Source organism: Bacteriovorax sp. Seq25_V (genome assembly GCF_000447795.1).
Taxonomy (GTDB): Bacteria; Bdellovibrionota; Bacteriovoracia; order Bacteriovoracales; family Bacteriovoracaceae; genus Halobacteriovorax_A.
In genome coordinates this window covers 56,044-113,714 of the sequence record NZ_AUNI01000021.1, presented here as the reverse complement: position 1 = coordinate 113,714, position 57,671 = coordinate 56,044, and the positions used below count along the sequence as shown (strand labels likewise).

The following is a 57,671-nucleotide window of genomic DNA, read 5'->3' as shown; positions in this document are numbered from 1 at the left end:
TAGGCAAATAACAGGCTCAAATAAGACATCTTTTGTTGGCCTAAAGAACAAAATTCATAAGAATTTAATCCGTCAAAAAGAAGCACATAGTCATCTTTATGAACTTGATACGTCGTATGACCGACTACATCGTCCTTTGGAAGTCTTGATTGCATATAGTCATATATTTTATCTTCGCTAAATCCAATGAAGCGAGAATCTAAATTTATTTTTAATTCATGTTCTTCTGAAAAAATCGTGCGATAAATTTCTTCGCACAGTGGAACGAGATCGTTTATAAACGAAATTCTCTTAGTTGTGAGCTCGCAAGAATAAGAGGCCATTTGTCTATCGATGACTCTAATTTGTTCAACATAATTTGATGGCTTCTTAGAGAGAAGAGTGTTTCTAAATCTCAATGCAGAATTGTACTTATTCAATACTGTTTTATACGCACTATCAATTATCGATAAATGGTCATCAAAAAATTTTCTTCTAAATGCTGGTATATTATTAAATGAATATGAATCAAATGGATTGATAAATACTATCTCTGCGCCAATTTTCTTTTTAGTTGGTTCGTTATTCATAAACCAAGCTGAACCATTGATGTCCATCTTACCCGAATATGTTAATAACTTGCCTTGAGTGTTTTCTTCAAAAACAGAGTTAAAATATATTTCAGGCTTATCACCGTCTATACCGAGGAATTGTGGAAAACTTGTGTTTTTACGAAATGACTTTCGATATGTAAGAACAAATAAAGCTTCTAAGATATTTGTTTTACCATTTCCATTCTCCCCAAGGATGCAATTAATTTTTGGAGAGAAGGAAATTATCTGTGATTCAAGGTTTCTAAAGTTAGTAACCTGTAGTTTTTTAATTTTTAAATTAGTCATCAAATTCTAAGTGGCATAATAATACCAAGATAATTCTGTAAATTATTTGATCTTACTAATACAGGACTTAGTTCGTTATTTAATTCAAGGATAATGTCTTCAGAATCTAAAATTGAAAATGAATCCATTAAGTATTTTGCATTAAATCCAATTTCCATTTCTTTACCTTCGTAATCTACTGGAATTGTCTCTCTTGCATCACCAAGTGATGGGTGGTTTGCCATAACTGTTAGTGAGTTATCTTTGATTAAAACTTTAATACCGTTAGACTTTTCATTCGACATAATTTTAATTCTCTTAACAGCATTAAAGATAGCTTCTTTGTCAGCTGTTAATGTGAATGTCGTCTTACCTGGAATTACTGATTGGTATTTTGGATATTCTCTAGCAATTAATCTAATACCAATATGGTACTCTTCTTTTGCTTCGATATACATGTAAGATTCATCAAGTGAAATTCTTAATGTTTGATCTGGATATGATTCAGCAACTTTCTTTAATTCAAATACACCTTTCTTAGGAATAATAATTCCATTAACAAGTGCTTCGTTATTTTGTTCAGCTAGATCTAATTCAATTAGTGAAAGTCTATGTCCATCAGTTGCTACTGCTCTCAGTTTTGATTCAACTTCTTGTAGGTAGATTCCATTGAAGTGAAGTCTTGTTTCATCGTTCGAGATTGCATATGAAGTTTTATTAATTAGATCTAATAGTTTGTCTGAATTAATTTCAAAAGTATTCTCAGTTCCAAAATGTAGTTTTGGATACTCTTCACTTTCATAAATTAGAAGTGAGTAATGAATATCATTGCAATTTATTTTTAGGAGATTTTCACCATCTTCCAACGTGATGTGGATATCTGTGTTAGGAAGTTCTTTTAATATATCAAATAAGTTTTTTGAATTAATACAGAAGCTAGCATTCCCATCTGTTTTTGCGTTTAGAGAATATTTTGCTGATACTTCAAGATCTGTTGCTGATAAATATATTTTATCATTACTAACAGTGAATAGTGTGTATGTTAATATTGGACGTGAATTTCTTTTATCTACTACAGTAAGTATCTTACCAAGTGCATCTCTTAAATTTTCAGATTGTACCGTTATCTGCATTTCAATTCCTATACGTTCAAATAATCTTAGTAGTTTTTATATTTCTTTTTTCAAGTAAGCAAGGCTCTTACTCTCTTTCTCTTTATATATATATTTATATTATTATATATATTACTTTGTGGATAAGTTTAAAAGCCTTAAACACCCTTGTGGTATTGCTTTATCAAATTTTGGCCTATGTTGACGGCCGTTGTAAACTATTTTCTAACTTTTTGCATCATGCGTATATTAAAAGTTTTTGAACAATTATTGACGTTTTTAAGATAGTTATTCACGGCCAATAGTTAATATTTATTCGATTCTTTTCAATGTCGTCTTTTTGTCTATTTTGACTAGTCATGGCCCAACATTTTATCCACTTGTTGATAACTTTTCTATTCACATGTTGAGGCCGTTAATTATATTTTATCCACGGCCGGTGATAATTTCTTGATATATACACTAAGTCTCTGTAATTATAAGAAAATATTATTCACATTGACTAGTCATTTTTGTTGATAACTTTCTATTGGCCGTGGAAAATAAAAAGGCCCTGCGTTAACAGGGCCGTGACTAGTCAGGTTTATTAAATTGTTATGTGAATTTATCAGGTATTTTACAGTGAATTTTCAATTGTCATCACGTCTCTTGAGAGTTGTGAGTCACTGCTTAATTGTTTTGTAATTTTTTGTTCCGCGTGAACAACAGAGCTATGATCACGTCCACCATAGAATTTTCCAATTTCTTCATGGGTAGCACCAACAATCTTACGAGAAAGGTACATCGCAATGAATCTTGCGTTGGCAATATCTTTGGTACGCGATTTAGACTTGAGATCAGCAATTGGTATTCTGAAATGATGTGATGTAGTTTTTGCAACGATTTCTAGTGTTACCTTTCTTTCGTCTTCATGTTCTTTCAATGCAAGTACATCTTTAACCATTTCAATGTCGATATCGACCTTCATGATGTCTGTATATGCTGATAGCTTAATTAATGATCCTTCAAGCTCTCTGATACTATTTTTAACGTTACAAGCGATAAGATTAATAATGTCATCAGACAAAAATAGGTCGAGTTCGTCAGCTTTCGTTTTAATGATGGCCGTACGAGTCTCAAAATCTGGTTTTTGGATGTCTACAACAAGACCCCATTGCAACCTTGTTCTAATGCGTTCTTCAAGTCCATTAATCTCCTGTGGAGTCTTATCAGACGTAAAGATAAGCTGCTTACCTTTATTGTATAGCTCATTAAAGATATGAAAGAATTCTCTTTGAGTTCCTTCACGTCCTTTTAACTCATGAACGTCATCGATCATTAAGATATCAACTTTCTCAGAATACTTCTTTCTGAATTCGTGTAATTGTTCTGCTTTAATTGCATCGATCATCTCTCTCATAAAATCTCTAGCTGTAATAAGACAAATGATGAAATGCGGATAATTCTCCTTCGCTCCATTAGCAATTGCATGGAGTAGGTGAGTTTTACCAAGCCCTGAATTACTGTGGATATATAAGGATGGATATTTCCCTGCTTTACCTGGATGTTTTGCGATCGCTAGGGCTGCCGCGTAGGCCATATTATTTGATGGTCCAACAACAAAATTTGTGAACTTCTTCACGGGGTCGATTAGAATTCCCGTGTGTTCAGGGTTGATGTGGTCAATATATTTACTTTCTACTTTAGAGAGTAGGTCTTCTTTCTTTGGCTCAAGATCTAGCTTGAATGAGACTTCAGCTGCAGATCTTGCCTTTGGCGGTTCTATAGGGGCAGTTTGTTGATCTGCTGTTCCCTCAACGCTTATATCTATTTGATATTGCTTGCCTAGAATTGAAAAAATTGACTCTGAGATCTGTGGAAGATTCTTTTCAACCATTGACTTAATAAATTGAGTAGGAACAGTGAAAATGGCTGTTCCTTGATTGATAGTCTTTAAATTGAATGAACCTTCAAAAAAAGCTGTGTATTTTTGAGTAGTTACAGAGTTTTGTAGAACCTTGTGAATCTCTTGGTTCATCATTTCGATTTCTTCCACGTCAAAGTCGCCAATAAGCTCTTGATTATTGGTAGGAGTGGAAACTGGAATATTGCTTAAGTGGTCGAAATTATTGATACTGTTGCCTGATTTCAAGAATTGGCTAAAAGGAAAGTTTCCTTGCATCTTTATGTTCTCCAAATTGTGTGTTCTTCGTGTGTGTGGAGCATTTATGTAACATGGCCCAAAAAAGGTGGCCATACAAAAAAATATGTTTCTTGTGCATGGCCAAAAAAATTAGTCGTTTATATGAAATATATATTTTCCTGATTGACCTAATGGGCCAGAGAGTATAAAAGTATGCTTCTAATAAAACATTTTATTCAAACTGTAATTTAAATAGGTAGGTTGAAAATGGCGAAGAAGAGAACTTGGCAACCAAAAAAGAAAAAGAGACTTAGAGTACACGGATTCCTTAAGAGAATGTCTACAGCTAACGGACGTAAAGTTGTTAATGCTAGAAGAGCTAAAGGACGTAAGTCACTAACTGTTTCTACAGGTAAAAAATAAGTCATGAATAAAGCTGACAATGGCTTTGAAAAATTTCATCGCTTATTGTCAGCCTCCGACTTTGGTCACCTCAAAAAAAATGCGAAATACTTTAACACTAAATGGTTAAGGGTCTATTTCAAAAAATCAAAATTAAATTCTGTGAATAGTAGGATAGGCATTACTGTAACTAAAAAAGTTGGTAAGGCTCATGATCGTAATAAATGCAAGCGTCTGATACGTGAGTTTTATCGTTGTTCCGAATATAAAGAAACTGGGATTGATTATCTCATTCTTGTTTCACCACGTTTATTTAAACAGTCTGAGGATCCGTTGAAAGATCTGCAGTCATCTCTCGAGTTTTCATTTTCTAAAATAAGACTTTAAAAGATTAACAACTCAAATACAGCATGGTATTGATTAGAGATATTTTTCTATATGGAGTAATTAATGAATAATGACCAAAAAAGAACGGTTCTAGCATTTACTATTTCAGGTTTAATCCTGTTTGCTTGGAATGCTTTTTTTATGCCAAAGACGGACAAGGCGATAGAAGAAAAAGTTATTAGTGATAACAATATTTCACGTCCAGTATCTGAACAAAAAACAACTTCTGTTATTAACAACGAAAGTAAAGCACAAGAAGTTCCAACTCAGCTGACTGAAGTTACAAGTGTAAATCTTATCAATGGTGATTATGCATTCACCGTTAATTCAGATTTCTCTTTCGCTTCAGCAAAAGGGAACCAGACTGGGATTGCACTGAACGAATTATCTGACGAAGAAAACTTTTTCAGGCTTTTAGTGGTCAATTCTAAAAACCAACTTGAAAATATTAGTTTAAAGTTTGAAGAGATTGCGATGTCTTCAACTATTGCAGGTTACGATGAACATTTAGGGCTTAAAGTTACTTTTGATTTAAAAGATGATGGTCGTTTATTTTATAAAATTGAAGGTAATACAGCTTCTAATTATGCCTTTTCAATGCAGTCTTCTGAAAAAAGTCAAGCTAGTGGAGTTGGAAGACAATTTCTAATTAACACTACTGATACTCAACGTATAAACGTAGGATCTGATGATGATGGAGAAGGGAAAACTAAATGGGTTGGGTTAGATTTCAATCATCATTTATTTGCACAGGTATTTTCTGAGAAGTTAGTTTCTAAATTTGCAGTAAAAGAGAGTGGTTATTTTGTTTTAAGAACGATTGAACCTACTAATACATTAGAAGGTTACTTCATTTACTCTTTAAAAAATTATGACTATCTTTCTTCATTTAAAGATCAGTTAGATCTATCTATTGACTTTGGACTGTTCTCTGTCCTTGCTGTGCCGATTTTGAAAGGTATGCAATATATCTATAACTATGTTGGTAACTTTGGTTTAGCGATTATCATCCTTACTTTTATTATTCGTTTTTTAACTTTCCCTCTTCAGTTTAAATCTTTTAAATCAATGAAGAAAATGCAAACTGTTCAACCAGAAATTGCTAAGCTTAAAGAAAAGTTTAAGGATGATCCACAGAGAATGCAAAAAGAAACAATGGAGCTTTTCAAAAGAGCCGGTGCTAACCCTCTTGGTGGTTGTCTTCCAATGCTTCTTCAGGTTCCAATCTTTATTGCTTTTTACCAAGCGATTAATAACTCTGTAGATCTTGTTAATGCTCCATTTATCTTATGGATTACTGACCTTAGTATGAAGGATCCATATTATGTGCTTCCAGTTTTAATGGGGATTACAATGCTTATGCAAACTAAGCTAAACCCATCAACAACTGCTGATCCTAATCAACAAAAGATTATGTATATCATGCCACTTGTATTTTGTTTCATTATGAAAGATCTACCAGCTGGTCTTAACTTATACTTCTGTGTTTCAAACCTACTAGGTATTGGACAGCAGTTACTTGTTTATAAAACTATAGACTAATATGATCTTTAATTTCGATGATAAACCTATTGTTGCTTGTTCCTCTGGAGTTTCCGAAAACACAGCGATAGGTTTGATTCGATTATCTGGATTCCCAGAACTCACATATCTCAAAGATTTCTTCAATTTCGATATTTCAAAACTACAACCGAACACCGCAAAATTCTGTAAATTGTATTATGAAAATACCGTACTTGATGAAGTTGTCGTTACTTATTTTAAGGGGCCCAACTCTTATAACGGCGAGAATATTCTTGAAATCTCAGCACACGGTAATGTTTTAAATATTAAACGTATTATTTCATGCTTTGTTAGCTCCGGTTTATTTCGAATGGCTAAAAATGGAGAATTTACGTATAGGGCCTTGCTAAATAAGAAGCTGACCCTTGCTCAGGTTGAAGGTCTTGATACACTTTTAAATGCCTCATCTGGCCTTATGCTAGAACAAGGATTTCAGCTTTTAAATGGGGATCTATATCGTCGCTATCAAAATCTTTACCAATCTTTTTTAAAATTGAAGTCGGCTATTGAGATTAATATCGATTTCGCTGAGGATGTAGGGGAGGAGCAGAGTATTGCCCTACTACAAGACTCAACTAAAAAATTGGGTAAAGAAATTGCACATCTCAAAAAATCTGCCAATGTTTCAAAAAAAGCATTTATGTCTCCTGATATCATTCTTGTTGGAGAGCCGAATTCTGGAAAGAGTTCTCTATTTAATCTTTTACTTGATGATAATAGAGCTATTGTTTCTGATATCGCAGGAACCACTCGCGATTTTATTACTGAGTATATTGAAATCGAAAATAATACTTATAAATTAATTGATACTGCTGGTCTTAGAATTACTTCTGACACAATTGAGGAGGAGGGGATTCGTAGGGCCGTCTCAATTTTAGATAATGCTTTTTACAAAATTCTGCTTCTTGATATTACTAAAATTTCGGAATTCAATTTCTCTTTTTCTGAAGAAACTATTTTCGATGCTATTATTTTTAATCATTGTGATAAGCTCGAGAAGCCGATAAATACTGATAGCTTGAGAGTTCTTCCACAATCAAGAAATGTTTTTTTTCTGAGTGTAAAAGAAGATTTCTTATATGATTTTGGTCCTATGGGGGCACTTTTAGAAAGTGGTTCTATAGAACCACTAATTAAAAAAATCATTTCTGGTTCTATAGGACCAGCTAGTGAAAATGGTTCTACTGGTTCTATAGGACCAAAGATTAGTGATGAGATTCGTGCCAAATTTTCTTTATTAAAGTCGCAGGACCCAATAGTAGTTGATCGTCACCGTCAAGTAATAAACGAAATATCAGATAGTTATGATGTTTTTACAAGTAATATCAATAACTTAGGAGATATTGCCATTATTTCTGCTGAAAGTAGAATATTAGGTAATAAAATCAGTGAGTTAATTGGCATTATCTCTCCAGATGATATCCTTTCGAATATTTTCAGCAATTTCTGTATTGGTAAGTAATTTTTTAGCAATTTCAATATTTTAGTGGACTATTTTGGCCATTTCTATTATTTGTGTTCCACGTAGAACATTGTTCCATGTGGAACTTTTTGGGAAAGATATGAAATATGATGTAACCATTATTGGTGGTGGTCATGCAGGTCTTGAGGCAGCTTTTGCTTCTGCTGAGCTTGGCCTTGATGTATTAATTTTAACAATGCCCGGGATTGGTATTGCTTCAGCACCATGTAACCCTGCAGTAGGTGGGGTAGGTAAAGGACAAGTAGTTCGCGAGATTGATGCCCTTGGTGGAGTTATGGGTAAACTTGCAGACCGAAGTGCAATTCAATACAGAATACTTAATGAGTCTAAAGGCTATGCCGTGCAGTCGACTCGTGTTCAAATTGATAAGGAAATTTACTCAAGAGAGGCTGAGCAATTAGTCGCGGATAAATCAAATATAACTGTAGTGCGTGAACCAGTTAGCACTGTCGCGAAAGTAGATGAGTTATTTAAGATAACGACATCTGCAGGAAGTGTGTTCGAGTCTAAGAAGGTTGTTGTTACGACAGGTACTTTTCTAAATGGAAGAATGCACACTGGTGAAGAACAATCCGAAGGTGGAAGAGTAGGTTGTTTGAAAAGTGGTGCTTTGTCAGATGTTTTTGCAGGAGTAACAGCCCTCTCAAAAAGATTCAAAACAGGAACTCCTGCTAGAATTAAAAGACAAACTATAGACTTTTCTAAAATGGAGGAGCAAGAGAGTGATTCAAGAACACCAAACTTCCATTTTGATCATGATATCTTCAAACGCCACGTGGAACAAGTCTCATGTCATTTAACAAAGACTAATGAAAAGACACTATCAATAATTCGAGCAAATAAAGAGAGATCTCCAATATTTAACGGTCAAATTCAAGGTGTTGGTCCTAGATACTGTCCTAGTATAGAAGATAAAGCTTATAGATATCTCGACAAAGATGTTCACCATGTATTTGTTGAACCAGAAAGTTTAGAGTTAGATACTTTTTATCCAAATGGTGTATCAACTTCGCTACCAAAAGAAGTTCAGTTAGAATTTTTACGTACAATTGAGGGGCTAGAGAACTGTGAAATTGCTATTTATGGCTACGCAGTCGAATATGATGTAGTTGATACAACTAAATTAGATATTACCCTTCAATCGCAAGAAGTTCCAGGATTGTACTTTGCAGGACAAGTTAATGGAACTTCTGGCTATGAAGAAGCGGCAGGACAGGGATTAATTGCTGGTGTAAATGCTGGCTTATCTGTTTTAGGTAAAATGCCATTAGTTTTAGATAGAGAAGTATCATATATTGGAGTTATGGTAGAAGATCTTGTGTCAAACAAAAGGGATGAGCCGTATCGTCTCTTTACTGCACGTTCTGAGAATAGATTATTTGTACGTGAAGATAATGTTTATCTAAGAATGTATCAGTTTCGTAAGCAATTAGGTTTAAATACGGCACTCGATACATATCTCGATCAATTTATTGATATGTATGAAGTACTTTTTGAATTAGCAAAGACCTTTACATATAAAGCTAATCCAAAAAACATAGAATATTTCAAAGAAAATAATTATGGACCACTAAATACCAATATCAATCTTGCTGAATTAGCAAAAAGAGCTCATTTAGATCCTGTCGAAGTACTTAATAAAGAATTTACTGCAAATGGACTATTAATCGATTCGAGAATTATTAATTGTGTGGCTATATCAATAAAGTATGAAGGTTATATACAAAGATCTGATCTTGAGAATAGTAAACTGAATAAGCTTGAAAAGAAGAGAGTGGATTGGGAGAAGATCGCCAATTCTACAAATGTCTCGTATGAATGCAAACAGAGAGTAAAAGAAATAAGACCGGAGACATTTGGTCAGCTTCAAAGAATAGTAGGAATAAGACCAGCAACATTGGCCTACGTGGCAGGAAACTTAATATAATGGAAAATGAATTTTGCACAAAGTATCTCGACCTTGTTAATGGCGAGTATGCTGGAATTAATCTTACTAGAATTAATTCTTACGAAGACTTCTATAATAAACAATATAGGGATTCGATTATACCTTTTGAAGAATCTAAAATCTTAGAAAAAATATATAAGAATACTAAGATTCATATCGATGTCGGTTTTGGTGGTGGTTTTCCATTGCTACCAATGGCATATCACAATCCAGATAAAAAATATCTCGGATTTGAGGCAAGAGGAAAGAAGGCAAAAGTAGTAGGAGAGATTGCACAAAAGATGGGGATTAATAATGTTAAAACCTATCACCAGAGATATGAGAATGTATATTTAGATCAAGATTGCCTGGTGTCTTTCAAGGCCGTTTCGACAGTGGAAAATCTCTTACCGGGAATCATTACAGATAAAACAGTTCATGTTCTTTTCTACAAGGGGCCAAATTTCTACGAACTTGAAGACCTTGATTGGCTTGGGAATCAGTGGGAGATTGTTGAAGAGAAGCTAATCGATATTCCTGGCACTGAAGGTCGTATGGTTATTGTTCTAAAAAATAAGACTGTTCTACGTGGAACAATGATCAGAGATTTCACAAGAAATAAAAATAAAAATATTGTCAGTCTATCAAAATTACTCTAAAAATATAGTACACACGAAAACTCTAGGGAGACATAAATGGCTAAAATCATAGCAATGATGAACCAGAAAGGTGGTGTAGGTAAGACTACAACTACTATCAACCTTGCAGCTTGCTTAGCAGTAGCTGATAAGAAAACTCTGGTAATTGATCTCGATCCACAAGGAAACGGTTCTATTAGTTTAGGGTTAGACGCATCGCAATATAATCACTGTAATATCTATCATGCAATGATTGGTAATGTAGATATTAAAGAAGCGATCTACGAAACTGAACTACCACATCTACATATCTGTCCATCTGATAATAACTTATCTGGGGCAGAGATTGAGCTAGTTTCTGAATTTGCTAGAGAAGCAAAATTAAAAAATGCATTCAGAGCAATTAGAGATTACTACGACTATATTCTAATTGATTGTCCACCGTCACTAGGTCTACTTACAGTTAATGCTTTAAATGCAGCTGATAGTTTCCTAGTTCCAATGCAGACGGAATATCTTGCAATGGAAGGGCTTGCTCAGTTAATCAATACAGTTAAGCTAATTAAGGCAAATCTTAATCCAGATTTAGAGATGGAAGGAATTCTTCTAACTATGTTTGATAGTAGGGCAAGTCTTCACAAGCAAGTTTGTAGTGAGATTAGAAAACACTTTGGTGATAAAGTATTCGAAGCTGTTATCCCAAGAAATGTAAAACTAGCTGAGTGTCCAAGTTTTGGTAAGCCAATTATTCTTTATGATATTGAGTCTAAAGGTAGTGAAGCATACCTGGCATTAGCGAAGGAAGTTATTCTCAAGGAAAGAGAGTCGAAAATTGTAGACGAATTACCAACGATACCAAGAGTGGCAGAAGTTGATAATTCTATGATGTCGAATCAAATTCAATAAGGGGATAGTAAATGGCAAAGAAAATGGCACTAGGTAAGGGAATAGCATCACTTATTGATTCACAAGCAAGCAATCCTTTTTTACAAGCAAAGAGTAAAATGGAAATGGATTCACAAGCTTCGACGAATACAACTGTTCAGGCTGAAAAGAAAGAAGATGCATCACCATATATGGTTAGTATTGATCAAATTAAAACTAATCCAAATCAACCAAGAAAAATATTTAAGGAAGAGCTATTATTAGAACTTTCTAATTCAATAAAAGAGAACGGAGTTATACAACCACTAATCGTTGTAAAAACTGATGTTGGATTTGAACTTGTTGCAGGAGAAAGAAGATTAAGAGCTTCTAAAATGGCAGGACTAAAAGAAGTTCCTGTTGTTATTAAAAGAGCAACAGATAGAGAGAAGATGGTTATGGCCATCATCGAAAACGTTCAGAGAAGTGATTTAAACTGTGTTGAAGAAGCATTAGCTTACTTTCAATTAATGGAAGAATATCAACTAACTCAAGAAGAAGTTTCAAAGAAAGTTGGTAAAGATAGATCTACAGTTGCAAACTTTCTTAGAATCTTAAAACTACCGAGAGATGTTGTAGATATGCTTCAAAAAGAATTACTTTCTTTTGGGCATGCAAAAGTTCTTGCTGCAGTTAAGGAGAGAGAGGATTGTTTAAGAATTGCGAATGAAGCAATTGTAAAAAAACTTTCTGTTCGTGAAACTGAAAAACTAATTAAGAGTAAAAAATCACCAGCAAAAAACAAGGACACTGCACAGGCATCTTATTTTTCTGAAAAGTTAGATGTGTACAGACAAAAACTTGAACAAAGTACAGGTTATCATTTTGGCATTAAAACAGATAAAAAAGGTGGAGGACAAATTGTTCTTAACTTTTCAAATGAAGCAGAGTTTAATGACCTATACGAATATCTATTAAAATAATTTAGAAGGTGGTCCTATCGGACCACTTTTTTGATTCTGGTCCTATAGAACCAAAAAGGAAAAAATCGTGTCTACAAGTAATATGGCTGCAATCATTGAAGAAGGCTGCAAACTAGAGGGGAATCTATCGTTTAATGGTGTTGCGAGGATCGCAGGGCTTGTTAATGGTAGTATCTTCTCAAACGACACGGTAATCATCTCAGACGCTGCAGTTGTGAACGCTGACATTATTGCTGATGTTATTTTGATTAGTGGCGTCGTAAAAGGAAATATCAAGGCTTCATCTCGGGTTGAGATTATCAAACCGGCAAGATTTGAAGGCACTATTACAACACCATCACTTGTTGTTGAGGACGGGGTTATCTTCCACGGAACAACTAAGATGCATGAAAATAACTAATGCAATGCACATAGTCCGTTTCATCTTGACTTAATCGCCTTTAAAGATTAGAAAATAGGAAAAAATATTTCAACAATTAACTATTCAGCTTCGGAGTAAGTAATCAATGGATGCGATTCTTAATATCTTCAAATCACTAGACATCGACCAATCATTTTTCTATCAATTTGCACTTGTTGTGGTTCTCTACGCAGTACTAAGAAGCTTGTTCTTTTCAAAGCTCCAAGAAGTATTAGACCTTAGAGAAGCTAAGACAACAAAGATGGAAGATGGTGCTTTAGGGAAACTTAAAAGTGCGGACGAATTAGCAAAAAAATACAAAGCAAAAATTGACGAAGCTAAGTCAGAAGCTTTTGCAATTATTCACAAGAAAAAAGAAGAAGTAGTTGCGAGAGAAAGCAAGACTATTAAAGAGCATGAGAAATCTTTAGAAGTTAAAGCAACTCAAGAAAGAAAAGAATTTGAATCTGAAATTGAAAGCAAGAAAACTTCGATTTTAAGTCAGGCAGATTCTTTATCACAAGAACTAGTAACTAAAATTATTCAATAAGGTAGAAGAGATGAAACTATTTTCATTACTATTATTACAACTTGGTGCATTCGCTGCAAGCGAAGGTGGACACTCAGCTGGTCACTTATCAGATCTAATTGTTCCGGCTGTTAACTTTGCAATCGTTTTTGGTTTCATTGGATGGAAGTTAAAAGCTCCACTAAAGAAAATGTTCGATGACAATTCTGTAAAAGTTAAAGAGCTTGTGGAACTTGCAAGTGAGAGAGACAGAGAAGCACAAATTAAACTTGATACTTACGAGAAAAAGATTAGTCATCTTGATTCTGAAGTTAAAGCAATTATTGAAAATGCACACAAAGATAGTGAAGCTTTTGAAGCCAACTATGTAAAAGAAGTGAAAGAAACGATTGCAAAACTTACGAATGATTCTGCTCACAAAATTGAAAGTGAAAAGAATGCAATGATTAAAATGCTAAATGAAACTTTACTTGATGAAGTTATCGCAAAAGCTAAATCAAAAATCGTAGCAGATACAAATATCAATAAGAAAACAACTGAAAATATACTTTCTAAATTATAGGGTTGATAAAAATGAAAGAAAAATTAGTATCTAAAGCATACGCTAAAGCGATCTTTGAACTAGGTGAAGCTTCGAAAGTTAATGTTGCTGATGAATTGACGACTCTTACAGAGATCATCAATAAGAACAACAATCTTGAGAATGTTTTATTCTTAGACTTATTTACAGTTGAAGAAAAAACTTCTGTACTTGAAGCAATTATTTCAAAGTTAAACTTTAGTCCAATCACTGTTTCTTTTCTTAAGTACTTAATGGCTGAGAAAAGATTTTCAGTACTACCATTAATCTTCAAAGATCTTATCGTTCTTGACGATCACAAGAAAGGATTTATGAGAGGAACAATTGAAGGTGCAGCTGATTCATTAGATGAAGCAACTGTTGCTAAAATTAAGACTCACCTAAAGAAAGAGCTTGGGCTTGAGCCAGATCTAACTTATGTGAAGAATTCTGCAATTACTGCAGGAGTTAGAATTACTGTTGAAGATTATCAATTAGATGCTTCAGTAGATAAACAATTACAAGATTTTAAAGAAACAATTATTAATAACTAATAAAAAACAAAAAAGTTTTTGCAACTAATACTGTAGAGGTAAGAGATGTCAATGAATCCAGAAGAGATTACAAGCATTATCAAAGAAAGAATTGCTAACTTCGAAACTCGTCTTAAAGTAGACGAAGTTGGTAACGTTCTAACTGTTGGTGATGGTGTTGCTCGTGTTTTCGGTCTTAAGAATGTTATGGCCGGAGAGCTAGTAGAATTTGAAACAGGTACAAAAGGAATGGTTCTAAACCTTGAAGCGAATAACGTTGGTATCGCAATTCTTGGGGAAGACACAGGGATTAAAGAAGGTTCTGTTGTAAAAAGAACTGAAAAAATCGTTGAAGTTCCAGTAGGTGACGCTCTTCTAGGAAGAGTTGTAAACGCAATTGGACAGCCAATTGATGGTCAAGGTGAAATTAAATCTGAACATACAAGAATGGTTGAAGTTAAAGCTCCTGGGATTATCGCAAGAAAATCTGTTCATGAGCCACTTCAAACAGGTATTAAAGCTATCGATGCTATGATACCAATCGGAAGAGGACAAAGAGAGCTTATCATTGGTGATAGAAAGACAGGTAAAACTGCTGTTGCAATCGACACTATCATCAACCAAAAAGGTAAAGATGTAGTTTGTATTTACGTAGCTGTTGGACAAAAGCAATCAACAGTAAGACAAGTACAACAAAAACTAAAAGAAGCTGGAGCTCTTGATTATACAATCATCGTTTCTGCTACTGCATCTGCTTCTGCACCACTACAATTCTTAGCTCCATATACTGGTTGTACAATGGGTGAGTACTATAGAGATAACGGAAAGCACGCGGTTATCGTTTATGACGATTTAACTAAGCAAGCACAAGCTTATAGACAGCTTTCACTTCTTCTTAGACGTCCACCAGGACGTGAAGCATTCCCTGGGGATGTTTTCTATCTACACTCAAGACTTCTTGAAAGAGCGGCGAAACTTTCTGATGAACTAGGAGCAGGTTCTTTAACTGCGCTTCCAGTAATTGAAACTCAAGAAGGTGACGTTTCTGCATATATTCCAACAAACGTAATTTCGATTACAGATGGACAGATCTTCCTAGAGTCTGATTTATTCAACTCAGGTGTTAGACCAGCTGTAAACGTTGGTATCTCGGTATCACGTGTTGGTGGTTCTGCTCAAATTAAGGCAATGAAGAAAGTTGCTGGTACTCTAAGACTTGACCTTGCTCAGTATAGAGAACTTGCAGGATTTGCTCAGTTTGGTTCTGACCTAGACGAAGCTACTCAAAAGCAGCTTTCAAAAGGTGAGAGACTTGTAGAACTTCTAAAGCAAGCTCAATATTCACCAGTAGACGTTATCGATCAAACAATCGCTATCTTTGCTGGTACTAACGGTCTTCTTGATCCAGTTCCTGTTTCTAAAATCAGAGAGTGTGAAAAAGATCTATTAGAGCACCTTAATACAACTCATTCAGCAATGATGACTGAAATTAGAAATGCAAAAGAAGTTTCTGGTGACAATGCTACTAAAGTAACTGCAATCATCAAAGAATTTGTTGCTAATAAAAAATACTAATTTTTAAGTAGGGGTGAAGTAAAATTCACCCATTATGTTGAGGGGCCGTATGGCAAATGTTAAGGAACTAAAAAAGAGAATTAAAAGTACGAAAGGTACTTTGAAAATCACTGCTGCTATGAAGCTTGTTTCAGCTGCAAAGCTAAACAGAGCACAGCAGGCAATTCAAAGTTCTCGTCCTTTTGCTACTGAATTAGAAGATTCAATTAAAACAATCTCTGCTTTAGTACAAAATTACTCTCACAAATATTTAGAGAATAACGAAAGCAAGTATGAAGTACTTTTAGTTATTTCATCTGATAAAGGTTTATGTGGTGGTTACAATAGTAACTTAGCAAAACCAGTTAGAGAATTTTGTAAGGAAAGAGGAGAGAATTTAAAAGTTTTCTTCATCGGTAAAAAAGTAAGAGAATTAATTCAAAAAGAAGTTAACGTTGGTAAGACATTTACATTCAAAAAGTCTGAGCCTGCTTTTGATGAAATTCAAAAAGTAGGTAAAGAGTTAGCTGAACTATTTACTTCTGGTGAAGTAGGTAAAGTTCATATTGCATATAACGTTTTTGAATCTGCAATTTCTACAATTCCAACTATCAAGCAAGTTCTTCCAATGACTATGGATAATAGTGTAAAAGAAGAACTGAAAGAAAAATTTCCATTTGATTTTAAATACGATCCATCGCCAGAAGTTATTCTTGATGAGTTAATCCCAGAAGCATACACAAGTGCTTTATGGACAGCTCAACTTGACGCTATCGCGGCAGAGTATGGTTCACGTATGACTGCAATGGATAATGCGGTAAGAAACTGTAAAGATGCAATTAGAACATTAACTTTAAAAATGAACAAATTGAGACAAGCTGCTATTACAACTGAACTTATTGAAGTTGTTTCTGGTGCTGAGTCACTCAATGGTTAAGGAGCAAAATAAAATGTCTGAATCTAGAGGTGTAATTCGTCAGGTTATGGGGCCAGTTGTTGACGTTGAGTTTGCTGATGGTAAACTTCCAGCGATCTTTAACGCTCTAACGGTTACTAATAAAACAATCAATGATCAAGAAAACAACCTTGTTCTTGAAGTAGCTACTCACTTAGGTGACAACGTAGTAAGAACAATTGCAATGGACTCTTCTGAAGGTCTATCAAGAGGACTACCTGTTACTGATACTGGTGCTACTATTCAAGCTCCAGTTGGTAGAGAGTGTCTTGGACGTATCATCAACGTAATTGGGCAACCAGTTGATGAAGCAGGACCACTTGAAAGTAAAAAAACATATTCAATCCATAGAGAGCCACCAAGTTTTGAAAATCAATCAACTAAACTTGAGCCATTCTATACAGGGATTAAAGTTATTGACCTTCTTGCTCCATACCTAAAAGGTGGAAAGATTGGTCTATTTGGTGGTGCTGGTGTTGGTAAGACAGTTCTAATTATGGAGCTTATTAACAACATTGCAACTCACCACGGTGGTTTCTCGGTTTTCGCTGGTGTAGGTGAAAGAACGAGAGAAGGTAACGATCTTTATCACGAGATGAGAGATTCAGGTGTTATCGAAAAAACAGCACTGGTATATGGACAGATGAATGAGCCACCAGGAGCAAGAGCGAGAGTTGCACTTACTGGTCTTTCAATTGCTGAATATTTTAGAGATGAAGAAAAACAAGACGTACTTTTCTTTGTTGATAATATCTTCCGTTTTACACAAGCTGGTTCAGAGGTATCTGCACTTCTTGGACGTATTCCTTCTGCCGTAGGTTACCAACCAACTCTTGGTACAGAAATGGGTGCGATGCAAGAGCGTATTACTTCAACAAAAGATGGATCGATTACTTCAATCCAAGCTGTATACGTACCTGCGGATGACTATACGGATCCAGCTCCTGCAACAACATTTGCTCACTTAGATGCAACGACAGAACTTTCTAGATCGATTGCTGAAAAAGGTATTTACCCAGCGGTAGATCCACTTTCATCTTCATCTACAATTCTTTCGCCAGCAATTTTAGGTGACGAGCATTACAATACTGCTAGAGCGGTACAAGCTATTCTTCAGAAGTATAAAGAACTTCAAGATATTATCGCGATTCTTGGTATGGACGAACTTTCTGAAGATGATAAGAAACTAGTTGGTAGAGCAAGAAAGATTGAGAAGTTCCTTTCTCAACCATTCTTCGTTGCTGAGCAGTTTACTGGTATTAAAGGACAATTCGTTAAAATCGAAGATACAATTAAAGCATTTAATTCTATCTTAAACGGTGAATGTGATGATGTTCCTGAGCAAGCTTTCTACTTAGTAGGAGACCTAAACATGGTTTACGAAAAGTGGGAAAAAATGAAAGCAGACTCTAAAAACTAATTGAGGCGAATATGAATAACTTCACTGTTGATATTTTAACTCCAAGTAAAGTAATCGTTAAGGACGCTCCTGCAGAGGACGTTCTTATCCCAACTTTACGTGGACAGATCGAAGTTAAGAAGGATCACACTCATATCGTTGAAAAGTTAAATACAGGTATTATTTCTGTATTTGGTGGAGCTGACGATCCAGATAGACACTTTTTTGTATCTACTGGGGTTTGTAAGGTTCTTAATAACAAGATCACAATTCTGGCAAATACTTCTGAAGAAGACTTAGAAGTAGATTCAGAAAGAGCTGAACTGGCACTTAATCATGCAAATGAAAAACTGTCGGGTACTCTAACAGATGATGAAATTGAAAAATTTCGTCGTAAAGCTGAAAGAGCTGCTCTTAGAATTCAGTTATCAAAAACTGCAAAAAAATAATGAAAAAGGGGGACTTAATTAGTCCCCTTTTTTTTAGGCAAAATTTGCCGCTCTCTTTCTTCAAAGACCACTCCATAAGACAATAGAAGCATGTTATTAAAGCTGCTTTTTACATTAATTTTCAGTACCTTAGTTTGTTTTGGGAATGAATTTTCAGACACTAATGTCCATGACTTTAAACCTTATAAAATCAGTATTAAAACAAAGAACATTAACTGGGATGAGCTACTTAAAAAATCTGAAAAACAAGAAGATGAAATAAAGCAAATTAGTTCATCAGTCATGAAAGATAAGAAAACAAAGACAAAAAAAATAAGTAAAGATGAAGAAATGGTGTTCTTTACTTACGACACCCCTGAAAATAAAGAAGTTATAAAAACCCCAAAAGAAGTACCTGTAGTAAAGCTTGAGACTAAAAATAAGGTCTCTAAACAACCACAAAAAAAACAAGTCCCACAATTTGATAATATAGATTTTAGTCAGTTTATTTCTTCAGCTGCTAGAAGAAATATAGAAAGTTATTTTGAAATAAAAACTTCGATCGTTGGTAGTAAAGGCCTTGAGAAAAAGGGAGTAACTGATTTTGACTTGGTCCCAAATTACGACACAAATCAGTTGTTTACAGATAGCGGAACCGGAGTAATTAAAATTCCAATTGCGAACGATGATCGATTCTACAATTTTAAAGGTTCTATTGCCGCTAGAAATGTGATGAGAACTAACTTTGAATTAGCTGTTCGAGAAAATGACATATTTAATATACCACTATTTGATGAAAGTACCTTTGATACAATGGTAAGAAAGTATATCCAAACTGAAGAGTATGGTGCCTATCTTCTGATCAATCTTGGTGAAGAAATAGATTCAACATCGTTAGATGGAAAATTTAAAAAGAAGATTTATCTTGATCATAACTTGAAAGAAGCAAGGGTCGATAATGAATACCAGTATGAGTTATACATTGATATAGAACCAGGGAATACCTTAATTAGGTATATGGATATGAAAGGTGATATGTCAGAAAAAATTATTCATTTAACCCGTGGGGAAGTGACCTATGACGAGTCGAATTTTCATTCGAAAGAATACTTAGAATTTGAATTGGTAGAGGAAAATTTACTTTCTAAAAAAACGTTACCGATTGAAATGAACGATAAAAGGATCAGGTTTTTTAATACGAATATAGCATCAACGAAGATTGGACTTAATCGATATAAATTGAAAATTCCACGAAGAGACTATGCGTTCAGAAAATATCTCGAAATCGATTATGGGCAAAAAATATTTGTCGGAGTTGGAGAGGATAGTAAAATAAAACTTCCTGGAGAAGATTTTATTCCATATTTAAAAAGTATACTTGGAATAGATGATAATACTAAAGCATGCTTTATTCAGTTAAATCTTAAGAACGCACTAAAAGATTTCCATGCACAAGTGACATCGACGCAGGAAACAGGATCTTATGACATTTATTATATGGATAAAGATGGAACACTTTCAAAAGAGTTAACTGGACTGACAGAGAAGATATTTGTCTATAGTAATGATTACGGAGTAATTAACATGAAGTTAAAAGATATAAATAACAACACAAAATATTATCAAAGCTTTTGTACAGATTCTTTGTACTTGATAGAGCAAATTTAGGAGAGAAAAAATGAAAAAATTATTATTAGCGGTATTTATGACAGTTAGTGCGAGTGCAGGATTTTTAGTTGAGCCATATCTTGGATATCAACTTGGATCTGGTGATGCGGGAGCTACTGACTATACATTCAATACAACAGTAATTGGTGGGCGTGTTGGTTATACAATGCTTGGATTTATGGGTGGTCTTGACTATTCAATGGGTGCAGAAAGTGATCTTGAGGGTGAAACTGCTGGTGTTAAAACTAAAACTAAATTTTCTCAGAACAATTTAGGTTTATTTGCAGGATACGAATTACCAATTCTACTTAGAGCTTGGGCAACTTACTACTTAAGTACAAATCTTGAGCAACAAGAAGGTACAAACAAAGGTAAAGAGTATAGCGGAGACGGTATTGGATTTGGTGTAGGTTTTACAGGTTTACCATTCGTATCGCTAAACCTAGAGTATAGAATGATGTCATATGACGAGTTTGACGGAAAATCATTAACTAACAAACTAGAAGAAAACTTTGTTCTTCTTGGTGTAAGTTTACCATTAGATCTATAATCTAAAATATAAATAGACTGGGGAAACCCAGTCTATGCTTCAAATTCATGGTTTCTAAAAATTTCAAGAGTCCTCTTATACCCAGCTTTAACCATCAATGAAGTTCGCTTCGGGTCAAGTGAAAAAGAATTCGTAAAGAAAATATCAAAGTGCTCATGCTTAGGATAAATATCAATTAAATGCACATTCGGATTATAGTTTAGCTTACGCTCGAGAATTGCACCAATTTGACGACGGTGCTTTTCATCAAATTTGTGAGTTTTCATGTAACTATTGACAGTGTTAACAATATCTTCAGCCGCGAGACGACGAGCACGAGAGCCTACAATCTTCTTTTGAATCATTAAATATATAGCCTGCACACAAATAGCTGGTAAACCATAGTTTATTAATGACCCGATTTCATCTTGATAATGATATGGGGTATGTGTCCAGCTTGAAATAATGAATTCACAATTATTGTCGCTGGCCACATGAGTAGAAAGTGTTTCCCTAATCTCACCATCAATATAGTAGTCAGTCTTGCCAGTATATGTATTAACAACTGGGTATGGTGAATAAAATGGAGGAACACTCATACTTGCTGTAACGGCTTCAGATATAGGAATACCAGTATAGTAATGAGCAGTTGAGTCATGACCAGGGTTTGGATAATTATACTTTGAGAAAATAACTTTACGTGAATGATCGAGCTGTGTGGCAACCACGAAAAGATCGGCGTCAAGATCAGCAAAGTCGTTAGACTTGATGATATTTTCGCTTATGTAGTCATGTAAACCCTGGGTGGAGAAAATACCAGAGATACCAAGAACAGGACTAAGTAACTTTCTAACTACTAATGGGAAGCCTTCAAAGGGGTCGTAGCTACTGCGTTGAACCTTATTATGAGGCTTCTTGAGTGAGAGCATATCTTTGTAGCCAATAGGCTTGAGTGTAGAATTTTTTCTCTGAATAAATGACTCTATAATATCAGTAGGACTATAACCACTTGCTAGATAAAGTGAAATAAGTGAACCAGCGCTTGAACCTACATAGGTTGAGATTTCGTAATCTGGCTCTGGGGCACTGTGGTTATTTTTTAAAGTGAAACCAAGCTCTTCAAGTGCCCAGGCAACACCTAAATGCCAAGCGGCGGCCTTAACAACACCACCAGAGAGAACAAGAGCAGACTTCTTATTTTTAAAATTTGATATATCAATTCTATTCATAAAAAAAATTATATCATAACGTTAAAAAAAGGGATAAGTTTTGATTAACAAAGAACAAAAGGGTAAAATTTTAGAATGAATTGGATGACAATAACTGAGTATTCTACTCTAAAAAATATATCAGTATCTACAATTAGAAGATACATCAGACATAAAAAAGTTGAATCGAAATTTGTTGATGGAAAATACTTTATACAATGTGATGAAGTGACAGAGCAAAAAACGACTTTAAATGAACATTTCTATAAGAATGAAATAGCAATGCTCAAGCTCAGATTAAAATTACTGGAAGAAGAAAATAACGAATATAAAATGCTAGTTAAACTTTATGAAAGAGAGAAGATCAGTGAAGAACTACCTCAATTACCTATGTAAACTAATAATAGCTTTTACTTTACTCGCAGCGGTGGCAAACGCAGAACCGAGTATGAGAAAGTGTATGATTTTACCAGTGAGAGATTCAGTTGGTGGAGCAATAGGTTTTAAAGTTTATGACCTCGTTGAAAGATATTTGAAAGCATCGAAGTGGTGTTACTACCAATCTAATTCAGAAATTATCAACATTCTTACAAACTATAAAAATACTTTAGATCAGGCATTAAATAATCCAGAAGTTTTGAAAATTGTATCGGAAAAAACTCAAGCTGGAAGTTTGATAAAGATTAAACTTGATAGCATGGCGAAGGGTATGAATATTGAAGTAACAGTACTTGGGCCAAATGGTAAAGATGTTTACTTCAATCAGGTGACAGCTATTGAAAGTGATGAAATTGAAGTAATCGCACAGACGGTTAATAACTGGCTTGATGTCTATGAAAAAAATATACCTTACGACGCAAGAGTTGTGGGAGTACTTGGTACACAATTTACAATTGACCTTGGACAACAAGCGGGCATTTATAATGGCTATGAAATCAATGTTGTTAGACCAGTAAAAAAACAAAGGCATCCTCTTTTAAAAGAAATCGTAGAGTGGAGAACAATGCCAATAGCAACCGCTAAGCTCTTTCATGTAGGGCAGTCACAGGCGCAAGCTAAGATTTTAAAATATGAAAGAGAAACATTAGTTCAAGTAGATGATTGGATTTTGATTTCAAAGAATACGGCTGATGTAAAAAATAATGAATCTCTAGAGTATGGTGTTCAAATAAGACCAGATGATGAATCGAGTAGCTTTGGAAAGCTTGGCTTTATAGCAGGATATCTAAATTTGGGATCAGGATCAGCAAGGATTGATAATAGCTCTAGCGGAAAAGAAATTGGTGGTCTAAATATCGGTGTAGGTCTAGCGGCAGAAATATGGGCTACGAGAAACTATTGGGCCGGTCTCGATATTGATAAGCATTTTGGAAGTCACTCGAAGAAAGAGGGTACTTTTAATAGTGACTCAAACTCACTTAGCTTCTCAAAATTTAAACTGAAAGTTGGATATCGCTATTTACCACTAGGCTTCTTCTATGGACCGCAACTTGATGGGTATATTGGATATGGTTCTTATACATATGGTTATGACAATAAAGTGGCGGACGGTATTACAGAAACCGTTTATAAAGGAATTTTTCTGGGTGGAAAAGGTTCGATGCCAATTATTAAAGATGTTAGAGCACATTTGTTAATTGAGTTTATGTTAAGCCCAGGTTATGAAGAAACATTAAAAATATACGGAGAAGCTGACACTGTTAAAAGTTTCAATCTTGAAGTTGGTGGAAGTTATCAATATAGCCCAAATACTGCATTTGTAGGGGCTATGGAATATATTTCAAATTCAGCAGAATTTGAGAATAGTGACACAGTTGTAAAACATAAAAATTTAAATTTTAAAATTGGTGCGAGTTTTAATTATTAACAATGAAAAGAGTAAAAGAACTAGAAAAACAAATACGTTATCATAAGGCGTTGTACTATGCAGGAAGTCCAGAAATATCGGACTTTGATTATGATAAACTAGAAGATGAACTAAGAGAGCTTTCTCCAGATAACCCAGTGCTTAATTTGATCGGATCAGAAATAAAATCTGAAGATAAGGTAAAGCATGATTCAAAAATGTTATCATTGGGAAAAACATATAGTCTTGATGAGCTTATGAAATGGGCGGAAGGCCAAGACGTTGTTTGTATTTATAAAGTAGATGGCGTTAGTTGTTCGCTAATTTACGAGAATGGAAGATTAGTACAAGCAAAGACACGTGGTGATGGCCAGTTTGGTGAAAATATTACATCGAAAGTTAACTGGATGAAGGATGTCCCTTTAACGATCTCTAGCACGGAAAGAATTGAAATTCGTGGTGAGATGTACTGTGATGAAAAATCTTTTATATCACTCTGTGAGGAAATGACCAATATGGGGCTAGATCGCCCTACATCTCAAAGAAATATTGTCGCTGGGTTAGTCGGAAGAAAAGAAAATATTAGTCTTTGTAAGCATCTCTCTTTCGCAGCATTTGATGTGATTGGTATTGATTATAAACTAGAATTAGAAAAATATAAGTTCTTAAATGATAATGGCTTTAATGCCTTATCTGTCTCACACCCAAAAACAAAAAACGATTACAGTAACCTAATAGAGGATGCAAAACAGTTTATGAGTGAGGGAGATTTTCTCATTGATGGCCTTGTGTTTGTTTACAATTCAATCGGTTTACAAAATGAACTTGGGGAAACAGCTCATCACCCTCGTTATAAAATGGCATTTAAATTTCAAGGGGAAACAAAGCAAACAACACTACTAGATATAACATGGCAAGTTTCACGCAATGGTTATTTAACACCAGTAGGTGAAGTAGAACCTGTAGAAATAAGTAATGCCATAGTGTCGAGGGTAACACTCCATAATTATGGGATCGTAGCTAATCACAAACTTAAAAAAGGTGATGTGATCGAGATCGTAAGGTCTGGTGAAGTAATTCCAAAGTTTCTTGAAGTTAAGAAAGCTAGTAACAATGATTTTGTTGTTCCAAGTTGCTGCCCATCATGCAATCAAGCTGTAACGGTCGAAGACATAAGATTAGTATGTAAAAACAAATCATGCCCTGCTCAGATAAAAGAAGTAATTCTAAACTTTGTTCAAAAAATCGGAATCGAAGCTCTTAGTTCAAAAAGACTTGATGAAATTTTACGACAAGAAATGATCTCTGGGATAGAAGATCTCTACAAATTAACGATAGAAGATTTTTTAAAATTAGATAAAGTTAAAGATAAATTAGCACAAAAGTTTTTTGATGAAATTCAAAAGTCAAAGAGAACAAATTTAATAACATTTTTAGCAAGTCTTGGTATCTCTGGTGGCGCTGTTAACAAATGTGAAAAAGTTGTTACATCAGGATATGAAACGATTGATAAAATATTAACGATGAGAGTAGAAGATCTTATCGCAATTGAAGGCTTTGCTGAAAAGTCAGCATCAGAATTTATCAAATCTTTAAATGAGAAGAAGCTGTTAATTAAAAAATTAATTGAACTTGGTTTTGAATTTGAGGAAATTGAAAAAAATGATGCTGAAGGCCCATTGAAAGACATGAAAGTATGTATTACTGGAGCGCTTTCGCAAAAGAGATCAGTTGTAGAAGAGAAGATTAAAAAACTTGGTGGAAGTTGTGTTGGATCTGTATCGAAGAATACAAGTATCTTATTAACTAACGAAACAGAACCATCAAGTTCAAAGTATAAAAAGGCCATCGAACTAGGTATTAGAATTATTAGTGAGGAGGAACTTTTTAAATTCTAAAGGAGATAAATGGCTAAATCAAAAATTAAGTTCGAGTGCAGCTCGTGTGGTTATCAAACTGCAAGTTGGCTCGGACGATGTCCAGAGTGTCAGAAGTGGAATAGTTTCGAAGAGAAGATTCCAAAAAAGCAGAACTTAGAAATCAAACTCACAAAACTCATACATATAAATCAAAACAATCTAGATAAAATATCTACAGGAATCCATGAGTATGATAAAGCAAATGATGGAGGTCTTGTTCAAGGATCGTTGAATTTATTGTGCGGGGAACCGGGTGTTGGGAAATCGACATTGATACTAGAGCTTGCAAATAAGTTAGGAAAAGCAGACGAAGAAATATTATATGTTAGTGGTGAAGAGAGCTGTGAGCAAATAGCACTAAGGGCCAATCGGTTAAATGTAAATAATGAATATATAAATATTGCAACGGAAGTAGAGATATCAAAAATACTAACAATAGCTAATTCGATAAGACCAAAATTTCTTATTATTGATTCAATTCAAACGATACGAATGGAAGAAATTAGAACAAATGCAGGTGGAGTAGCTCAAATAAGAGAAGTAACCTTAGAAATATTGAATTATATAAAGGCCAAAAATATAACCTGCTTCTTGATCGGTCACATTACAAAAGATGGGCAGATTGCAGGGCCCAAATTACTAGAACACATGGTCGATGTTGTAATGCACTTTGAAAAAGTTTTAGGTGAAGAACTAAGAATGTTAAAAGTCGTTAAAAATAGATATGGATCAACTAATGATATTGGTTTGTTTGAGTTAAAAGAAAATCGTTTGATAGAGATACAAGAAAAGTACATTAAAAAGGTTTCTCATGAGTTCAACAGACAGATGAGTGGCACAGCTTATACAGTTTTAAGAGAAAGCAATAGAGAAATACTTATTGAGGTTGAGGCCTTGGTGGTTGAAGGGAAGGGAATAACAGGAAAGCGAATAATTAGATCTGGTGATCAGGCAAGACTTTCAATGATTTTAGCAGTGATGGAGAAGCATTTAAAAATAGATATGAATACTTATGATATCTATATCAATATAAATGGAACCATTAAAGATTATGATGAACAGATAGATAGTTGTATATTAGTTGCGATCTTAAGTTCACTTAAAAAAATAGATCTTAATTCAACCAATCTTTATACTGGATCAATCTCATTAAATGGTGCGATAAGAGTTAAAGATGAAATAAAAATTAAAGGATTTGAAACCATTAAAGCCTCAAATGTAAATGAACTGGCCGCAAGATGCGGCCAATAGCTTAAAATAATCTTTTTATATAATTAGTCCACTCAGATTTCTTAGGAAGATAATAGTCTCTAGAGTCTGTAGAATTAGATGAAGGACTGAAGGTTTGATCTTCACTCCAGATACCTTGTAGCTTATCTATTGTTGTAAGTTCAACTCCTATGGCTGCAGCTAAACCTGCTCCATAAGCTGTCGTTTCGATAACCTTTGGGCGAACGATATCCATTAAAGAGAAATTTGCTTGAATTTCCATAAGTAAATTATTCGCAACAGCACCACCATCAACTTTAAGAGAAGTTACTTTCTCACCGAGATCACTTTCCATTGCATTAAGAAGATCATTTATAGATAGAGCGATACCCTCAAGAGCTGCTCGTGAAATTTCTGCTTGGCCAGAGTCTCTTGAAAGTCCTAAAATTGCTGCACGTGCGTTTGGATTCCAGTAAGGAGATCCAATTCCTGTAAAGAATGGAAGAAAGAAAATTTCGCGAACACGGTCAAGATTTTCAATAGACTTGGCTAGATTTTCAATTTCTTGAGCTGACTTAAAAAACTTCATATTATCACGAAGCCACTGAACACAGGCTCCAGCAATATAGCTACTACCTTCTAAAGCATACATAGTAGTGTCTTTATGTTTGTATGCAACAGTAGTGAGTAGACCACTATTGGAATAAACTTTTTCATTTCCAGTATTAAGTAACATGAAGGCACCTGTGCCATAAGTGCATTTACTTTCACCTTTTGAAAAGCATGCTTGTCCAAAAAGAGCAGCCTGCTGGTCTCCAAGAATACCTGAGATAGGAATGCCATCAGGAAGAAAACTAAGACCTTTAGTGTGCCCAAATAAGCCAACTGAGTCCTGAATTTCAGGTAAAATATCCTTAGTTATATTAAAAATATCGAGAAGTTCATCATCCCAGTTTAGACTATCAAGTGACATTAGAAGTGTTCGAGACGCATTTGTAACATCTGTCTTGTATGAAGTTCCCGCTGTTAATTTATAAAGTAAGTAAGTATCAATATTACCAAACTTCAGATCATTAGATGTTAGCGCGCTCTTGACTGACTGATTATTGTCGATAAACCACTTCATCTTCGTTGCAGAAAAATATGGATCTAGTGGTAGACCAGTTTTATGTCTGACAGAATCTTCTAATCCGCGTTCTTTAAGTTCATTACAAAAACGTGCAGTACGACGATCTTGCCAAACAATTGCGTTTGCTAACGGGGCACCGGCGTTATTGAAAGCACATGTTGTCTCTCGTTGATTTGTTATTCCGATAGCGGAAATAGATTTTGGATCAATATTATTCTTACTGAGAATTTTAGTAATTGTAGTTTGCGTCGCGGTCCAAATGTCGTTTAAGTTGTGTTCAACATATCCTGGTTTAGGAAATATTTGATCATGTTCTTGGTTAATCTTGTCGACGATAGTAAATGAATTTGTTTCAATGAGAACTGCGGTTGTACCAGTTGTTCCCTGATCAATAGAAAGTATGTACATATAAGCTCCAGTTATTCGATTACAGAATCAGTTGGATTGGTGATAACCTTGAGTAAAGCTACCCAGCGGTTGCCAATATTTACGCCGACATTTTTAACCATTAAAAATGATAATGAGACCATGATAAGAAATAGGAATAGAAATTCTATAAGCGCCTGGCCATCTTCATCTTTTACAAAAGACCTAAAAGAAGTTAATATTCTTATATAAATCGCTTGGCACTTTTTGCTATGTTCCATGAGATATTTTTTACCTTTATACTATATGTTAGTAGGTAGGTTGGTATGCAAACAACAAAGAAATTTTTTCCATTAAATATTGTAGTAGTGTTGTCAGTTATTTTACTGGGAGTATTTGTAATACCTCAGTACGACTCGCTATTTGCAAAAAAGAGTGAAAATATTTCGAAACAGTTTAAGCACTATGAATCAATGCTATCGACACTTGAATTTAAAAAAGATGACGGAACAAAAATCGAAAATAGTGAACTTCAAAAAGGATTTGTAATTGTTAATTTTTGGGCAAGCTGGTGCCAGCCATGTCTTGAAGAATTTCCATCATTAGTGTCCTTGAGAACAAAATACGATAATAGTAAATTGAAAATTATTGCAATTAATTCTGATGAGCCAGGTGATATTGCCTCGGTGAAAAAAACAAAAGACAAGTATAAGTTAAACTTTGATATCGTTTTAGATTCCAAAGGAACACTAACAGACAAGTATATGGTTTCTTCAATACCTGTATCTATTATTTATCACAATGGTAAAGTTATAGAGGTATCTAAAGGCTCTAAAGATTTTTTAGCTGAAGAGTTCCTTGAAAAACTAAATAGTCTATAACTTTTGAACGGCGAAGTTTCGGCCCCAGTTATAAGTAATCTCACTTACATTCTTTACATTAAAAAATGAAAAGCGCGGCTTCTTACCTGCAATAATCGCTCCCTGGTCTGTTAGTCCCAATGCATGAGCAGCATTCAGAGTTATTCCTGTCCATAATTGTGCCGAGTTCAATGGATACATTGGAGCACTTAGAGAAGCAACAAAGAGGACGTTATCAAAATGACATGATCCAGGGTTATAGTCAGAAGCGATAGAAAGTTTACAGCCTGCTGCTAGCATCTTTTTGGCATTGGCTTGAGGTTTACCTAAAAAAAATCCAGTACCTGGTAGAACAGTTGCAACAGTACTTGAATTTGCTAGATCTGTAATACCTTTATCTCCTGTGCATAGAAGATGGTCAGCACTAAGGGCCTGATAGTTTGAGGCTATTGTCGCACCACCATTATCGTTGAATTCATCTGCATGGATTTTAATAGCGAGATTGAGTGATTTCGCAACGTCAAAAAGTTCGCGAGTATCTTTCTCATCAAAATAACCAGATTCGTGAAAAATATCTACGGCATCGATGATATTCTTCGGTGCCAAATCTTTAAGCAGAGGAATAACAACTTGGCGTAAGTATTCGGAAGACGATTTAAATGACTTTGGAACAGCATGAGCTGCTAAGAAAGTATTAAAAATTTGAACACGTGGATAAAAATGCTTTTTAAGGCGGTCGATAATTAACGACTCTCTTAACTCACCATCATATGTGAGGGAGTATCCACTTTTAATCTCGATAGTTCCAATTCCATATGAAGCGATACGATTAATTCGTTCGACAGCAAGATCGAAGAGCTCTTGTTCAGATGCTTTATTCGTTTCATTCATCGTGTAGAGAATACCACCACCAGCATTCGCTATGGCCTGGTAATCGGCACCATCTAATCTCATTTTATATTCATTGGCACGGTTACCGCCAAATACGATATGTGTATGGGAATCGACAAGCTCTGGCGTAACAACGAGATCTGAGCAGTCAATACGATCAGTGATTACACTGTACTGCTCAGGAAGTTGTGAAGTATGTCCAACCCAGAGAATATTATCATTATCAAAAACAACAGAGGCATTATTAAGGATCGAAAGATCTTCTGGTAGAAGATGGCGACCGTCTTTATTTAGTGCAGACTCGAGTGTTAATAACTCAGAAATATTCTCAAGGATTCTCATTAATTCAATTCTCCAATAACTTTCTCTACAACAGATAGAAGTTCGTTATTGTTGATAAGGGCTTCGATATTGTTCATATCCTTATAAAATATTCTGTCGTCTTCAATCATTGGCACGGTTTTTCTAACGTGTGCAATAAGAGCTTCGATAGCTGGTGAAGATTTAAGTGGTCTTAGTAAATCAATTGCTTGAGTGTTACATAGAAACTCAATTGAAAGACACTTTGTCAAGTTATCTAAAACTTCATGTAGTTTTCTACCAGCGGTCACGCCCATTGATACGTGGTCTTCTTTGTCAGTTGAAGTTGGGACAGAGTCAACGCTTGCTGGGTGACATAGGTATTTGTTTTCTGAAGTTAATGCTGCTGCTGTTACGTGGGCAATCATTAAACCACTATTAAGTCCTGAATTAGGAGTTAAGAATGCTGGAAGATCAGAGAAAGTTGGGTTCATCATTTTTTCAACTCTTCTTTCACTAATATTACAAAGTTCTGCTAAGCCGATTGCAAGATAGTCCATGGCCATTGCAATTGCCTCCCCGTGAAAGTTACCACCAGAAATAACTTCGTCTTCGTTGACAAAGATTAGAGGATTGTCTGTTACTGCATTAAGTTCAATTCCTAGTACTTCCTTACTATGAGCAAGGGTTTGTCTACAAGCGCCGTGCACTTGTGGAACACATCTTAAAGAGTAAGGATCTTGAACTTTTCCACAGTCTGGGTGAGAGTGAAGAATTCCACTTTCTTCTAGTAGTTTATTCAAATTGATTGCAGATGCTAATTGACCAGGATGTGGTTTTAGACTGTGAATTTTATAATCATAAGCAGAAGCCGTTCCGCGAACACCTTCAAGAGTACAAGCTGCAGCAATGTCAGCAAGCTTTACTAATCTCTCTGATTTATAAATTGCAAGAGCACCTAGTGCTGCCATAACAGCAGTACCGTTAATTAGCGCGAGGCCATCCTTCGGTCCTAGTATCACAGGTTTTTTGCCAATCTGATGAATTGCGAAGTCAGACTTTTGAGCTTTACCATCAACGACAACTTCGCCTTCACCAATTAGAGCAAGAGCAATGTGTGATAGTGGTGCAAGGTCACCAGATGCACCAACAGAGCCTTTCTCTGGTACTACTGGAGTAATATCATGATTTAGAAAATCAATGAGTAGTTCAATTGCTTCAATAGAAACACCTGAATAACCAGAAGTTAAACAGTTTGCTCTAAGAAGCATAATTGCTCGAGTCACTTCACGTGAAAAAGGTTTACCAACGCCAGTACAGTGAGAACGAATAAGATTTACCTGTAATTGAGATAAGTCTTTTTTAGCAATGTGCTTAGTTGCGAGTGCGCCGAAACCAGTATTGATACCGTAAACAGGCTCACCTTTCTCTACGATTTTGTGTACATATTCGCGTGACTTTAAAATACTTTCTTTCGCTATTGGAGATAGCGACACTTTAACGTCAGTTGTTTTTGCATTAGCAACAAGAAAGATGTCTTCCATTGTTAAGCTATGACCATCAATGATAATTTCTTTTCCCATAAACCCTCTATTTAATTTTTAAACTTTCAATTCTGTTTGAATACTCGTCTGGACTGGCGCCAAAGATATATGATCCCGCGACAAGATTGTCTGCTCCGGCGTGAACAACATCTTTGACAGTATTATTATCAATTCCACCATCGACTTGAATTTGATAGTGATAATTATTCAACTTCTTAAGCGTAGTGAGATCTTTTATTTTTTGAATCGAATCTGGCATAAATTTTTGTCCACCGAACCCAGGCTCTACAGACATTACCAATATAAGATCAACAAGATCTAAAACATCTGGAGTGAGTGAACTAACACTTGTGCCAGGTTTGATGCTAATTCCAACACTTGGATAATACTTCTTAGCCTTGGTTACAAGTGCCAAAATATCAGATACCGCCTCTACGTGAAAGGTTACATTTTGAAGTTTAGTATCTTTTAATTCTTCTATATGAAAATCAGGATTTGTCACCATTAAGTGCATATCAAGAGGAATTTCAGTGATTTTTGCAAGTTGCTTAATTATTGGGATACCAAAAGTCATGTTTGGAACAAAGTGACCATCCATGACATCAAGGTGAAGCCAAAGGTCGTCACGCTTTCCAAGAGAGTTGATATCTGTTTCAAGATTCATGAAGTCTGCAGAAAGAATACTTGGAGAAATAATCACAAATGATCCTTTGTTAGCGTTAAATTAAGATCTCCCTGGAGACCATTTAAGTAATCACGGTCACTACAAGCCTTCTTGCCTTCAAATTGAAGAGAAAGTAGGCGCAGGCATCCTTCAGCTGTTCCAAGAACTAGTTTGTTCTCTATGACCTGTATACTTCCAGGTGAAACTTTGTAAGACTCTTTAGAAACATCAATAACTTTAACCCTTTTGGAGTTAATATATGTATACGTGCCAGGCCAAGGTTTTAATGCACGTACTTTATCAAAAATAACTTTAGCAGACTCAGTTTCAAAGTTAATTAAACCATCTTCTTTTTTCAATGTTGGTGCAAATGAAACATGAGCTTCGTCCTGAACTTTATAGGAAACAGTTCCATTTAAGATATCAGTAATAAGATCATTAAGAGTTAGAGCAGCCTGAAACTTTAAGCGGGTATAAAGTTGTCCGCCAGTTTCATCGGGAGAGATGGTAACAGGGTGTTCTTTAACAAGATCCCCAGCATCCATTTGCTTCACCATCTTTTGAATAGAAACGCCTGTCATTTCATCACCATTGAGTAGAGCGTACTGAATAGGTGCGGCGCCTCTGTATTTTGGAAGAAGTGAAGTGTGGATATTAAAACAACCAAGTTTTGGGAGTTGAAGAATTTTAGAACCAAGAAATTGTGCAAAAGCTAAAACAACAAAGAAATCTATTTCAGCTTTCTCTAGTTCAGCTATTGAATCTGGTTCGCGATTAATATTTTCTGTTTGGATAAGTTTGATTTTATGCTGTTTTGCAAATTCTGCCACTGGTGGTGACTGTAGCTTATGCCCACGTCCTGCAGGACGATCGGGCATAGTTATCACTGCATGGAGATTAATACTTGGGTGATTAGCTAGAAGCTCAAGAGCTGGAACTGAAAAATCAGGGGTACCACAGAAAACTACATTAAGTTTTTTCATGAGTACTATCCTTTTTTCTTTTTTGCTTTTAGATACTTCTTCGTTAAGAAATTTCTTTTTAGAGTACTTAGTCTTTCAAGAAATACAATGCCATCAAGATGATCATTCTCATGTTGGATACAAACTGAAAGGAGTTCATGTGCTTCCATTTCATGGTGATCACCATTGATATCTTGGTATTTGATTTTGATATGTTCACTTCTTGAAACTTCTTCGTAAATTCCAGGAACAGATAAACAACCTTCTTCATAAAGAATTTCACCAGAAATTTTTTCAATAACTGGGTTGATAAAGATTTTTGGTTGGAAGTCTGAAAGAGCAAAGTCTTTAGAACCATCTGCCTTAGTAATTTCTTCACGATTGTAATCGATATCCATTACAAAAAGACGGATTGATTTACCAACTTGCGGAGCCGCCAGGCCAATTCCTGGTGCGTGGTACATTGTGTAGAGCATATCCTTGCAAAGTTTTTTCAAGTCTTCGTCAAAAACTTCAACTGGTTTAGCTACTTGTTTTAATACTGGAGCTGGCATCGTAAAAATCGGAAGCAGCTCGCCCTCGAGAGTGTAATTTTCTAATATATTCATAACAATTCTATAGCATGCGTGCTATGCGTTAGTCTAGTTATAGTTTACACTCAAAGAGGACGTATTTGGTTCTTATCTTATTGATATTATTAGAGGAAATTGCATCAATAATTTCATGCATTCTAGTTCTACGCTTCCATATTTTCCAGTCAGTTAAAATAGAACAACTTTGGGCAAAATTAAGCGATTGGTAAGAATCAAAACTGAGTATGAATATTGATGTATTGTCGATATTTTCACGTAATCTGTGGGGCTGCATAAGAGTCATATCTCTTCCTATTGCTTCCTCAATAAAATATGGTTTATTCACAAACCCGGCAAGGTTTCTATCTCCGATAAGTTCTATTGCCTTAGGTGGAAGTTGAGCAGGTATAAACTGTGGTGCAACGAAAACCCAAATCCACCCAATAAAAATTAGACAAGATAAAGATTTGAGAGAAATATTCTTGGATTTGATAAAAACTATGATACTCAAAATAAGAATTGAAAGTGTAAGTATCATGAATAAAGTCAAATTATGATGCTCAGGAAATAGCTCTGCCTTGAATGTCGGTATAAGTAGTACACCAATTACAAAACTCATAAAAAGTGTAATAGAAATATTTGCAAATTTAGAAATGAGTATCTTATTGTCATTGAGACCAAAAAGAATAAGCGTTAAGAAAAATGGAATCGCTGGCATTGCATAGTGATGTGACCGTTGAGTTGGGATAAGCCAGATGACGAAAAAAAAGAAACAATGAATAAAAATGAAATTTAGAAAATCATTACTTAGATTAAATGAGCGGTATTTGTTTTTAATAATACTTGGAAGGTAAAGACTCCAAGGAAGAGAAAATATAAGTAGCCCCTGGAATACATGTCGAATTGGATAGCTTTTTGTAGAAAATTTTCCCATGTTCTCACGAAGGAAAAAGTAATTAAAGAATTCATCACCATAAACAACATATGAGCGAATAAACCATAGAGAAGAGAAGAAAAGTGTGCATCCAACATAGATTGAAAGGGTTTTAAAAGGTATTTTTTCTTTCTTAATAAGGAAGTTAAAAAGTATATAGAAGCCAATAGAGGCACTACTTAACACAAAAGAAACAGGCCCTTTTATTAAAATCGAAAGCGAGATGAAGAGCGTTGCAAAAAAAAGGTACTTCTTAGTTGGGGACTTTAAATATTCATAGAGAAAGAGAGAGCCAACAAAGCATAAAAGACTAAGTGGAATTTCCATCATAAAAATTCGACCGTATTTTATTAGGCCAACTGAAGAAAGGAAGAAGAGAAAAGTCGCATAGGGCGCAATTTTTGTTCTCTTTTCGAGTAGTTTAGCCGTGATAAAAATAGAAACAATTGTAATAAACGCAATCGATAATCGAGCAGCTTGAATGTTCGTGAAAAACCCAGTTTCATATAGAGGAAAAGGAAATAAAAAGTGTAGAAATGGTTTAGACCAATGACGAGCTCCTCGATAATAAGGAGTAAGCCAAGAATTAGCTTCAAACATTTCTTTAGAAATTTGTAAATAAAAACCCTCTGTTCCTTGTCTTAAAGCATCAAGGTTTGAAAGATCAAAGAAATAAAAAAAACAAACGATTAATATAGCGAAAGGGAGAAAATACTTTTTAAGTTGCGTAATCAAGCCAGTTTCCTATTTTTATAAAATACTACAAATATAAATACAGAGAAGAGGAAAGGTACCGTAAAACATGCAAGAAGTGGAATGATTTTTAAGTTCTTACCTAGTTCAATGAAATACGTTTGGACAAGCCAGTAGAGTAAAGTAAAGGTAAAGACAAAGCTTGCACTTTTCCCAAAAGAAGAGTTTCGTCTATTTGGATTAAAGATTGGTATCGCAGCCAATAGTGCAAATATAATACAAATGATGGAATCTGAAATATGTTTATAAAAAATCACTAGATATTCACCAATATTAATTCCACTTCTTCTTAGCTGTCTAATGTAGTCATAAAGCTTAAAAAAGCTCAGAGTTGTAATATCAGATTCAATTTTCTTGAAGTCTTCAAGTTGTTCATTGAGAAAAATTGGAGAAACATATTCTTCTATTCGAGGAAAGGTTGGTGTATTCAAAAGAGCAATTTCTTTAACATTGTCAGGTAGCCACGTCTTATCATTAAAATTGTAAGACATTGATGGAATAGATGTAATCTTCTTTAGCTTATATTCTGTATCAAATGAGTAAATGTTAATATTGAAGAGCTTGTTTGCTTTAGTATCAAAGTGTGAAAAAGAGAAATAGTAATCACCGCTTTTGTACCAAACTTCACCACTTCCAATGGTAGATGAACTGAGACCTTGCGTTTTAAGACTTCTAAACTTCGTTACAGAATCCTCGAGAAGATCAAATCTCTTAGAATTAATATAAGGTGATATATAAGCACTGAGGATAAATTGTAGAACAGCGACATATGTACTAACTTGTAAGAGATCAATAATATATGATTGGCGTGAATATCCTGCAGCGAAGATGGCCGTTAACTCATTTCTATTCTTTAGTTTATTAATACTAAAAAGAGAGGCGATAAGACATGAAACCGGAAGGATCTGAATCATAAAGTTGGGCACTTGAATTAAGTAGCTTAGAAGAACTTCAGAAGCAGAAACATTACCACGCATAAAACCAGTAACAAGATTTCCAACAGATAATAGACTCAAGAGTGCAACGAACGCAGCAGCACAAAAACGGATCCATTCTCTTGTTATAAGTTTTCTGATAATCATAATATAAAAATTTTAAGTACCCTATGAGTTAATTTCAAAAAAGGTTTTATCAGAAAATTTGTAATTATTGTATTGAGATTCTTGCGATTATCAAGAAAGTCCACAAGTCTTGGCGATACAGAATAGTATGTATCAACAAAGAGAGCCCCAACTCTCGACTCTAATAAAATAGATTTAAACTTACGTAAGTCATCAAGAATGAAGTTATCATTTGATGGGTAAGCATGAGTCGCAATAAAACAAGCTTTTGATTCTACATTAATCCTCGCTAGTGCTTGTTCAAATGCTTTTTTATTATAGACTTTCTTGCTCTTGATAAATTTCTTTAACATTTGAGCATTAACGTGTTGAAATTTGAAACCTAGAGTAAATGAAATAAATTGCTGAAGACAGCGAATACATTCTTTTTGTAGCTTTGGACTACGATCGTATGAACGTGCAAGATCCCAGTAAGCATGGCTTATCAAAAGCATCTCAGTTAAATCCTTTACCGGATCAAACATCTTAGGAGACAGTTGTGGCTCAGTTGTCCTGTTATATGCTGCAAGGATGCCAAGGTATTGGGAGTATTTTTCAACGGCTTTTGGTATTTCGCCTTTCGATGAAAATTCCTGAGCATGTTTAAGGACCTTGAGTCTATCTCGGTAGGCATTAATCATGCCATCAGAGTGTTTCTCTTCTTCTTGTGATTTATCTTTCTTATCTTTTGCGGCCATTCTAGAATCTATATGAGAGTGAAAAAGAAGTTTCTTTAATTTCTTCTTTATCTTGTTGAAGTTCTAAGCTTTCGGAAACTTTAGTGTTCTTCAATGCTAGATCAATTACAAGTTTCGGTTGTACCCAACCAATTCCAATACCATTTCCTCTTTCTTTAAGTCCCTTATCCTCGTAAGCACCTACACGAAAGAAGAAGTCGTTGAAGATTCTTACTTGTGCAGCAGAGCGTATTAGAGATTTACTGTTAAGGTCTTCTTTATAATCAGCACCAACATCAAGCATGAGCGTAATGTAATTAAGAACTGTGTATTGTGCACCAAGTATTACTTTAGACTCCTGTGGGTTTTTTCTAAGCGGATCAATCGCAACAAATCCAAGAGAGAAGTCTTGATTCACGACATGAAAGACACCCGGAACAAACTGTTTGTAGTTTTTAGTTATAACTTGGTTTTGGAAACGATATTGCTTCTTCACATCTTTATATGTAATACCTGCAGCAGACTTTTTTCCAGTTGTTGCTGCGAAGGCAACATTAAATTGTTTATTTTTAAGTCCATCGGAAGAAGATTTAATATAAGCAACTGATCCCTTAAGGTTCTTACTTGAATCAGAAGCAATAAACGCATAGTTATCAAGTTCAGATGAATTATCATCATTTGTTATAGTTGAGGAAAACTTTTCAAAATAAATGGAAGATAAATTAAAGAAAGCGAGTGGCGCAGGGTTTGTAACAGTTGCCTCGTTCATTAAGATAGATGCTACCCCAGCTCCGGCCGTAGATTTAGTCCTAGCAGTTTCAAAATTAAGAGTCTTTGCGAAAGTAAAAGTTGTTAGCAAGCATGCAAGAGTAAACTTCATGTTATCTCCGAGATTAAATTTTATCTAATTTTATGATAAAAAAATGGAAAGGTCGAACAAAGAAAGATGAAGCGAAATACTCAAGTAAATTGAGCTGGATGATATTGAGTAAATGTGTAAAATAGAGTCGTGGAGAAAATTATGAAAATTTTAGTATTACTTTTAACTTTAAATACATTTGCAGCAATTCCAACAATGGAAGGGCTGTTTAGAAACTCAATCAATCCTGATATTACAGACAATTTGATCGTTGTAAATGTTAAGGCGAGTGTTAAGCCCCATGAAGAGGAAGCAGTAGCAGATACAGCATTTTATAAAGTACTTATCAACAACACATCTGGAGAGAGAAAAGAAGTAATTATAGCAAAGTATGCTACGGCTGAAATGGACAATGATCATATTATTGACGTTAAATTTTTAAGCAATGAAATGGACTTATTAAAAGAAGAAAATAGAACCATGAGAAACCTAAATTTTGCAACACTGAGTATGTTCACTACAAACTCTTCTGTAATGATAAGCAAAATTATTAAAAAATTCGATAGTAACTATACTTTGAATAGTGAATTGGTCAATTTAGAGAAGAAAGAATTATTTGCTAAGTATAAAAAATATCTCATTAACAAAAATGAGTACGATAAGAAGAAAAAGCAAATGAAGAAAGATGGAATAACTGTAGAAGAGGGAGCTGCATTAGTGGAGCCAGTTTCTCCACTCACTTCTGAGGATGAAGAAGAGAAAAAAAGAATTGAAGGTATGTTAACAGGATCTATCTATAATCAACAAACACACATTAAGCTTAGTAAAGATGGCGCTGAGTTTTTTTGGAATATTGAAACAGATAGACTAACAGCAAAATTCAAAAATGAGACACATCAATTAAAGAGTTTGAAGTTGAACATGGAGATAGATGAGGTAGCTATTATTCCAAATGATTATGTTACTTTTAAACAATACCAACTACCCAAAAAATATTTATTCAAAAACAAGCAGTATGAAAATGAGATAGAGATTGTTAACTACTATACATTTCAAAGTAAGAATAAATCATTCTCTGAGAGAGTTAGTGAATACAAAAAAATCATTGAAAACACAAAATATACTCAACCAGAAAGCTCTGATAACCAACCACAAATTCTGTTAAAAGATACGTTTTTTTAGACGTAAGTACCTGATAATTCTCCATTACAAGAAAAAAAGTCAAGAATTCACCTCGTTTGTCCGAAAGGTAAACGAGGAATATTTTTTTATAGGAAATTATCATGAGAAAAACGAAAAAAATTCTTACTACTTGTGTCGCTTTAGCGGTAGCTGCACCATCATTTGGAAAAGTAAGACTAGGGTCTAGAATTGATAACTCACCTGGTATAGGTTCTTCAACTAATGGAACTAGCCAAGACAGGCCTTATACAAGTGAACCTGCTAGAGACGCAACAGTATCAGACATAAAATGTGATAAAGGAAACGCTGTTTCTTATGATTTTATAACAAGTCTTACAGGCAAGCCTGTTGAACTTGAAACGAAGAATGGTGAAGTTATAGTTAATATTCCTGAATACTTTAACGGCTGTATTGATAAAATAAATCTTTCATCAAAAGTTGGTACAGATAATAACCTCTATTTAAAATTTGATATAAAACCTTCTCCAGAGATGGCCGCGATGCCTGGTGATACTCTGGAAATAAAATATGAAAACTGTATCGACGAGCTAAAGAAATCACGCCCAGAATTAATTAAGGATGGTGTGATTGATTATAATGTCGCTGATAAGCAGGGATTCATCACTCGCGGTGGATTCAAGAAAGCGGTTTCATTTAGTGGTGTTGATAGTAGTAGAGACTCAGAAGTTTTAGTAGTTTCTCCACAATCGTCATCTGTTTACAATGCAACAGTTTTTTCAAATGTTCCAAATGGCTTAGGCGATTCTACTGAAGCAAAGTGGAATTGTATGAAAACTGAATCTCCACAGAATTTAGCATTTAGACTATACCAAACAGAGAAAACACGACTTTTAGATCAGGCAGAAGCTGTTTGTAAAAATCCGAATGCATCACTTCATGACGTAGATGCAATCCGTGAAGACTTATTAAAAGCAGATACGCTTGGGAACTTCACTCCGCTTATTCAGAGTTTGAATAAGATGAAATACAATCTTCTAAAAGAAGAAGTTGATGAGATGGCAGAGAAGCTAGATAATATCGAGGATAAATTTCAGCCTTCTGAGGAAGATGTAGAGGAAGGAAAGAAAATTGGTGTCAGTAAATCAGAAGCTAAAAAACTTGGTAAAGAATATGAAGCATTAATGAAAAGATTTAATGATGAATTGCTTCCTCAAATAAAGAACGATCTTAAAGTACTTCTTGCAGAAAGAGAAGATGCTGATGACGATAGAAAAGAAGCTATTGATGAAGAAATTAAAAAACTTTCAGAGCTGATATCAGTATTCAATAGAGAGAATTCGGAACGTGGCGATAAGTTCGTTACTTTTATTCGTGGTCTGAAGGAAGCGAATATGAAAAGTGCTACGAAGGAATCTTTCGAAGCCGTAGTAAACGCACAACTGTATAAACGAGTGTATGAAGGTGATACTGATGATAGAGGTACGAAGATATCTCTCGCAGAAGCTGAAACAAAAAGTAAGCAAATGTCTAATGATAAGTATCTTAAAACTGTTAACCTTTGGGATGACGAAAGACAACTTAAGAGTGGAAGTAGTGCACCAATAGAAAGAAGAAGGAAAGTACTTGCTGAGTTATACTCACGTAGTCAGCAAGAGAGAAAGCAGTTTCAATCAGGTTTTCAATCACAACAAGAATATATACAGCAGTATATGACTCGAGGAGATAAGGCTTACTGTGGTGATGGTCTCTATTCACAAAGTTGTCAGAATTGGATGCAGAGAAAGACTCAATTATATAGTGGCTTTCAATCAACTATGCAGAATAAGAATCGTCAGTTTATGAACGAGTGGAGTAATAAATATGGAAATGCTATTACTCAACAGCAAAACTTAATTTCTAGCTATCAGACAATGAGTGATCAATATCAAGCTGCAAAACTAAGAAATCAAATGGCGAATGGAAATTTATTTGGAACTGAATCATATACTGGTAATTACGACTATAGCTTCTTTGATGTTGGCAATAGTGCAACAGCAGGATTAGATTTCATGCCTTATGTTGATTTTTCGGGAGCTCAAGTGAGTCAACCGATGCAGCAAATGCAGATGTTTCCACAGCAACAACAGATAAGAGCTCCTGCAGCCGGCGGAAGTACTTTTACAAATCCATATCAGTATCAAGGTTATAGATAAAAAAAAGCCCACATAATGTGGGCTTTCTTATTTTTAGAACTTAACGTTCACAAATGCTTTTAATGCATAACTGTTTTTTGTCTTATTCTCTTGAGCTTCGTTTGTGTAAGCGAAGTAATCACCAGTGAAGAAGTAACCAAAGTTACCACCGATTGTTACAGCTGTATTCCATTGATATTTGAAATTTGAATCAATTTCAAATCCTAGATCATCCTTTTGATCGTAATTAGCAGTGAAGTATTTACTGTTTGTGTGGTTGTAAGCAGACTTACCTGCTTTTGCTACTTCTTCAGCTCTTGCCCAGATAACACTATTTTCCCAAGTCCATGAACCAGAATTATAAACGTGTGCGAATTTAGCATAGAAAACGTTACTAACATAAGAATCGAAAACATTTTGATTCTTGTCAGCTACAGCACCAAGATTGTATCTAAACAAAATATTCGCAATTTGGAAATTCGGGTGAAGATACATAGCTTCGTAAGAAGACTTTGTTCCAGCGTCACCAGAAACTTTACCAAGGTTAAACTTGATCGCGTGATTACTGTTGAAGTTATATGTATTGTGCACAAGGAATGCTTTAGCCTTGTACTTTGCAGCATCTGTATCATTAAACATGTGGCCAACATCACCGCTTAAAAGAGGAATCTCAACTTCTGTTGTGAAGTTTCCAACACCTTTTTTAAAATAGATATCAGTTACGGTTACATCAGTCTTTCCTAAGTCTCTTACTGTTCCAGTACTGTCATCTTCAAGTTTTGCGAAGTTACTAGCACGATTTTTTGCATAAAGAAGACCAAAAGAGAAATCTGTATCTAAGTTGTTATAAAAAATCTTAACACCTGTTTCTTTAACACGTGCAGATTTAGTTAAGTTTTCACGAGAACTAATTTTTGCGTAATATGGAGAAATATTGAAATTACCAATTTTAAAATCAATAGTAATTCCATCTCTTATTGTTGCATGTCTAGTCGACATATCTTCACCATTATTATGAAGTGCTCCTAATCCCCAGTTTGTCGCTTGACGACCAACTGTGTAAGTTGCTGTGTCCGCATAGAAAACAGCGTAAGCTTGAGTTAGGTTAAGCGAACTATCAGAAACAGTGTCATAATTATAAAGAGCACTTGTAAATCCAGTCGTATTAGAATTTTTTCTCTTAGACTGATTACTTTCCCCAAGTCTTCCACCGTGTCCATATCCAGTAGTTAGCTCTGCCTTAAAAGTCGTTGAATCGTTGATAACGATTTCTGGCTTTAGTTTAAGAATATAAGTTTGAAAGCTTGCATTAGATTTTTCACCACCTGCAAGATTAACTTCTTGAGATCCATCACCTGGAGTACCAGCTGTTGCATCTTCAATATTTCTAAATTCTTCAATTCTATGTGTATCAACCTGAAACTCACCGTGCCAGTCAATTGGAAGAGCAAATGCAGGAAGTGTCGATAGTGCAATAAGTGCTATTTTTGAACTTTTCATTTTGTAAATCACCTCTTTAGATTAAAATATGATATTGATGATATAGGAATTAGGTCAATGAAGTCAAAGAAAGTTGGTGAAACACTGTGTTAAGATACGTTAAGATATTCTCTGTGGTTTTTGTAATTATAACTATTGCGGTTGGTGTTGCGATATCAAATATAATCGAGGAGTCTGGAGTTAGTGATTCCCTGAAAGAAACAGAAATAACTAAAAAAATTATAGACATAAACTTTGAAGAAGGGGCGTTACTTAGGGAAACTGATTTTAATGTATTTAGGGCTTTTTCTAATGAGTTAAAGTTTGATGAAGTAATAAACAAAAATCTTACTCTCGTAGATAAAAATACTCTCGAGGTAATAAATGATTTTACCCTCGCTAACCTTAGAAAAAATGACTGTAAAAGTAATCGCTGTGTTCAATATAAAGTTCCATTTTCAAAAATTCCAAATGTGTTGAGCAGGGGTCTTATTGGTATTGAAGATTACCGATTCCTTGATCATTTTGGAATCGATGTGGTTTCAATATTAAGAGCAATAGTACAAGATATAAAAGCAGGAGCTTTGGTTCAAGGTGGATCGACCCTTACACAACAGCTTGTGAAGAATCTATTTTTTACTAATGAAAGGAAGTTTAAGAGAAAAGTTAAAGAAGCTATTCTTGCGATCTATATTGAACTCAAATTTGATAAGACAACAATATTAGAAAACTATTTCAATGAAGTATTCTGGGGTAGTATCAATGGTATTTATATCAAAGGGATTCAGGCAGCTGCGCTAACATACTTTGGTAAAGATATTGAGCTTCTATCTCAGTATGAAGCAGCGATAATGGTGTCTATGCTCAAGGGACCTTCGTATTATAATCCAATAAGACAAACAAAACGATTGCGTGACCGTGCAGACTTTATTTACTCGAAACTAAAGGACCTTAATTTGTACAATCGAGGTTTTGAAACTAAGTGGAATGATAAAGAGTGGGAAGAGTGGGTTATTAAGCTTAATGTGCTTCAGAATGATAACTATATTGAATCAATATATTTAGCTACAGAAGATTATAAATCGGACATGCAGTATCTGAAGTACAAAGGAATATTAGAATCTCGAAAACTTCTCGATAGTAAAAAAGAGATATCAACAGATCTATCGGTAAAATTCTTAATAAGTAATAAAAATATAACTTTAAGCTACTATAATAGATTTGAGCGAAACAAAGAGAAAGCTATTAAGGATGAGAAGCAACAGATTGGTAGTACAATCAAGCCGCTACTTTACAGTATACTCGTTGGTTTAGGAATTAACTTGGATGACCAAGTTTCGATGGAGCCAATGGTGCTTAAGTTGAAGTCCGGGACTTGGGCTCCGAGGGAATCACACGAGATTGAAGAAAAGGAGATTACGGCTAGAAGGGCCCTTCAAGAGTCGTTCAATAATCCTTTAATTAGACTGGTCGAAAAGGTTGGCTTTGAAACATTTGAAAAAGAGATGGAAAAGATTTTTCCTGAAATGTTAAAGCCATTAGCCGAGTATCCAGCACAGCTTCTAGGGACAACAGAAATCAGCATCAATGAGCTAAACCAAAAATACCGGGAAATGATACAGACTGAGTGTGCTAGGCCTGAACATAGTGTACTCGAGGCACTTGCAGACGTAAGCAAAACAACGATAAGGCGTGTTGTTAAAGATAAACTTACGCAATTTAAGATATTTGGGAAAACAGGGACTACCAATAATGGGTTTGATAACTGGTTTGTGGGATACGATGGGCATATCACATATGTGATTTGGACAGGTATAGAAGAGGGTCGTGATAAACTAAAATCATTGCCATTATATGGATCGAATACATCGTTTAAAATATTTCAGGAATCATTATTGTACTCTGGCCGAAGGTTGGGTGCGTCATTGTGTCAATTATAGTAAAAATAGTCTTGTCAAAAGTGAAAACTGCGAGTATATTTTTTCCATAATTCACATTGTTGGGGTGTCGACAAGTGGCTAAGTCAGCAGATTTTGATTCTGCCATTCGAAGGTTCAAGTCCTTCCACCCCAGCCATTTTTTCCTGGGGGGACCAAGTGAATAGAATAGTCCTTGTTTCGGGATCTTCTAACCCCAAACTTTCCAAAGATATCTCCACTATATTAGATGTTCCTCTGGTTGATCCTCAATTGGTTCGTTTTGCTAATGGCGAAGTATTCTGTGAAATTGAAAAAAATGTTCGTGGTGCAGATGTATTTATAATTCAATCTACATGCCCACCTGTGAATGATAGTTTGATGGAACTATTGATTATGATCGATGCCTTAAAAAGAGCTTCGGCAAAATCAATCACTGCAGTAATTCCACATTACGGTTATTCAAGACAAGATAGAAAGGCAAGTCCAAGAACGCCAATTACAGCGAAGCTTGTGGCCGACATCCTAACCGTTGCGGGAGCAACTCGTGTTATTACGATGGATCTTCATGCAGGACAGATTCAAGGTTTCTTTAATATTCCTTTTGATAATATTTTTGCATCACCAGTACTACTGAACTATATCAAGAAAGAGCTCTTAACTGATAATACGGTATTCGTATCTCCTGATGCTGGTGGTGTTGAACGTGTAAGACATTATGCAAAGAAATGTCACCTAGACATTGCGATGATCGACAAGAGGCGCACAGGGAAGAATATTGCGAAGGCGATGAATATCATCGGTGATGTTAAAGATAAGGATTGTATTATTATCGATGACATGATCGATACTGCGGGAACATTAGTTGAAGCCTGCCAGGCGCTAAAAGATAAAGGTGCTCGTCGTGTTGTTGCTTGTGCTACACACCCTGTTTTTTCTGGTCCAGCACTTGAGAGAATTAAAAACTCTGATGCAATCGATAGAATTATTGTAACAAATACAATTCCACTGACAGAAGAAGCAAAGAGCATTGAAAAGATCACATGTCTCTCTGTTGCAGATATTTTATCAAAAGCAATTCATAGAACATTTAATAACGACTCGGTCAGTTCATTATTTATCTGAGGTTTTTAAATGGCGAAACTAATTGTTGGCCTGGGAAATCCAGGTTCAGAATATTCTCATACAAGACATAATATTGGTTGGGACGTATTTGAAAAATTGAAATTCTATGATGAACTAATCTGGAAAGAAAAAAATAAGGGGATTTACGCCCAGTATGATTTTGATGGGGAAAGAATTTACTTTTTAAAGCCTCAAACATACATGAATCTTTCTGGTGAATGTGTCATTCCTTTTGCAAACTTCTTCAAGATTGATAAGAGTGATATTCTCGTAATTCATGATGAACTTGACCTTAATTTTGGTGTCGTGGCATTCAAAGATGGGGGAGGCCTAGCTGGGCATAATGGACTAAAGTCAATTGCAGCTCAGTATGGTGATCAAAATTTTAAAAGATTAAGAATGGGCATCGGTAGACCCCAACACGGAAGTGTTAGTGATTGGGTACTTGGCAGATATCATGGGGATGATGCTATCGCGATTGATACATATTTAGAAAAAGCTGTAAGAGCAATTGAAACTTATATGAAAAGTGGATTCACTATTGCTCTTCAAAGATATAACAAAAAAAACTTATTGAAATAAAGGGGCCCAAATGGCGTTAAATTGTGGAATCGTAGGACTTCCAAATGTTGGTAAATCAACAATCTTCCAAGCAATTACTTCTGCACCCGCTGAAGCTGCAAACTTTCCATTTTGTACAATCGAACCAAACGTAGGGATTGTAAACGTAAGTGATGAACGTATGCAAAAGATTGCAGACATAATTGGACCAGAAAAACTAATTCCAACTGTGGTTGAATTTGTTGATATTGCAGGACTTGTTAAAGGTGCATCTAAAGGTGAAGGCCTTGGTAATCAGTTCCTTGGTAACATCAGACAAGTAAGCGCTATTGTTCACGTTGTTCGTTGCTTTGATGACTCAAACGTTATTCACGTGCACGGTGAAGTTAATCCAGTAGATGATATTGAAACAATTAACATGGAACTAGCTCTTGCAGACCTTGAAGTAGTTGAAAGAAAACTTTCAAATCTTCCAAAGTTAATGAAAAATCAAAATAAAGAGATAGCGAGTAAAGCAAAGGTTGCTCAACCAATTCTTGAAACACTTGCAAAAGAACTTGCAGAAGGTAGATCAGCAAGAACACTAGGTCTTTCTGAAGAAGATATGGATGTAATCTCTGACCTAAACCTAATCACTTTGAAAAAAGTTCTTTATCTATGTAACGTAGATGAAGAAGGAATTTTCGAAGATAACGACTATGTTAAGGCCGTACAAAAATTCGCAGCAGATGAAGGCTCTTTATCAATGAAAATATGTGGAAAGCTTGAGTCAGAAATCGCAAGCTTAGATACAGATGAAGAAAAAGCTGAATTTATGGAAGCTGCTGGTATTGAGACTACTGGTCTTGCAACTCTAACAAAGGCAGCATACGAGATGCTAGGCCTAAGAACATATTTCACAGCAGGTGTTAAAGAAGTAAGAGCATGGACGTTTAGAGCAGGTGCTAAAGCTCCTGAAGCTGCTGGTGTAATTCATTCTGATTTTGAAAGAGGATTTATTAAAGCTGAAATTTATCACTGTGAAGACCTATTCACATACGGTACTGAAGGTAAAGTTAAAGAAGCCGGAAAACTCCGTATGGAAGGTAAAGAGTACGTTGTTAAAGATGGTGACGTTATTCACTTCAGATTTAACGTTTAGATAATTTGGTAGAGTTTGAAACAACTTTAAAAGTATTTTTCAAACTCTTATCGAAGATATAATTATTATCCAACAGATTATAAAAGAAGAGATTTCTATAAATTAATTTTACGTAAAGTCTTGTTTCTTTATATGGAATCTCTTCAATAAGAAAAATCGGGTCATCATGAACAAAACGATTTTTCACCCATCTTGAAACCTTAGTCGGCCCAGCATTATAAGAACTTAAAGTTAAAATAAGGTTTCCTTCAAATCTATTAAGTAGTTTGTTTAGATATTTAACACCGTATTTTATATTTTGTGCAGGAACGAAGAGCTCGTCATTATTTCTGATACGCCCCATCATCTTCGCTGTACTTGGCATTAACTGCATTAAGCCACGCGCGCCTACATGAGATTGAGCTTTCTCATTGAAAGCAGACTCTTGTCTGATGATAGATAAAACTAATAATGGATCAATATTACCCGAATGATTCTTAATTGTAGTTAAGTGCTTTGTAGGGAAAAGCGAGCTGATATCTAGATTATTAAAATTGTAATCATCACTATCGATAATACGAGATAGGTATTTGAATGAAGAAAGATAGTCATTATTATTTTTAAAGACATCAAGAAAGAAATAAAGCTTTGCTTCTTCAAGTTCTTCTTTTGTGTAATCATTTAATAATGTTTTTGAAGAAATTAAATCATTTGCCTCAAGACTTGAGAAATGTGCAATGAAGCGATCGACTTTAGATGAATAGTTTAGTTCTTTCCATACAAGCATTTCATTCAAATTATTAAACTCAGACTTTGCAAGATCGCCATCTTTAATTTTCAGTAGAGTGTGACTACGAGACTTGAACTTGTTTTTCATAAACTTTTCATCAATATGTGGTACATAGTTCTGAGCAATGATTGAGTAATAATTCAATGGATTGTTTTTGATCAGCAGGTTAAACAAATGTTGAGACATTGAAGATTCACCTTCTTTATAAAGTGAATAAGCAATCCAAAACTTATTCTTTGAACTTAATCTTGAAAAGTCTTCTACAAGCTTAAGTTGACTGATAATTCCAAGAGTATCATTAAATTTCTTTTCAGATAGTGAAATCCATAGTGCTTGAAAAATAGCATCGTTACGATTGTCATTGTTTTGGCTAATTGAGATCGCGTACTTAAATAATTTAAAAGCCTGTTTTTCAAATCCACGATCCTTTAGGTCTTGTCCTGCAATGATCACTCTCTTCCAAGCAGATTTTGGATATATAAATTGCTTGTTAGAATTATGAAAAGATATGAGATAATCAGCCTGTGCTGGAGGAGTGTCCTCGTTTGCTAGAGAACGTGCAAGCTTGATGAATTCTTTTGTTAGGATAATTTTATTTCTTCTTGAAAGTGGAAGTTTCTTTTGAAATAAACTCGTGATTTTTGAATTGATATCTATGAGATCAAGTAGTTTTTGTGGAAGAGTAATATCTTCTTCTAGCGAGATCTCTACAGTCTCATTTAGTAAATGGTTGAACAAGTCACTTTTACTATTAAGCTTTGTTAGCAGGTCTACCAAAGTTGACTGGTCATTCTCTAGAAAGAACTTAATTGTATTGGCAATCCATGTCTTTTTATCCGCATTGATATTTTTTAGCTTAGAAAATTTAGATAATTGGATCTGATAGCAGTAGCTTCTTGTTTTAATAGTAAGATTATTTCCCCAAGGTCTATCTTGATTACTCTTGAGTTTTGTACAATCAAAATTTTTAGCTTTTGTGATCTCTTGAATAAGTTCGATTTCTGGTAGATATCTTTTGAACGTTTTAGAGCTGCTTGCAAACTGTTTAGCTTGATTGATTGTAGAAGTTTTGAAGTTACTACGTAGTAGGTTGCGTTCAAGTTCTGCAATGTATTTTGCAGCTTGAATATCATTGTTGTTAAGCTGTGCAAAAGCAGCAGAGAATGAAAGTGAAAACAGGGCAACCTTTAGTAAATTCAACCGATGAACTCCTCGAAACGTTCTTCAATCGTTTCTAGTCTTTTAACAATTTCATTGATGACAACTTTTTTATCATCAGGAACAGTCTGCCTCAGATTTTTTAGGTAAGCTGCGGCTTCCGAAATGTAAACGGTGTCTTCTTTAAAGTGATCTTGAAAAGTTTCAATAGTCGTATTCACTTCGTCAGCGACGTCTTGGAAATAGTCTCCATTTCTAAAAAATAATTTGCCTTCGCTATAACCATTTCTAAGGTTTGTAAGATATTTTTTTAATTTATAAAGAGGGCCAGCAATTTTATGTGTAAAGATGATGCAAACAATGAAGATCACTAGACCAAAAATTAACTGCCATAAAACAAGCAGCATTCGTAAGCTGTCTTTCATTTCATCCACAGACAATTTACTTTGCGGAAACTTCTCTCCAATTGTTCCAAGTGCCTGATAAATCACCATTGGATAAAAACTACTGAAAATAATTATTACTAAACTCATGAGGATGCTGAATTTCAACTGAAACTTGGTATCGACAATAAAAATTGACCTTTTGTATGGTTTGGACACAATGAAACTCCATTTTCTTTATATCCCTTATTGGAATGCCCTTATATTATCTATTGTCTTCGAAAATTTATCCAGTTAGGCAAAATTTTAAGGCTTCCAATTGCCTGAATGTGCTTAATTTAATAATATCCAATGAACTAAATATAAATTGGAGACTATTAGTGGAGCATATTAGACAGATATTAGAATCAATCAAAAATCCTGCAACAGGTGAAACGTTTGGCGCAGAAAATAGGATTGAAAAAATTGAAAATAAAAATGGTCAACTTCATATTACTTATAAGAGAGATGGTATTAGTCCAGAGCAAAAAAAAGTACTTGAAGGCGTAATTATTAACGAGTTAAAACAACACTTTAGCGAAGATAATATCTATATCATGACGACATCGACAAACTCACAAGATGTACTTGGGAAGAAAGCACCTGAAAAGGCTCCTGAGAAAGCTAATCTAAAAGTTGGACACGGTAATCCACTTCCTTCAAAACGTAAGGTTAATGGGGCTAAACAGATTATCGCTGTTTCTTCAGGGAAAGGTGGAGTAGGAAAGTCGACTGTATCAACGAACCTCGCACTTGCTCTTAAAAATCAAGGTAAGAAAGTCGGACTACTTGATGCAGATATTTATGGGCCATCAATTCCAATGTTGCTTGGAATGAGAGATGCAAAACCCATTTCTACAGATGATAAAAAAATTGCCCCTATAGAATCAAATGGGATTAAGTTCATGAGTTTCGGACTTTTCATTGCTGAAGGTGACCCTGTTATTTGGCGTGGCCCAATGCTGGGTGGAGTATTGAACCAATTCTTATTTGATGTCGATTGGGGAGAGCTGGACTATCTGATTCTTGATCTTCCTCCTGGAACTGGAGATGTTCAACTCTCAATGATTCAGGCGACTGATATCACAGGTGTTGTTGGAGTCTCGACTCCTCAAGATGTTGCAATTTTAGATTCTAGAAAAGGGTTTAAAATGTTTGGCCAAGTTAACGTTCCAGTTTTAGGATTAATAGAAAACATGAGTTACTTTGTTCCAGATGATATGCCTGAGAAAAAATACTATATTTTCGGAAATGGTGGGGTATCAAAGGTTGCAAAAGAACTAGAAACAAACTTCTTAGGTGATATTCCAATGGAAATCGCACTAAGAGAGAGTTGTGATAATGGAGCTCCTTATATGGCGAATAATAGCTATGAAGGTAGACCGGTATGGAACGCTTATACTTCGATTGCGAAGAAGCTTATTGAGCTAACTTCACCAGAAAAGAAAGGGTTCTTTTCAAAAATTCTAGGAAAATAATGTCTGTTTTAGAAACGATAGAAGAACAGAGTTCTTTCGGATTTACTGGAAGGATTAATGTTTTAAAAGCTAGTGATGGCCAATTTTTAGGAGTTATATTTCTTAAAGATGGCGACGTTGTTAGTTCTCAATTTGCAAAGAAAACTGGTGTTACAGCACTAATTTCATTGTTGATCGCCGATCTCGAAAGTTTGGTAGACTATCGTTTAGTTGTTGAACCTGAAATTGTAAACGAGAGTGATATTGAGTTTAGTTTAAAGGTGAACGAACTAAAATCTCGTTCAAGTCAGCTTTACCAAGAGCACTTAGAGGCGAAGAAATTACGTCCACCGAGCTCTTTAAGGTTGATGATTAATCCATCTTACATAAACGATGGAGAGAAGCCTGACTCAACTGAGTTTGCTATATTAAAAACTCTTGTTGAATATTCTAAGGTAGAAGATGTATATAAGCATACAGACCTTTTTGAGTTTGAAATAACAAAAGGCCTTGTAGGTTTAAGAAAAAAAAGTGCGATTAAAGTTGTGAAATAAATTAGGAGAAATTATGAAGGGACAAGTGCACAATCAAGGTGAATTAAAAGAACTAAAAGTAAAGATCGAAGCAGATGTTGTTACTGCATTTGAAACAATGGTAGAAAAAACAGGTCAAAGTCTTGATGAACTAGTAGTTATCGCTCTTAAACGTTTTAGAGCAAGCCACTCAGATTACGAGCAAAAAACACTAACTCTAGACTAATATTATTTTAGATCAGCTAGTTTGTTCCGATAAGCTAGCTGATGTATAAATCCTCACTGATCACATTATTTATATTACTAACTTCATGTTCAACTTTTGAATCAGCTACAAAACGTACACCTGCGAGCTTAAAAGATAAGACCGTAAGTTGCTATAATTCAGTTATAGACATACTAAAGCCAACTAAATCAGAAAATATAGACGCACGCATTAAAGAATCATTCGATAGTGTGGATGTAAAATCACTAGACAATAAGACAAACTCATATGTAATTACAGATGGTTATTCACTATATGGGGAAGTCTCGTATGAAGAGCTATTTACTGGTTATTCAGTACTGAAAGTTAAAGATGAAAATGGAACTCTTCATATTATCGATCCAGAGGTGACCAGCACTAAAGTTTACCCATCAGGTAAGGAACACCAAGGGAATAGGTATTATTCAAGAAAACCGGACCTGCCAAAATTGCAAAAAGATAAGTTCCTAGCGGGATATTGTAGCTCAATCAAGGCTGTTAACCAGGAATCGTTAGCTAAATATAAGAAATTATTTAGTAAATATACAATCAAGGAAACACCGATCAAGAGTCGCGGTAAGGCAGCAGCTATGTGCTTTGGAGGAATGGGCACTATTCCAGCAACTGGCTTAATCGCATATTCAACAATTTACAAGGATCGAGAATATAAGCGCGACCAATCTTGGTACGAAATGCACGGATCAAACTGGATTTTAGGTTTAGGCTTTATGGCCGCGTTCCATCAGTGTTCAAACATCCTAGCGCCAGCAAAATATCAAGCATTCCTTGCACTTACACTTGGAGTTGATGTTGCTGCAAATATTATGTACGAAGTGAAATTTTCTGACACGTTCATACCACCAATTGAAGAAAAGCCAGTAACTACTGACCCTAATGACCTTGTAGCAGGGCTTGTTGGAGCTGCGAACTATTATCTTGTTGCTCAGATCTTTAAGGATATGTTCGGTGTTAGCCAAGAAAAATTCTGTAAGTCATATCTTCAAAAACTGTAGATTTTTTCGACAGTGTTATATTTTATACAGTACTTAGAATACCCCTCAACGTAAATTCAATGCCTTAGTTAACAAAATACATAAAAAACCTCTGGCTGAGCATGATTCAGTTTGGCACGCGCGTTGCAACATATATCACATACACACTTAGAGGTTATGATCATGAAAGCAACAAACTTAATTCAAAAAGCAACTTTAGCAGCATTCGTATCAGGATCATTTATGGTTTTTGGTGGAATCTACCAGAGCATGAAAGTTACGGATACATCATATATGAAGGATTCTGAAATTAAGTTTTCTAAGAGATTAGATGAGTCGAAAGACAGAGTTGTAGCTTCTGCAGTTAAAAAGCAAAAAGCAATTCACTACCTTCCAGTTAATGAGTTTAACTCTGCAACGATTAATGGAAAGTGGGAAATCATTAGAATCGAAGATGAGAATGGTGAAACTGTTTTAGATATTAATGATGGTGATAAAGCAAGAATCGTAAACTTTGAACTTTTTAGAACAAGTCAAATTAGAATTAACGACAATAATAAGTATCTATTTGATATTTCATTTTTACACGAAGCTGGAAATAATATCGCTATCTTTAGATCATACGGAAAAGGTTATGAACTAATTGAAGCAAGAAGAGTAAATAAAGCAGTTGTAGCAACTTCAGAAGTTGTTGAATCAGAAGAAGTAAAAGCGGAAGAAGTATATACTGAACAAGAAGGTCTTGTTGATTTAACTCTTGAAAGAGCGATGATTCCAACTCTTGGAAGCACAGTAATTGTTGGATCTGATTTTGTTAACGGTGAAGTAGCGATTGGAAACAAGGCTGTTCAAGGTCTATCATTCTCAGTATCAAATAAAGAAGGTAAAGAAGTTTCTTTTGCAATCTCTGATATCCAACTTCAAGATGCTGGAAACTTTACAGTAGAAGTTGATGGGCAAGAGTCAACTGGACTTGTAACTAACAACGGTAAAGATTCTTACAGAATTAGATTTGCAACTGGTCCACTTCAAGGTGCACTACTAAACTTTGTAACAGACTCTGAAATGGATAGACTTAGAGAAGAAGCATACCAAGTAGAAAGACTGAAAGAAGAAAGAGAAGCAGAAGTAGATAGCGTAAAAGTAACAGAAGTAACAAATCAACAAGAAGCAGCTGTTAGCGAAAGAAAGAATGCAAACTCAATCGATGCAAGCTACAAAGCACAAGTTGAAGAAGAAGTAGAAGCTGAACTTAGAGAGCAAATCGAAGAAGAATACCAAGTTGAGTCAATAGAAGGTGAAGAAAATTTTGTAACAGAAGTATCAAGACAAGGTTTCAGTTTCTAATATGAGCACCCATTGGGTGCTTTTCTTATATCAATTAATAAAAATTAATTTACGACCTCGGGCCAATAAATAAATTCTGTGTGATAATACAGCATGGAAAATTTTAAGTGGGAAGAAGACAGGCTAGCGATTAAAGAAGTATTAGATAGAGCTCTTATAAAGCTAGAGAATATTATTATATGGCAAGCAACTGAGGCCCAAAAAATAATACATAATGGTTTCATCCTTGAGCACAATGAAGATGCAAATAGTATTATTCTATCTAAAGTCAAAAAACTTAAATCATTCAAAGAGCATCTTCCAGTCTATTTAAAGTTTATGACGAGATCAATGCTCATTAAAGGGAAGATGAAAAGAGAGACGAAAGAATTCGTTGTAATTGAATTACCTGATCGAATTAAGCTAATTGAAAATCGACAAAGCAAGAGAACAAAAGTAGATGATAGTCAGAATGTATTGTTTGAAAAAGTACAAGCAAACACACTAGGGAAATCAAGATTTAGTTTTGAATTATTAGATATTTCTGACAGTGGGCTTGGTTTAAAGATGTCAGATTTGAATGTAAAGCTACTCACTGCGGGAGATAAGTTTCGTTTAATAAAAATGCAAGGAAAAGAGATTAAAATAAAAATTTACTATCGAATTGTGCATATCTCACCAGGGGATATAGATCGCCATGGAAAAATAAATTCATATATAGTTGGGATGAAAAAAGAAGGGGACCAATAAGATCCCCTTCGATTTATTATAGAACTTTTTTGAATTCTTCTTTAAGAAGTGGAACGATTTGGAAAAGATCCCCAACGATTCCGTAATCAGCTTTTGTAAAGATTGGCGCATCTGGATCAGTATTAATCGCAACGATAACCTTTGAAGTTCTCATACCAGCTAAGTGCTGAATTGCACCAGAAATACCACAAGCAATATAAAGTGATGGAGAAACTGTTTTACCTGTTTGTCCAACTTGCATTGAGTGAGGAGCATATCCTGAATCAACAGCTGCTCTTGAAGCACCAACTGTTGCACCAAGAACTTCAGCAAGCTCTTCAAGAATCTTGAAGTTAGCAGCTTCTTTCATTGCTCTACCACCAGAAACAATAATATTTGCTTCTGTAAGGTCAAGCTTTTCTGAAGCACCTTTAATGATTTCTTTAATTGCTGCTCTAATTTCACCTGCATTTGCTGCAACTTCAGTAGCTGCACCAGCACCAGCAGTTGGATTTTCTGGAAGTCCAAGTGAATTTGGTCTAACTGTTACAAAGTGTGGCTTAGGACCTGTTAGTTCAACTTTTGCAAGAACTTTACCAGCGAATAGTGGTCTTGTTCCAGCGAAAGCATCACCGTCCATAACAAAGTTTGTTACTTCAGAAGCCATACCAGCGTCGAACATACCAGCAAGTCTTGGCATTAAATCTTTTGCCAAAGAAGTAGATCCTGCAAATACATAGTCGTACTTATCACCAATAAACTCTTTAAGCGCATTAGCGTAACCTTCTGGTGAGTAGTTATCAAGGTTTGCACCTTTAAGGTTATGAACATTGGCTGCACCAAACTTTGCAAGGTCAGAAACAGCGTTCGCTCCCATATTACCAACTAGAGCAACGTCAACTGTGTGACCTGCTAGTTTTCCTAAAATTTCGAATGTTACAGACTTAACTGTATCACCGTTTGCTTCAGCAAATACTAATACTTTTGCCATTATATTATCTCCTAAAAAAATTAATTAGATTACTTTTGCTTCTTCTCTTAAAAGCTTAACAACATCTGCAACAACAGATGCCTGAACAGCTTCGTCCATTGCTTCAAACTTTTTCCCAGCTGGTTTTTCTGGAGGAAGTTGGAAGTTAGAGTATTTAACTCTTACATCAGAATCAGAAACACCAACATCACCAAGTGAGTACTGAGCAAGTGGCTTTTTCTTTGCTTTCATAATTCCTGGAAGAGATGCGTAACGAGGAGAATTTAATCCTTTGTTACAAGCAATTAGAGCTGGAGAAGTCACTTCGTAAACTTCTAGTGCTCCACCTTCAACTTCTCTTTTAAGTGTATACTTTCCACCAGCTTCTTCACAACCAACAACAACAGATACAGATGGAAGACCTAGCATTTGTGCTACAAGTTGTGGAACTTGAAGACAGTCATCATCGATCGCTTGTTTACCAGTGAAGATAACATCAGCTGACTTTCCAGATTTCTCAATAGCACCTTTAATTGCTTTAGCCGTAGCATAAGAATCTAGGTTATCAGAAGCTTCAACAAGAATTGCTTCATCAGCACCCATTGCAAGAGCTGTTCTTAGAGCTTCAGTGTCTTTAACACCACCAACTCTTACTACTGTAACAGTTGCTCCAGCATTTGCTGCTTTAGTTAATAGAGCTTGCTCTACTGCGAATTCATCATACGGATTCATAATCCACTTGATTGAGTTTGTTTCAATGTAAGACCCGTCACCATTAGGCGTAACCTTAGTTTCAGTGTCAGGAACTTGTTTAATACATACGAAGATGTTCAATTTTGACTCCTTGAAA

At 35.1% G+C, this 57,671-nt stretch carries 56 protein-coding genes and 1 tRNA gene (2 of these 57 only partly in view); 36 read left to right on the top strand and 21 right to left on the bottom strand.

The features are described 5' to 3' along the window. The 3 genes from M900_RS15270 to dnaA form a co-directional block, all read right to left on the bottom strand. Nucleotides 1-878 carry the 5' portion of a DNA replication/repair protein RecF gene (locus M900_RS15270; protein WP_021276017.1) on the bottom strand. Its footprint begins 220 nt before the window's first position, so only the first 878 of its 1,098 coding nucleotides appear in the window; its start codon is at nucleotides 876-878; its stop codon lies off the left edge, out of view. Next, the gene (gene dnaN, locus M900_RS15265) at nucleotides 878-1,990 is read right to left on the bottom strand and encodes a DNA polymerase III subunit beta (RefSeq protein WP_021275698.1); all 1,113 of its coding nucleotides are present in this window, start codon (nucleotides 1,988-1,990) and stop codon (nucleotides 878-880) included. Before dnaN ends, M900_RS15270 begins: the two co-directional genes overlap by 1 nt. A 595-nt stretch (nucleotides 1,991-2,585) precedes the next feature. After that, nucleotides 2,586-4,130, bottom strand: a complete 1,545-nt coding sequence (dnaA, locus tag M900_RS15260; RefSeq protein WP_021275814.1) for a chromosomal replication initiator protein DnaA — start codon at nucleotides 4,128-4,130, stop codon at nucleotides 2,586-2,588. Nucleotides 4,131-4,358: 228 nt separating this feature from the next. Here dnaA and rpmH point away from each other — a divergent pair, with 228 nt between their 5' ends. The 18 genes from rpmH to M900_RS15170 all read left to right on the top strand — a co-directional run bounded on the left by rpmH (nucleotide 4,359) and on the right by M900_RS15170 (nucleotide 20,913). Next, nucleotides 4,359-4,514 carry a 50S ribosomal protein L34 gene (gene rpmH / locus M900_RS15255; RefSeq protein WP_021275892.1) on the top strand — a complete coding sequence of 52 codons (156 nt, stop codon included), beginning with the start codon at nucleotides 4,359-4,361 and terminating at the stop codon, nucleotides 4,512-4,514. Between the two features lie 3 nt (nucleotides 4,515-4,517). Then, nucleotides 4,518-4,880, top strand: a complete 363-nt coding sequence (gene rnpA, locus M900_RS15250) for a ribonuclease P protein component (protein WP_021276063.1) — start codon at nucleotides 4,518-4,520, stop codon at nucleotides 4,878-4,880. Between the two features lie 63 nt (nucleotides 4,881-4,943). Next, nucleotides 4,944-6,422 (top strand): membrane protein insertase YidC, encoded by a 1,479-nt coding sequence (yidC, locus tag M900_RS17435; protein WP_021275822.1) that lies wholly within the window; start codon nucleotides 4,944-4,946, stop codon nucleotides 6,420-6,422. Between the two features lies 1 nt (nucleotide 6,423). Continuing rightward, on the top strand, nucleotides 6,424-7,905 hold the full coding sequence (locus tag M900_RS15240) for a tRNA modification GTPase (RefSeq protein ID WP_021275889.1): 1,482 nt from the start codon (nucleotides 6,424-6,426) through the stop codon (nucleotides 7,903-7,905). 100 nt (nucleotides 7,906-8,005) lie between these two features. Then, complete coding sequence (mnmG, locus tag M900_RS15235; protein ID WP_021276069.1) at nucleotides 8,006-9,853, top strand: tRNA uridine-5-carboxymethylaminomethyl(34) synthesis enzyme MnmG; 1,848 nt, start codon at nucleotides 8,006-8,008, stop codon at nucleotides 9,851-9,853. Then, nucleotides 9,853-10,512, top strand: a complete 660-nt coding sequence (locus tag M900_RS17430; RefSeq protein WP_021275870.1) for a 16S rRNA (guanine(527)-N(7))-methyltransferase RsmG — start codon at nucleotides 9,853-9,855, stop codon at nucleotides 10,510-10,512. Before mnmG ends, M900_RS17430 begins: the two co-directional genes overlap by 1 nt. A 36-nt stretch (nucleotides 10,513-10,548) precedes the next feature. Further along, nucleotides 10,549-11,397 (top strand): ParA family protein, encoded by an 849-nt coding sequence (locus M900_RS15225; protein ID WP_021275805.1) that lies wholly within the window; start codon nucleotides 10,549-10,551, stop codon nucleotides 11,395-11,397. An 11-nt stretch (nucleotides 11,398-11,408) separates the two neighbouring features. Then, the gene (locus tag M900_RS15220) at nucleotides 11,409-12,338 is read left to right on the top strand and encodes a ParB/RepB/Spo0J family partition protein (protein WP_021275882.1); all 930 of its coding nucleotides are present in this window, start codon (nucleotides 11,409-11,411) and stop codon (nucleotides 12,336-12,338) included. A 67-nt stretch (nucleotides 12,339-12,405) separates the two neighbouring features. After that, a complete protein-coding gene (locus M900_RS15215; protein WP_021275975.1) occupies nucleotides 12,406-12,738 on the top strand; it encodes a polymer-forming cytoskeletal protein in 333 nt (110 codons plus the stop codon). Nucleotides 12,739-12,844: 106 nt separating this feature from the next. Next, complete coding sequence (locus M900_RS15210; RefSeq protein WP_021276076.1) at nucleotides 12,845-13,288, top strand: ATP synthase B/B' CF(0); 444 nt, start codon at nucleotides 12,845-12,847, stop codon at nucleotides 13,286-13,288. 10 nt (nucleotides 13,289-13,298) lie between these two features. Further along, nucleotides 13,299-13,829, top strand: a complete 531-nt coding sequence (locus M900_RS15205; RefSeq protein WP_021275739.1) for an ATP synthase F0 subunit B — start codon at nucleotides 13,299-13,301, stop codon at nucleotides 13,827-13,829. 11 nt (nucleotides 13,830-13,840) lie between these two features. Continuing rightward, a complete protein-coding gene (atpH, locus tag M900_RS15200) occupies nucleotides 13,841-14,380 on the top strand; it encodes an ATP synthase F1 subunit delta (protein WP_021275856.1) in 540 nt (179 codons plus the stop codon). 45 nt (nucleotides 14,381-14,425) lie between these two features. Continuing rightward, the gene (atpA, locus tag M900_RS15195; protein ID WP_034733050.1) at nucleotides 14,426-15,934 is read left to right on the top strand and encodes a F0F1 ATP synthase subunit alpha; all 1,509 of its coding nucleotides are present in this window, start codon (nucleotides 14,426-14,428) and stop codon (nucleotides 15,932-15,934) included. Nucleotides 15,935-15,983: 49 nt separating this feature from the next. Continuing rightward, on the top strand, nucleotides 15,984-16,850 hold the full coding sequence (atpG, locus tag M900_RS15190) for an ATP synthase F1 subunit gamma (protein WP_021276060.1): 867 nt from the start codon (nucleotides 15,984-15,986) through the stop codon (nucleotides 16,848-16,850). Between the two features lie 13 nt (nucleotides 16,851-16,863). Then, nucleotides 16,864-18,288: a F0F1 ATP synthase subunit beta gene (gene atpD, locus M900_RS15185; RefSeq protein WP_021275760.1), complete on the top strand. Its 1,425-nt coding sequence runs from the start codon at nucleotides 16,864-16,866 to the stop codon at nucleotides 18,286-18,288. Between the two features lie 11 nt (nucleotides 18,289-18,299). Further along, complete coding sequence (gene atpC, locus M900_RS15180; protein ID WP_021275845.1) at nucleotides 18,300-18,716, top strand: ATP synthase F1 subunit epsilon; 417 nt, start codon at nucleotides 18,300-18,302, stop codon at nucleotides 18,714-18,716. A gap of 90 nt (nucleotides 18,717-18,806) precedes the next feature. Beyond that, nucleotides 18,807-20,363: a hypothetical protein gene (locus tag M900_RS15175; protein WP_021275951.1), complete on the top strand. Its 1,557-nt coding sequence runs from the start codon at nucleotides 18,807-18,809 to the stop codon at nucleotides 20,361-20,363. A 10-nt stretch (nucleotides 20,364-20,373) separates the two neighbouring features. Beyond that, nucleotides 20,374-20,913 (top strand): outer membrane beta-barrel protein, encoded by a 540-nt coding sequence (locus tag M900_RS15170; protein WP_021276070.1) that lies wholly within the window; start codon nucleotides 20,374-20,376, stop codon nucleotides 20,911-20,913. 32 nt (nucleotides 20,914-20,945) lie between these two features. Here the strand turns inward: M900_RS15170 and M900_RS15165 are convergent, their stop codons facing one another. After that, nucleotides 20,946-22,121 (bottom strand): patatin-like phospholipase family protein, encoded by a 1,176-nt coding sequence (locus tag M900_RS15165; protein ID WP_021276064.1) that lies wholly within the window; start codon nucleotides 22,119-22,121, stop codon nucleotides 20,946-20,948. Nucleotides 22,122-22,196: 75 nt separating this feature from the next. On the opposite strand from M900_RS15165, the gene M900_RS15160 reads away from it, so the two are divergent. The 4 genes from M900_RS15160 to M900_RS15145 are packed head-to-tail and all read left to right on the top strand — an operon-like array spanning nucleotide 22,197 to nucleotide 27,116. Then, the gene (locus M900_RS15160) at nucleotides 22,197-22,496 is read left to right on the top strand and encodes a hypothetical protein (protein ID WP_021275880.1); all 300 of its coding nucleotides are present in this window, start codon (nucleotides 22,197-22,199) and stop codon (nucleotides 22,494-22,496) included. Then, nucleotides 22,450-23,967, top strand: coding sequence for a hypothetical protein (locus M900_RS15155; RefSeq protein WP_198296034.1), 1,518 nt, complete (start codon nucleotides 22,450-22,452; stop codon nucleotides 23,965-23,967). Before M900_RS15160 ends, M900_RS15155 begins: the two co-directional genes overlap by 47 nt. A gap of 2 nt (nucleotides 23,968-23,969) precedes the next feature. Further along, nucleotides 23,970-25,844: an NAD-dependent DNA ligase LigA gene (ligA, locus tag M900_RS15150; protein ID WP_021275958.1), complete on the top strand. Its 1,875-nt coding sequence runs from the start codon at nucleotides 23,970-23,972 to the stop codon at nucleotides 25,842-25,844. 9 nt (nucleotides 25,845-25,853) lie between these two features. Continuing rightward, nucleotides 25,854-27,116 carry an ATPase domain-containing protein gene (locus M900_RS15145; protein ID WP_021275794.1) on the top strand — a complete coding sequence of 421 codons (1,263 nt, stop codon included), beginning with the start codon at nucleotides 25,854-25,856 and terminating at the stop codon, nucleotides 27,114-27,116. A gap of 1 nt (nucleotide 27,117) precedes the next feature. Here the strand turns inward: M900_RS15145 and glpK are convergent, their stop codons facing one another. Further along, nucleotides 27,118-28,611: a glycerol kinase GlpK gene (glpK, locus tag M900_RS15140; protein WP_021275715.1), complete on the bottom strand. Its 1,494-nt coding sequence runs from the start codon at nucleotides 28,609-28,611 to the stop codon at nucleotides 27,118-27,120. Nucleotides 28,612-28,622: 11 nt separating this feature from the next. After that, the gene (locus tag M900_RS15135) at nucleotides 28,623-28,850 is read right to left on the bottom strand and encodes a TadE/TadG family type IV pilus assembly protein (protein WP_021276026.1); all 228 of its coding nucleotides are present in this window, start codon (nucleotides 28,848-28,850) and stop codon (nucleotides 28,623-28,625) included. Between the two features lie 45 nt (nucleotides 28,851-28,895). Between M900_RS15135 and M900_RS15130 the strand changes: the two genes are divergently transcribed. Then, nucleotides 28,896-29,450 (top strand): TlpA disulfide reductase family protein, encoded by a 555-nt coding sequence (locus M900_RS15130; RefSeq protein ID WP_021275896.1) that lies wholly within the window; start codon nucleotides 28,896-28,898, stop codon nucleotides 29,448-29,450. Here M900_RS15130 and hutI read toward each other — a convergent pair. The 9 genes from hutI to M900_RS15085 are packed head-to-tail and all read right to left on the bottom strand — an operon-like array spanning nucleotide 29,445 to nucleotide 38,706. After that, on the bottom strand, nucleotides 29,445-30,662 hold the full coding sequence (gene hutI / locus M900_RS15125; protein ID WP_021276021.1) for an imidazolonepropionase: 1,218 nt from the start codon (nucleotides 30,660-30,662) through the stop codon (nucleotides 29,445-29,447). The two genes, M900_RS15130 and hutI, sit on opposite strands and share 6 nt — an antisense overlap. After that, nucleotides 30,662-32,203 (bottom strand): histidine ammonia-lyase, encoded by a 1,542-nt coding sequence (gene hutH / locus M900_RS15120; RefSeq protein WP_021275795.1) that lies wholly within the window; start codon nucleotides 32,201-32,203, stop codon nucleotides 30,662-30,664. Before hutH ends, hutI begins: the two co-directional genes overlap by 1 nt. A gap of 7 nt (nucleotides 32,204-32,210) precedes the next feature. Continuing rightward, a complete protein-coding gene (gene rpe, locus M900_RS15115; RefSeq protein WP_021276044.1) occupies nucleotides 32,211-32,864 on the bottom strand; it encodes a ribulose-phosphate 3-epimerase in 654 nt (217 codons plus the stop codon). Next, a complete protein-coding gene (gene fmt / locus M900_RS15110; protein ID WP_021275828.1) occupies nucleotides 32,861-33,811 on the bottom strand; it encodes a methionyl-tRNA formyltransferase in 951 nt (316 codons plus the stop codon). The genes rpe and fmt overlap by 4 nt, the downstream gene beginning before the upstream one ends. A 5-nt stretch (nucleotides 33,812-33,816) precedes the next feature. Continuing rightward, nucleotides 33,817-34,398 carry a peptide deformylase gene (def, locus tag M900_RS15105; protein ID WP_021275751.1) on the bottom strand — a complete coding sequence of 194 codons (582 nt, stop codon included), beginning with the start codon at nucleotides 34,396-34,398 and terminating at the stop codon, nucleotides 33,817-33,819. Nucleotides 34,399-34,435: 37 nt separating this feature from the next. Beyond that, the gene (locus M900_RS15100; protein WP_021275876.1) at nucleotides 34,436-36,031 is read right to left on the bottom strand and encodes a glycosyltransferase family 39 protein; all 1,596 of its coding nucleotides are present in this window, start codon (nucleotides 36,029-36,031) and stop codon (nucleotides 34,436-34,438) included. After that, entirely contained in the window at nucleotides 36,028-37,131 is a 1,104-nt protein-coding gene (locus M900_RS15095; RefSeq protein ID WP_021275854.1) for an LptF/LptG family permease, read from the bottom strand. The genes M900_RS15100 and M900_RS15095 overlap by 4 nt, the downstream gene beginning before the upstream one ends. Further along, entirely contained in the window at nucleotides 37,128-37,847 is a 720-nt protein-coding gene (locus tag M900_RS15090) for a CFI-box-CTERM domain-containing protein (RefSeq protein WP_021275776.1), read from the bottom strand. The genes M900_RS15095 and M900_RS15090 overlap by 4 nt, the downstream gene beginning before the upstream one ends. Nucleotide 37,848: 1 nt before the next feature. Continuing rightward, entirely contained in the window at nucleotides 37,849-38,706 is an 858-nt protein-coding gene (locus M900_RS15085; protein WP_021276065.1) for a hypothetical protein, read from the bottom strand. A gap of 141 nt (nucleotides 38,707-38,847) precedes the next feature. Between M900_RS15085 and M900_RS15080 the strand changes: the two genes are divergently transcribed. Then, entirely contained in the window at nucleotides 38,848-39,867 is a 1,020-nt protein-coding gene (locus M900_RS15080) for a hypothetical protein (RefSeq protein ID WP_021275874.1), read from the top strand. A gap of 101 nt (nucleotides 39,868-39,968) precedes the next feature. Next, nucleotides 39,969-42,020, top strand: coding sequence for a hypothetical protein (locus M900_RS15075; protein WP_021275736.1), 2,052 nt, complete (start codon nucleotides 39,969-39,971; stop codon nucleotides 42,018-42,020). Nucleotides 42,021-42,053: 33 nt separating this feature from the next. Here M900_RS15075 and M900_RS15070 read toward each other — a convergent pair whose 3' ends face one another. Beyond that, the gene (locus M900_RS15070; RefSeq protein ID WP_021275761.1) at nucleotides 42,054-43,499 is read right to left on the bottom strand and encodes a hypothetical protein; all 1,446 of its coding nucleotides are present in this window, start codon (nucleotides 43,497-43,499) and stop codon (nucleotides 42,054-42,056) included. Nucleotides 43,500-43,585: 86 nt separating this feature from the next. Here M900_RS15070 and M900_RS15065 point away from each other — a divergent pair, with 86 nt between their 5' ends. The 5 genes from M900_RS15065 (at nucleotide 43,586) to ychF (ending at nucleotide 48,221) form a co-directional block, all read left to right on the top strand. Beyond that, on the top strand, nucleotides 43,586-45,418 hold the full coding sequence (locus M900_RS15065; RefSeq protein WP_021275968.1) for a transglycosylase domain-containing protein: 1,833 nt from the start codon (nucleotides 43,586-43,588) through the stop codon (nucleotides 45,416-45,418). A gap of 60 nt (nucleotides 45,419-45,478) precedes the next feature. Beyond that, nucleotides 45,479-45,554 (top strand) — tRNA-Gln (locus M900_RS15060). Between the two features lie 20 nt (nucleotides 45,555-45,574). Further along, complete coding sequence (locus M900_RS15055) at nucleotides 45,575-46,519, top strand: ribose-phosphate pyrophosphokinase (RefSeq protein ID WP_034733045.1); 945 nt, start codon at nucleotides 45,575-45,577, stop codon at nucleotides 46,517-46,519. Between the two features lie 9 nt (nucleotides 46,520-46,528). Continuing rightward, nucleotides 46,529-47,101 (top strand): aminoacyl-tRNA hydrolase, encoded by a 573-nt coding sequence (gene pth, locus M900_RS15050; RefSeq protein WP_021275752.1) that lies wholly within the window; start codon nucleotides 46,529-46,531, stop codon nucleotides 47,099-47,101. Nucleotides 47,102-47,111: 10 nt separating this feature from the next. Further along, nucleotides 47,112-48,221 (top strand): redox-regulated ATPase YchF, encoded by a 1,110-nt coding sequence (gene ychF, locus M900_RS15045; RefSeq protein WP_021276055.1) that lies wholly within the window; start codon nucleotides 47,112-47,114, stop codon nucleotides 48,219-48,221. Here the strand turns inward: ychF and M900_RS15040 are convergent. Together M900_RS15040 and M900_RS15035 are read right to left on the bottom strand one after the other, a co-directional pair. After that, nucleotides 48,211-50,190 (bottom strand): lytic transglycosylase domain-containing protein, encoded by a 1,980-nt coding sequence (locus M900_RS15040; protein WP_021275720.1) that lies wholly within the window; start codon nucleotides 50,188-50,190, stop codon nucleotides 48,211-48,213. The genes ychF and M900_RS15040 overlap by 11 nt on opposite strands. Next, nucleotides 50,187-50,681, bottom strand: a complete 495-nt coding sequence (locus tag M900_RS15035) for a hypothetical protein (RefSeq protein WP_021275952.1) — start codon at nucleotides 50,679-50,681, stop codon at nucleotides 50,187-50,189. Before M900_RS15035 ends, M900_RS15040 begins: the two co-directional genes overlap by 4 nt. Nucleotides 50,682-50,911: 230 nt before the next feature. On the opposite strand from M900_RS15035, the gene M900_RS17425 reads away from it, so the two are divergent. The 6 genes from M900_RS17425 (at nucleotide 50,912) to M900_RS15005 (ending at nucleotide 55,872) form a co-directional block, all read left to right on the top strand. Beyond that, nucleotides 50,912-52,048, top strand: a complete 1,137-nt coding sequence (locus M900_RS17425) for an Mrp/NBP35 family ATP-binding protein (RefSeq protein WP_021275869.1) — start codon at nucleotides 50,912-50,914, stop codon at nucleotides 52,046-52,048. Then, nucleotides 52,048-52,581, top strand: a complete 534-nt coding sequence (locus M900_RS15025; RefSeq protein ID WP_021275759.1) for a hypothetical protein — start codon at nucleotides 52,048-52,050, stop codon at nucleotides 52,579-52,581. The genes M900_RS17425 and M900_RS15025 overlap by 1 nt, the downstream gene beginning before the upstream one ends. Before the next feature lie 13 nt (nucleotides 52,582-52,594). Further along, nucleotides 52,595-52,786 (top strand): hypothetical protein, encoded by a 192-nt coding sequence (locus M900_RS15020; RefSeq protein ID WP_021275990.1) that lies wholly within the window; start codon nucleotides 52,595-52,597, stop codon nucleotides 52,784-52,786. Between the two features lie 41 nt (nucleotides 52,787-52,827). Further along, complete coding sequence (locus M900_RS15015) at nucleotides 52,828-53,817, top strand: hypothetical protein (protein ID WP_034733041.1); 990 nt, start codon at nucleotides 52,828-52,830, stop codon at nucleotides 53,815-53,817. 162 nt (nucleotides 53,818-53,979) lie between these two features. Continuing rightward, nucleotides 53,980-55,143 carry a hypothetical protein gene (locus M900_RS15010; protein ID WP_021275996.1) on the top strand — a complete coding sequence of 388 codons (1,164 nt, stop codon included), beginning with the start codon at nucleotides 53,980-53,982 and terminating at the stop codon, nucleotides 55,141-55,143. 93 nt (nucleotides 55,144-55,236) lie between these two features. Next, entirely contained in the window at nucleotides 55,237-55,872 is a 636-nt protein-coding gene (locus M900_RS15005; protein WP_021275883.1) for a PilZ domain-containing protein, read from the top strand. Between the two features lie 16 nt (nucleotides 55,873-55,888). Here M900_RS15005 and M900_RS15000 read toward each other — a convergent pair whose 3' ends face one another. The 3 genes in view from M900_RS15000 to M900_RS14990 are tightly spaced (at most 24 nt apart) and all read right to left on the bottom strand, a layout consistent with a single transcriptional unit that may run on beyond the window. Continuing rightward, complete coding sequence (locus tag M900_RS15000; RefSeq protein WP_021275873.1) at nucleotides 55,889-56,842, bottom strand: electron transfer flavoprotein subunit alpha/FixB family protein; 954 nt, start codon at nucleotides 56,840-56,842, stop codon at nucleotides 55,889-55,891. A gap of 24 nt (nucleotides 56,843-56,866) precedes the next feature. Continuing rightward, nucleotides 56,867-57,655 carry an electron transfer flavoprotein subunit beta/FixA family protein gene (locus M900_RS14995; RefSeq protein WP_021275875.1) on the bottom strand — a complete coding sequence of 263 codons (789 nt, stop codon included), beginning with the start codon at nucleotides 57,653-57,655 and terminating at the stop codon, nucleotides 56,867-56,869. Continuing rightward, nucleotides 57,652-57,671, bottom strand: partial view of an acyl-CoA dehydrogenase family protein gene (locus M900_RS14990; protein ID WP_021276004.1) — the 3' portion only. The gene runs 1,132 nt beyond the window's last position; the window shows 20 of its 1,152 coding nt (coding positions 1,133-1,152); its start codon lies off the right edge, out of view — the gene reads right to left on this strand; it ends in the stop codon at nucleotides 57,652-57,654. The genes M900_RS14995 and M900_RS14990 overlap by 4 nt, the downstream gene beginning before the upstream one ends.

Coding starts and splice junctions, on each gene's coding strand:
- dnaN (WP_021275698.1), bottom strand. CDS start 1,990: ATGCAGATAACGGTACAATCTGAAAATTTAAGAGATGCACTTGGTAAG.
- M900_RS15020 (WP_021275990.1), top strand. CDS start 52,595: ATGAAGGGACAAGTGCACAATCAAGGTGAATTAAAAGAACTAAAAGTA.
- M900_RS15170 (WP_021276070.1), top strand. CDS start 20,374: ATGAAAAAATTATTATTAGCGGTATTTATGACAGTTAGTGCGAGTGCA.
- glpK (WP_021275715.1), bottom strand. CDS start 28,611: ATGTACATACTTTCTATTGATCAGGGAACAACTGGTACAACCGCAGTT.
- pth (WP_021275752.1), top strand. CDS start 46,529: ATGGCGAAACTAATTGTTGGCCTGGGAAATCCAGGTTCAGAATATTCT.
- M900_RS15175 (WP_021275951.1), top strand. CDS start 18,807: ATGTTATTAAAGCTGCTTTTTACATTAATTTTCAGTACCTTAGTTTGT.
- M900_RS15145 (WP_021275794.1), top strand. CDS start 25,854: ATGGCTAAATCAAAAATTAAGTTCGAGTGCAGCTCGTGTGGTTATCAA.
- M900_RS15135 (WP_021276026.1), bottom strand. CDS start 28,850: ATGGAACATAGCAAAAAGTGCCAAGCGATTTATATAAGAATATTAACT.
- M900_RS15165 (WP_021276064.1), bottom strand. CDS start 22,121: ATGAATAGAATTGATATATCAAATTTTAAAAATAAGAAGTCTGCTCTT.
- M900_RS15000 (WP_021275873.1), bottom strand. CDS start 56,842: ATGGCAAAAGTATTAGTATTTGCTGAAGCAAACGGTGATACAGTTAAG.
- atpG (WP_021276060.1), top strand. CDS start 15,984: ATGGCAAATGTTAAGGAACTAAAAAAGAGAATTAAAAGTACGAAAGGT.
- fmt (WP_021275828.1), bottom strand. CDS start 33,811: ATGAAAAAACTTAATGTAGTTTTCTGTGGTACCCCTGATTTTTCAGTT.
- atpD (WP_021275760.1), top strand. CDS start 16,864: ATGTCTGAATCTAGAGGTGTAATTCGTCAGGTTATGGGGCCAGTTGTT.
- rpmH (WP_021275892.1), top strand. CDS start 4,359: ATGGCGAAGAAGAGAACTTGGCAACCAAAAAAGAAAAAGAGACTTAGA.
- yidC (WP_021275822.1), top strand. CDS start 4,944: ATGAATAATGACCAAAAAAGAACGGTTCTAGCATTTACTATTTCAGGT.
- M900_RS15220 (WP_021275882.1), top strand. CDS start 11,409: ATGGCAAAGAAAATGGCACTAGGTAAGGGAATAGCATCACTTATTGAT.
- M900_RS15155 (WP_198296034.1), top strand. CDS start 22,450: ATGAAAGAGAGAAGATCAGTGAAGAACTACCTCAATTACCTATGTAAA.
- mnmG (WP_021276069.1), top strand. CDS start 8,006: ATGAAATATGATGTAACCATTATTGGTGGTGGTCATGCAGGTCTTGAG.
- ychF (WP_021276055.1), top strand. CDS start 47,112: ATGGCGTTAAATTGTGGAATCGTAGGACTTCCAAATGTTGGTAAATCA.
- atpC (WP_021275845.1), top strand. CDS start 18,300: ATGAATAACTTCACTGTTGATATTTTAACTCCAAGTAAAGTAATCGTT.
- M900_RS15015 (WP_034733041.1), top strand. CDS start 52,828: ATGTATAAATCCTCACTGATCACATTATTTATATTACTAACTTCATGT.
- rnpA (WP_021276063.1), top strand. CDS start 4,518: ATGAATAAAGCTGACAATGGCTTTGAAAAATTTCATCGCTTATTGTCA.
- hutI (WP_021276021.1), bottom strand. CDS start 30,662: ATGAGAATCCTTGAGAATATTTCTGAGTTATTAACACTCGAGTCTGCA.
- M900_RS15095 (WP_021275854.1), bottom strand. CDS start 37,131: ATGATTATCAGAAAACTTATAACAAGAGAATGGATCCGTTTTTGTGCT.
- M900_RS15090 (WP_021275776.1), bottom strand. CDS start 37,847: ATGGCCGCAAAAGATAAGAAAGATAAATCACAAGAAGAAGAGAAACAC.
- atpH (WP_021275856.1), top strand. CDS start 13,841: ATGAAAGAAAAATTAGTATCTAAAGCATACGCTAAAGCGATCTTTGAA.
- M900_RS15025 (WP_021275759.1), top strand. CDS start 52,048: ATGTCTGTTTTAGAAACGATAGAAGAACAGAGTTCTTTCGGATTTACT.
- M900_RS15085 (WP_021276065.1), bottom strand. CDS start 38,706: ATGAAGTTTACTCTTGCATGCTTGCTAACAACTTTTACTTTCGCAAAG.
- M900_RS15080 (WP_021275874.1), top strand. CDS start 38,848: ATGAAAATTTTAGTATTACTTTTAACTTTAAATACATTTGCAGCAATT.
- M900_RS15005 (WP_021275883.1), top strand. CDS start 55,237: ATGGAAAATTTTAAGTGGGAAGAAGACAGGCTAGCGATTAAAGAAGTA.
- atpA (WP_034733050.1), top strand. CDS start 14,426: ATGTCAATGAATCCAGAAGAGATTACAAGCATTATCAAAGAAAGAATT.
- M900_RS15225 (WP_021275805.1), top strand. CDS start 10,549: ATGGCTAAAATCATAGCAATGATGAACCAGAAAGGTGGTGTAGGTAAG.
- def (WP_021275751.1), bottom strand. CDS start 34,398: ATGAATATATTAGAAAATTACACTCTCGAGGGCGAGCTGCTTCCGATT.
- M900_RS15070 (WP_021275761.1), bottom strand. CDS start 43,499: ATGAAAAGTTCAAAAATAGCACTTATTGCACTATCGACACTTCCTGCA.
- dnaA (WP_021275814.1), bottom strand. CDS start 4,130: ATGCAAGGAAACTTTCCTTTTAGCCAATTCTTGAAATCAGGCAACAGT.
- M900_RS15130 (WP_021275896.1), top strand. CDS start 28,896: ATGCAAACAACAAAGAAATTTTTTCCATTAAATATTGTAGTAGTGTTG.
- M900_RS15010 (WP_021275996.1), top strand. CDS start 53,980: ATGAAAGCAACAAACTTAATTCAAAAAGCAACTTTAGCAGCATTCGTA.
- M900_RS15075 (WP_021275736.1), top strand. CDS start 39,969: ATGAGAAAAACGAAAAAAATTCTTACTACTTGTGTCGCTTTAGCGGTA.
- M900_RS15035 (WP_021275952.1), bottom strand. CDS start 50,681: ATGAGTTTAGTAATAATTATTTTCAGTAGTTTTTATCCAATGGTGATT.
- ligA (WP_021275958.1), top strand. CDS start 23,970: ATGAAAAGAGTAAAAGAACTAGAAAAACAAATACGTTATCATAAGGCG.
- hutH (WP_021275795.1), bottom strand. CDS start 32,203: ATGGGAAAAGAAATTATCATTGATGGTCATAGCTTAACAATGGAAGAC.
- M900_RS15240 (WP_021275889.1), top strand. CDS start 6,424: ATGATCTTTAATTTCGATGATAAACCTATTGTTGCTTGTTCCTCTGGA.
- M900_RS15210 (WP_021276076.1), top strand. CDS start 12,845: ATGGATGCGATTCTTAATATCTTCAAATCACTAGACATCGACCAATCA.
- M900_RS17430 (WP_021275870.1), top strand. CDS start 9,853: ATGGAAAATGAATTTTGCACAAAGTATCTCGACCTTGTTAATGGCGAG.
- M900_RS15205 (WP_021275739.1), top strand. CDS start 13,299: ATGAAACTATTTTCATTACTATTATTACAACTTGGTGCATTCGCTGCA.
- M900_RS15160 (WP_021275880.1), top strand. CDS start 22,197: ATGAATTGGATGACAATAACTGAGTATTCTACTCTAAAAAATATATCA.